The 57,671-nt window shown below is 46.2% G+C and carries 52 protein-coding genes (2 of these 52 running past the window's edge); 25 read left to right on the top strand and 27 right to left on the bottom strand.

Going from position 1 to position 57,671, the window contains the following annotated elements; translation table 11 throughout:
* Positions 1 to 169, top strand: partial view of an SLC13 family permease gene (locus ABWH99_RS13000; protein WP_375582283.1) — the final stretch only. The gene continues 1,292 nt to the left of window position 1, outside the view; 169 of the gene's 1,461 nt are visible here — the last part of the coding sequence; its start codon lies beyond the left edge, outside the window; its stop codon occupies positions 167 to 169.
* 251 nt (positions 170 to 420) lie between these two features.
* Here the strand turns inward: ABWH99_RS13000 and ABWH99_RS12995 are convergent, their stop codons facing one another.
* The 7 genes from ABWH99_RS12995 to ABWH99_RS12965 all read right to left on the bottom strand — a co-directional run bounded on the left by ABWH99_RS12995 (position 421) and on the right by ABWH99_RS12965 (position 8,959).
* Positions 421 to 1,632 (bottom strand): tetratricopeptide repeat protein, encoded by a 1,212-nt coding sequence (locus tag ABWH99_RS12995; protein ID WP_375582282.1) that lies wholly within the window; start codon positions 1,630 to 1,632, stop codon positions 421 to 423.
* 31 nt (positions 1,633 to 1,663) lie between these two features.
* The gene (gene gyrA, locus ABWH99_RS12990) at positions 1,664 to 4,180 is read right to left on the bottom strand and encodes a DNA gyrase subunit A (RefSeq protein WP_375582281.1); all 2,517 of its coding nucleotides are present in this window, start codon (positions 4,178 to 4,180) and stop codon (positions 1,664 to 1,666) included.
* A gap of 176 nt (positions 4,181 to 4,356) precedes the next feature.
* Positions 4,357 to 5,307, bottom strand: coding sequence for a hypothetical protein (locus tag ABWH99_RS12985; RefSeq protein WP_375582280.1), 951 nt, complete (start codon positions 5,305 to 5,307; stop codon positions 4,357 to 4,359).
* Positions 5,308 to 5,425: 118 nt separating this feature from the next.
* Entirely contained in the window at positions 5,426 to 5,941 is a 516-nt protein-coding gene (locus ABWH99_RS12980) for a hypothetical protein (protein WP_375582279.1), read from the bottom strand.
* Positions 5,942 to 6,061: 120 nt separating this feature from the next.
* Positions 6,062 to 6,715, bottom strand: coding sequence for a ribulose-phosphate 3-epimerase (rpe, locus tag ABWH99_RS12975; RefSeq protein WP_375582278.1), 654 nt, complete (start codon positions 6,713 to 6,715; stop codon positions 6,062 to 6,064).
* An 80-nt stretch (positions 6,716 to 6,795) separates the two neighbouring features.
* Entirely contained in the window at positions 6,796 to 8,421 is a 1,626-nt protein-coding gene (locus ABWH99_RS12970) for a S8 family peptidase (protein ID WP_375582277.1), read from the bottom strand.
* The gene (locus ABWH99_RS12965; protein ID WP_375582276.1) at positions 8,408 to 8,959 is read right to left on the bottom strand and encodes a hypothetical protein; all 552 of its coding nucleotides are present in this window, start codon (positions 8,957 to 8,959) and stop codon (positions 8,408 to 8,410) included. The genes ABWH99_RS12970 and ABWH99_RS12965 overlap by 14 nt, the downstream gene beginning before the upstream one ends.
* Before the next feature lie 189 nt (positions 8,960 to 9,148).
* Here ABWH99_RS12965 and ABWH99_RS12960 point away from each other — a divergent pair, with 189 nt between their 5' ends.
* Positions 9,149 to 9,778: a phosphoribosylanthranilate isomerase gene (locus ABWH99_RS12960; RefSeq protein ID WP_375582275.1), complete on the top strand. Its 630-nt coding sequence runs from the start codon at positions 9,149 to 9,151 to the stop codon at positions 9,776 to 9,778.
* On the opposite strand, the gene trmB is transcribed toward ABWH99_RS12960, so the two are convergent.
* The 9 genes from trmB to holA all read right to left on the bottom strand — a co-directional run bounded on the left by trmB (position 9,775) and on the right by holA (position 20,318).
* Positions 9,775 to 10,440 (bottom strand): tRNA (guanosine(46)-N7)-methyltransferase TrmB, encoded by a 666-nt coding sequence (gene trmB, locus ABWH99_RS12955; RefSeq protein WP_375582274.1) that lies wholly within the window; start codon positions 10,438 to 10,440, stop codon positions 9,775 to 9,777. The genes ABWH99_RS12960 and trmB overlap by 4 nt on opposite strands.
* A gap of 1 nt (position 10,441) precedes the next feature.
* Positions 10,442 to 11,743 carry a bifunctional folylpolyglutamate synthase/dihydrofolate synthase gene (locus ABWH99_RS12950; protein WP_375582273.1) on the bottom strand — a complete coding sequence of 434 codons (1,302 nt, stop codon included), beginning with the start codon at positions 11,741 to 11,743 and terminating at the stop codon, positions 10,442 to 10,444.
* A 9-nt stretch (positions 11,744 to 11,752) separates the two neighbouring features.
* On the bottom strand, positions 11,753 to 12,712 hold the full coding sequence (locus ABWH99_RS12945; protein WP_375582272.1) for an energy transducer TonB: 960 nt from the start codon (positions 12,710 to 12,712) through the stop codon (positions 11,753 to 11,755).
* A 3-nt stretch (positions 12,713 to 12,715) separates the two neighbouring features.
* Positions 12,716 to 13,108, bottom strand: coding sequence for an ExbD/TolR family protein (locus ABWH99_RS12940; protein WP_375582271.1), 393 nt, complete (start codon positions 13,106 to 13,108; stop codon positions 12,716 to 12,718).
* 1 nt (position 13,109) lies between these two features.
* Complete coding sequence (locus ABWH99_RS12935) at positions 13,110 to 13,811, bottom strand: MotA/TolQ/ExbB proton channel family protein (protein WP_375582270.1); 702 nt, start codon at positions 13,809 to 13,811, stop codon at positions 13,110 to 13,112.
* Position 13,812: 1 nt separating this feature from the next.
* Entirely contained in the window at positions 13,813 to 14,502 is a 690-nt protein-coding gene (locus ABWH99_RS12930; protein ID WP_375582269.1) for an SPOR domain-containing protein, read from the bottom strand.
* A 97-nt stretch (positions 14,503 to 14,599) separates the two neighbouring features.
* Positions 14,600 to 16,279, bottom strand: coding sequence for a TonB-dependent receptor (locus ABWH99_RS12925; protein ID WP_375582268.1), 1,680 nt, complete (start codon positions 16,277 to 16,279; stop codon positions 14,600 to 14,602).
* Entirely contained in the window at positions 16,276 to 19,287 is a 3,012-nt protein-coding gene (locus ABWH99_RS12920; protein WP_375582267.1) for a tetratricopeptide repeat protein, read from the bottom strand. Before ABWH99_RS12920 ends, ABWH99_RS12925 begins: the two co-directional genes overlap by 4 nt.
* A gap of 8 nt (positions 19,288 to 19,295) precedes the next feature.
* Positions 19,296 to 20,318 carry a DNA polymerase III subunit delta gene (gene holA / locus ABWH99_RS12915; protein ID WP_375582266.1) on the bottom strand — a complete coding sequence of 341 codons (1,023 nt, stop codon included), beginning with the start codon at positions 20,316 to 20,318 and terminating at the stop codon, positions 19,296 to 19,298.
* A 122-nt stretch (positions 20,319 to 20,440) separates the two neighbouring features.
* Between holA and ABWH99_RS12910 the strand changes: the two genes are divergently transcribed.
* The gene (locus ABWH99_RS12910) at positions 20,441 to 21,160 is read left to right on the top strand and encodes a tetratricopeptide repeat protein (RefSeq protein ID WP_375582265.1); all 720 of its coding nucleotides are present in this window, start codon (positions 20,441 to 20,443) and stop codon (positions 21,158 to 21,160) included.
* On the opposite strand, the gene ABWH99_RS12905 is transcribed toward ABWH99_RS12910, so the two are convergent.
* The gene (locus ABWH99_RS12905; protein ID WP_375582264.1) at positions 21,147 to 21,983 is read right to left on the bottom strand and encodes a universal stress protein; all 837 of its coding nucleotides are present in this window, start codon (positions 21,981 to 21,983) and stop codon (positions 21,147 to 21,149) included. The two genes, ABWH99_RS12910 and ABWH99_RS12905, sit on opposite strands and share 14 nt — an antisense overlap.
* 15 nt (positions 21,984 to 21,998) lie before the next feature.
* The gene (locus ABWH99_RS12900; protein WP_375582263.1) at positions 21,999 to 22,925 is read right to left on the bottom strand and encodes a 2-hydroxyacid dehydrogenase; all 927 of its coding nucleotides are present in this window, start codon (positions 22,923 to 22,925) and stop codon (positions 21,999 to 22,001) included.
* 235 nt (positions 22,926 to 23,160) lie between these two features.
* Here ABWH99_RS12900 and ABWH99_RS12895 point away from each other — a divergent pair, with 235 nt between their 5' ends.
* Both ABWH99_RS12895 and ABWH99_RS12890 read left to right on the top strand, forming a co-directional pair.
* Entirely contained in the window at positions 23,161 to 23,385 is a 225-nt protein-coding gene (locus tag ABWH99_RS12895) for a hypothetical protein (RefSeq protein ID WP_375582262.1), read from the top strand.
* Positions 23,345 to 24,007: a DUF2911 domain-containing protein gene (locus ABWH99_RS12890; RefSeq protein ID WP_375582261.1), complete on the top strand. Its 663-nt coding sequence runs from the start codon at positions 23,345 to 23,347 to the stop codon at positions 24,005 to 24,007. Before ABWH99_RS12895 ends, ABWH99_RS12890 begins: the two co-directional genes overlap by 41 nt.
* Positions 24,008 to 24,056: 49 nt before the next feature.
* Here the strand turns inward: ABWH99_RS12890 and ABWH99_RS12885 are convergent, their stop codons facing one another.
* The gene (locus tag ABWH99_RS12885; RefSeq protein WP_375582260.1) at positions 24,057 to 25,790 is read right to left on the bottom strand and encodes a sodium:solute symporter; all 1,734 of its coding nucleotides are present in this window, start codon (positions 25,788 to 25,790) and stop codon (positions 24,057 to 24,059) included.
* A 99-nt stretch (positions 25,791 to 25,889) separates the two neighbouring features.
* Positions 25,890 to 28,382, bottom strand: coding sequence for a PIG-L family deacetylase (locus tag ABWH99_RS12880; protein ID WP_375582259.1), 2,493 nt, complete (start codon positions 28,380 to 28,382; stop codon positions 25,890 to 25,892).
* Between the two features lie 158 nt (positions 28,383 to 28,540).
* On the opposite strand from ABWH99_RS12880, the gene ABWH99_RS12875 reads away from it, so the two are divergent.
* Complete coding sequence (locus ABWH99_RS12875; RefSeq protein WP_375582258.1) at positions 28,541 to 29,485, top strand: phytanoyl-CoA dioxygenase family protein; 945 nt, start codon at positions 28,541 to 28,543, stop codon at positions 29,483 to 29,485.
* Positions 29,486 to 29,487: 2 nt separating this feature from the next.
* On the opposite strand, the gene ABWH99_RS12870 is transcribed toward ABWH99_RS12875, so the two are convergent.
* Both ABWH99_RS12870 and ABWH99_RS12865 read right to left on the bottom strand, forming a co-directional pair.
* Positions 29,488 to 31,677, bottom strand: a complete 2,190-nt coding sequence (locus tag ABWH99_RS12870) for a DUF5916 domain-containing protein (protein WP_375582257.1) — start codon at positions 31,675 to 31,677, stop codon at positions 29,488 to 29,490.
* Positions 31,678 to 31,836: 159 nt separating this feature from the next.
* Positions 31,837 to 33,030: a Gfo/Idh/MocA family protein gene (locus tag ABWH99_RS12865; RefSeq protein WP_375582256.1), complete on the bottom strand. Its 1,194-nt coding sequence runs from the start codon at positions 33,028 to 33,030 to the stop codon at positions 31,837 to 31,839.
* 140 nt (positions 33,031 to 33,170) lie between these two features.
* Between ABWH99_RS12865 and ABWH99_RS12860 the strand changes: the two genes are divergently transcribed.
* Together ABWH99_RS12860 and lhgO are read left to right on the top strand one after the other, a co-directional pair.
* Positions 33,171 to 33,866: a hypothetical protein gene (locus tag ABWH99_RS12860; RefSeq protein ID WP_375582255.1), complete on the top strand. Its 696-nt coding sequence runs from the start codon at positions 33,171 to 33,173 to the stop codon at positions 33,864 to 33,866.
* 98 nt (positions 33,867 to 33,964) lie between these two features.
* A complete protein-coding gene (gene lhgO / locus ABWH99_RS12855) occupies positions 33,965 to 35,164 on the top strand; it encodes an L-2-hydroxyglutarate oxidase (protein WP_375582254.1) in 1,200 nt (399 codons plus the stop codon).
* A 12-nt stretch (positions 35,165 to 35,176) separates the two neighbouring features.
* Here lhgO and ABWH99_RS12850 read toward each other — a convergent pair whose 3' ends face one another.
* From ABWH99_RS12850 to ABWH99_RS12840, 3 genes are all read right to left on the bottom strand, one after another.
* A complete protein-coding gene (locus tag ABWH99_RS12850) occupies positions 35,177 to 35,578 on the bottom strand; it encodes a response regulator (RefSeq protein ID WP_375582253.1) in 402 nt (133 codons plus the stop codon).
* 236 nt (positions 35,579 to 35,814) lie between these two features.
* Positions 35,815 to 36,162, bottom strand: a complete 348-nt coding sequence (locus ABWH99_RS12845; protein ID WP_375582252.1) for a hypothetical protein — start codon at positions 36,160 to 36,162, stop codon at positions 35,815 to 35,817.
* Entirely contained in the window at positions 36,159 to 37,373 is a 1,215-nt protein-coding gene (locus ABWH99_RS12840; protein WP_375582251.1) for an NAD(P)/FAD-dependent oxidoreductase, read from the bottom strand. Before ABWH99_RS12840 ends, ABWH99_RS12845 begins: the two co-directional genes overlap by 4 nt.
* 67 nt (positions 37,374 to 37,440) lie before the next feature.
* On the opposite strand from ABWH99_RS12840, the gene ABWH99_RS12835 reads away from it, so the two are divergent.
* Positions 37,441 to 38,385, top strand: coding sequence for a DNA/RNA non-specific endonuclease (locus ABWH99_RS12835; protein ID WP_375582250.1), 945 nt, complete (start codon positions 37,441 to 37,443; stop codon positions 38,383 to 38,385).
* A complete protein-coding gene (locus ABWH99_RS12830; RefSeq protein ID WP_375582249.1) occupies positions 38,366 to 39,067 on the top strand; it encodes a molecular chaperone DnaJ in 702 nt (233 codons plus the stop codon). Before ABWH99_RS12835 ends, ABWH99_RS12830 begins: the two co-directional genes overlap by 20 nt.
* Before the next feature lie 42 nt (positions 39,068 to 39,109).
* Here the strand turns inward: ABWH99_RS12830 and ABWH99_RS12825 are convergent, their stop codons facing one another.
* Both ABWH99_RS12825 and ABWH99_RS12820 read right to left on the bottom strand, forming a co-directional pair.
* On the bottom strand, positions 39,110 to 39,712 hold the full coding sequence (locus ABWH99_RS12825; RefSeq protein WP_375582248.1) for a tetratricopeptide repeat protein: 603 nt from the start codon (positions 39,710 to 39,712) through the stop codon (positions 39,110 to 39,112).
* 17 nt (positions 39,713 to 39,729) lie between these two features.
* Positions 39,730 to 40,548 (bottom strand): 2,3,4,5-tetrahydropyridine-2,6-dicarboxylate N-succinyltransferase, encoded by an 819-nt coding sequence (locus ABWH99_RS12820; protein ID WP_375582247.1) that lies wholly within the window; start codon positions 40,546 to 40,548, stop codon positions 39,730 to 39,732.
* Between the two features lie 230 nt (positions 40,549 to 40,778).
* Between ABWH99_RS12820 and ABWH99_RS12815 the strand changes: the two genes are divergently transcribed.
* From ABWH99_RS12815 to ABWH99_RS12745, 15 genes are all read left to right on the top strand, one after another.
* On the top strand, positions 40,779 to 41,717 hold the full coding sequence (locus tag ABWH99_RS12815) for a hypothetical protein (protein ID WP_375582246.1): 939 nt from the start codon (positions 40,779 to 40,781) through the stop codon (positions 41,715 to 41,717).
* Between the two features lie 243 nt (positions 41,718 to 41,960).
* Positions 41,961 to 42,632, top strand: coding sequence for a metal-dependent transcriptional regulator (locus ABWH99_RS12810; RefSeq protein ID WP_375582245.1), 672 nt, complete (start codon positions 41,961 to 41,963; stop codon positions 42,630 to 42,632).
* 93 nt (positions 42,633 to 42,725) lie between these two features.
* Positions 42,726 to 43,178, top strand: a complete 453-nt coding sequence (locus tag ABWH99_RS12805; protein WP_375582244.1) for a thioredoxin family protein — start codon at positions 42,726 to 42,728, stop codon at positions 43,176 to 43,178.
* Entirely contained in the window at positions 43,179 to 44,561 is a 1,383-nt protein-coding gene (gene mnmE / locus ABWH99_RS12800; protein WP_375582243.1) for a tRNA uridine-5-carboxymethylaminomethyl(34) synthesis GTPase MnmE, read from the top strand.
* A gap of 244 nt (positions 44,562 to 44,805) precedes the next feature.
* Positions 44,806 to 45,159, top strand: coding sequence for a helix-turn-helix domain-containing protein (locus tag ABWH99_RS12795; protein ID WP_375582242.1), 354 nt, complete (start codon positions 44,806 to 44,808; stop codon positions 45,157 to 45,159).
* Positions 45,156 to 46,250, top strand: a complete 1,095-nt coding sequence (locus ABWH99_RS12790) for a phage integrase SAM-like domain-containing protein (protein ID WP_375582241.1) — start codon at positions 45,156 to 45,158, stop codon at positions 46,248 to 46,250. The genes ABWH99_RS12795 and ABWH99_RS12790 overlap by 4 nt, the downstream gene beginning before the upstream one ends.
* An 11-nt stretch (positions 46,251 to 46,261) precedes the next feature.
* The gene (locus ABWH99_RS12785; protein ID WP_375582240.1) at positions 46,262 to 47,992 is read left to right on the top strand and encodes a hypothetical protein; all 1,731 of its coding nucleotides are present in this window, start codon (positions 46,262 to 46,264) and stop codon (positions 47,990 to 47,992) included.
* 218 nt (positions 47,993 to 48,210) lie between these two features.
* Positions 48,211 to 48,516: a helix-turn-helix domain-containing protein gene (locus tag ABWH99_RS12780; protein ID WP_375582239.1), complete on the top strand. Its 306-nt coding sequence runs from the start codon at positions 48,211 to 48,213 to the stop codon at positions 48,514 to 48,516.
* 255 nt (positions 48,517 to 48,771) lie between these two features.
* Entirely contained in the window at positions 48,772 to 49,695 is a 924-nt protein-coding gene (locus tag ABWH99_RS12775) for a BT4734/BF3469 family protein (protein ID WP_375582238.1), read from the top strand.
* The gene (locus ABWH99_RS12770) at positions 49,692 to 51,431 is read left to right on the top strand and encodes a DUF3987 domain-containing protein (RefSeq protein WP_375582237.1); all 1,740 of its coding nucleotides are present in this window, start codon (positions 49,692 to 49,694) and stop codon (positions 51,429 to 51,431) included. Before ABWH99_RS12775 ends, ABWH99_RS12770 begins: the two co-directional genes overlap by 4 nt.
* 169 nt (positions 51,432 to 51,600) lie before the next feature.
* On the top strand, positions 51,601 to 51,873 hold the full coding sequence (locus ABWH99_RS12765; RefSeq protein ID WP_375582236.1) for a helix-turn-helix domain-containing protein: 273 nt from the start codon (positions 51,601 to 51,603) through the stop codon (positions 51,871 to 51,873).
* 20 nt (positions 51,874 to 51,893) lie between these two features.
* Entirely contained in the window at positions 51,894 to 53,789 is a 1,896-nt protein-coding gene (locus tag ABWH99_RS12760) for a site-specific DNA-methyltransferase (protein WP_375582235.1), read from the top strand.
* 89 nt (positions 53,790 to 53,878) lie between these two features.
* Entirely contained in the window at positions 53,879 to 57,007 is a 3,129-nt protein-coding gene (locus ABWH99_RS12755) for a type III restriction-modification system endonuclease (protein WP_375582234.1), read from the top strand.
* Positions 57,008 to 57,012: 5 nt separating this feature from the next.
* On the top strand, positions 57,013 to 57,261 hold the full coding sequence (locus tag ABWH99_RS12750) for a hypothetical protein (protein ID WP_375582233.1): 249 nt from the start codon (positions 57,013 to 57,015) through the stop codon (positions 57,259 to 57,261).
* Positions 57,262 to 57,267: 6 nt separating this feature from the next.
* On the top strand, positions 57,268 to 57,671 hold the start of the coding sequence (locus tag ABWH99_RS12745) for a helicase-related protein (RefSeq protein WP_375582232.1). The gene runs 2,830 nt beyond the window's last position; 404 of the gene's 3,234 nt are visible here — the first part of the coding sequence; its start codon is at positions 57,268 to 57,270; its stop codon lies off the right edge, out of view.

Here is a 57,671-nt window from a genome sequence, read left to right as displayed (position 1 = left end):
TCCCAATGCGGTCGTGTTTGGCTCTGGTTACCTGACCATCCCTGTTATGATGCGAACCGGCTTCTTTCTGAATTTACTTTCCATCGTGTTCATTCTGATACTGACCCTTTTTTACCTTCCCTGGGTTTGGAATTTCAGCATATTTTCCTTTCCGGAAAGCTGGCAATAGACTGACTGCTGCTTGTTTTTCTTGGAGAATCAACCCGGTAGACCAGAACTACTTTATGTGGTCCCCATCTGGCTCTGCAAGAAGGGTAAGGGCGAAGCTGCAGCTGCAGGAGGTGCCGATGTACTTCCTTTTATTCCAACGATCTCGGTATTCTGGCACTTGCCTGGGACCAGACAGTAAGGGGAACTCACAAAAAAAAGGCTTGTCCGACATTACTCGGACAAGCCTTTTCACATTCCATTACCTACTAATTATCTTTCCAACCAATCTGCTCCAAGTTTATCGGATAGCTTTTGGTTGTATTCCTCCGCTTTCGCTTCGTTTTTCAAACGGGTGTGCATTTGGAACAAAATCTCCATGATATCGGTATTGTCCGGCTGCAAATCCGAAGCTTTGGTAAAGTATGGCAAGGCTTCTTCGTACAAACTATCGGCTTCCGCGAGCATGGTATCTGATTTTTCCTCCCATTCCTCATCCGAAAGGTTATTTACCTCCGTTATGATGTTTCTGGCTTTATCCAGATAAATGGCACCCGCGTAGTAGTTTCCTTCGAAGAATTCGGGATCTGCCGCTACGGTACGCTTGTATTCCTCCAAGGCACCTTCCATATCTCCTGACTTTTCCTTCAGGTAGCCGTATCGCAAACGGATGGCTGCGTTGTCCGGATCGGTTTTTAGCGCTTCTTCTATAGAAGCCATTGCCTCATCCATTTTGTCCAGTTGCAACAGCAACTGAATTTCGAATTCGGCCAGGCCTTTGTCTTCAGGATAAAGCTCTCGTGCCTCTTTGGCCAATCGGTAGGCCTCTTCCGGGTTGTTCTCTTCTGCACTGGCAATCTGAATCAGAAAATAATACGCATTTAGTTTGTTATATTCGTCAATATCAAGCAGATGCGTGAAGTATTTTTTGGCACCTTCGGTGTTATCCGTCATGTTCGCCGTGTATCCCGCATTGAATACAATGGAGGTATCCTTCGGATCCAAATCGGCTGCCAGAGAGAAAAATTCGTAGGATAGTTCCATGTCGTCTTCCTCGTACTTTTCGATTGCTTTGTTGAAAGAGGCATTCTTCAAGCGGTAGACACCTTCTCCCTGGAAGTTGGCCGGCATATCGGGCACAACCTCTTTGAACAGGTCCTTGCTAACACTACTGGTGGAATCCATGTCTTCCATTTCGAAAGCTTTCATAAAACTGGCCTCAGCCTCTCTACCTAATGCGACCGTTTCCTGGGTATTGGAAGAATCCGCCTCAAACATCTGTGTTTCGATTTTTCCTTTGATGAAATACGTCTCGGATTCGCTACCGGTTTCTGCGTCGGTGATGGCAGTTTTGATATCCGAATACGCGGCTTCCATTTCGCCTTTTCGCAGGTTTTTTTCGGCGGACTTAACCACCTTTTTCTGGCCAAAGGCAACTGTCGAAGCAATGCCCACCAAAGCCAAAGATAAAATTAACTTTTTCATGTTCGGAGTGTTATTCTTTTTTTGGTTTTACTTATGATTCAGTATCGGAATTCGTTTCGTTTGCTCTGTCAGGATCTTCCCCAGCTCCTTCTTCCTCTTCCAAAATATTTTCAATCTTTTCTACGGAAGAGATTTTGTCAGTATCGTTGAGTCGAATCAAGCGCACGCCTTGGGTAGCCCTTCCCATTACCCGAACGCCCGATGCAGGCGTCCGGATGGTAATGCCGGATCGGTTGATGATCATCAAATCATCCGTATCGACGACTTCCTTAATGGCTACCAATCCCCCGGTCTTCTCGGTAATATTCATGGCTTTTACGCCTTTTCCTCCCCGCTTGGTAATGCGGTATTCGGATAGATAGGAACGCTTTCCAAATCCTTTTTCCGTCACTACCAGCAGCGTCGCGTCTTCTCTGTGAACACAAACCATGCCAATTACATGGTTGTCTTCTTCCCCCAGGTTGATGGCTTTTACACCGGTAGCGGTCCTACCCATGGGACGAACGTTCGATTCATGAAAGTGCACCGCCCTTCCTGAACTGGAAGCGATGACAATATGGGAATCGCCATTGGTTAACTCCACATTCAGCAACTGATCGTCCTCCCGAATATTTAAGGCAATGATCCCATTGGTGCGGGGACGCGAATACTGCTCCAGCGTGGTTTTTTTAATGATCCCGTTACGGGTGATCATTACGATGTTGTTATTATTGATGTAGTCCGCGTCATTCAAATCCTTTACCTGAATAATGGATCGAATTTTATCCCCCGATTGAATATTTATCAGGTTTTGTATGGGCCGCCCTTTGGATGTCTTGCTACCCTCCGGAATGGCATAGGTCTTTAACCAAAAAAGCTTGCCTTGATCGGTGAAAATCAACAGGTAGTTATGTGTGAGCGCCGTAAACAGGTACTCGGTATAATCGTCCTCTTTGGTGCTTACTCCCCGGGATCCGATACCTCCCCGACTTTGGGATTTATATTCCGTCAATACGGTCCGTTTGATGTACCCTTGATGCGAAACGGTAATCACCACTTCTTCGTTGGGGATCATGTCCTCGTAATTGAAGTCCTCGGCATTGTGCTCAATGGTGGTCCTTCGTTCGTCCGAATAGCGCGTCTTCATTTCCAGGAGTTCGTCCTTAATGATCTGCATGCGCTTGTCCTCATTGGCGAGAATTTCCTTTAGTTCTTCGATAAGCTTCATCAACTCATCGTATTCCTGCTGGATTTTTTCCCGTTCCATTCCGGTAAGACGCTGCAGGCGCATGTCCAGAATGGCTCTGGCTTGAATTTCGGACAATTCGAACCGCTCCATCAACCCGTTCCTGGCTGTTTCCGGATCTCGTGAGTCCCGAATCAATTGAATCACCTCGTCCAGATTGTCCAGCGCAACCAGGTAGCCCTCCAGGATATGCGCGCGTTTCTCGGCTTCTTTCAGCTCAAACTGCGTCCTTCGGATCACCACTTCATGCCGGTGATTGACATAGTGGACAATGAGGTCCTTGAGATTCAAGGTATACGGTCTCCCCTTAACCAGTGCCACGTTATTAACACTAAACGAGGTCTGCAGGGGGGTGTGCTTGTATAGATTGTTTAGAATGACATTGGGGACGGCGTCTTTTTTTAGTTCGTATACAATACGCATCCCCTGACGATCCGATTCATCCCGGATAGCAGTAATTCCGTCGAGTTTTTTCTCGTTAATCAACTGTGCGGTCTTTTCCACCATGGAGGCTTTATTGACCTGATAGGGAATTTCGGTGATCACGATCATTTCCCGACCATTCGACTTGGTCTCTACCGCGGCCTTTCCCCTCATGATGATCCGCCCTCTACCGGTCTCAAAGGCTGCCTTGACGCCGTTGTATCCGTAAATGATTCCGCCGGTAGGAAAATCTGGAGCAGTGATGTGCTCCATTAGCTCTGGGATGGTAATGTCGTTGTTGTCAATGTAGGCAGTGATCCCATCGATGACCTCGCCCAGATGATGGGGAGCCATGTTGGTGGCCATCCCTACCGCGATTCCTGATGCGCCATTTAGCAGAAGGGCAGGTATTTTGGCAGGAAGGACAACCGGCTCTTTCAGCGTGTCGTCAAAATTCAGTTGAAAATCAACCGTATCTTTGTTGATATCGATGAGCAATTCCTCAGCAATTCGCCGCAACCTGGCCTCGGTATACCTCATTGCAGCGGGATTGTCCCCATCCACCGAGCCAAAGTTTCCCTGAGGATCTACGAGGGGATACCGCAAGGACCAGTGCTGCGCCATGCGTACCAGCGTTTCGTAGACCGCGGAGTCTCCGTGCGGGTGGTATTTACCCAGGACCTCACCTACAATACGTGCTGATTTTTTATATGGCTTGTTGTAACTAACCCCCAACTCCTGCATCCCATACAGGATTCGGCGGTGTACCGGCTTCAAACCATCCCTCACATCGGGTAGCGCCCTGGAAACAATTACCGACATCGAATAATCGATGTAAGCACCGCGCATTTCTTCCTCAATATTGATCGGGATAATATTCTCGTTCTCTCCTTGGGCCATAATTAAAATTTCTCGCTAATAACCTGCAAGATAGCAAAAAGAACAGGTTTAGAAAAATATAATTTTTCTAACAATTATGGAAACGGGTATCCAATTTATTTTCATGGAGTTAATGGTAGAAAATTTTTTAGAAAATTTGGAAAAGCAAGCGTCAGTGGCCGCTTTTGTACCATTTTTTACCATTGACCCACTTTTCTGTGTTGCCTGTGCCATATCGAACTCCCGCGATACTCGACACCATTGTGCAGGTGTTTCATGACCACCCGGCATCCGCCCACCTTGCAGCGCTTGGTACCTGGAAGATTTATCGATACGCCCATCTGCAGGGAGTAGACCTGTTGCATCAGGCCTTGGGTTTCCGGAATTTCCGGGTTGGTATAAGTAAACGGTCTGAATTCCGCGGAGGGCCTTACAAATATCTTGGTATACTCCGAAAAATCGTACTCCAGGCGTGCGGCCAGGCCGTAATACGGGTCTGGCGCAGTCAGGTTTGGATCCGGATTTTTTCGAAGGAATAGGGAGCCGAATTCTCCTTCCACGATAAATCGCCAGGGGTATATTTGCCGGGCCCGTTGTTTGAGTTCCGACTGCATGTAAAGATTGTTCTCAGAATACTTTCGGTACCGCCACCGTAAAAAAGAAATACGTTTGCCTGCATCCCAAAGTACGAGGCCAACAGTTCCATACAATTTGTCGTAGGTGTAGGCCTGCCCCTGAAATTCGAAGGTATTGCCTGAAAACGTCAACGGAGGAATATTTCCGAACTCCCGCCCGTACCCTGCACCGAGCGTTAAAAAGTCAAACAGATTTAATCGAAGCCCCAGTCCCAATGGAAATGCCAGGCTTCCGCCCCTAAAAGAAAGTGTATCGCCCGCAGTGGGGTCAGTCGCACCCTCCTGGATGCCCGTAATGGGATAGGATGCCGGCGTTTCGCTGCTAAAGTCAAAAAGCTGTCGCTGATAAGCTGCCCCGGTCGCAATTTCGAAGGAGAAGTTGCTCACCATGTTCCGAAATGCATTGCCCAGTTCGTTGTCACTTTTTCTGCCCTTCAATTTACGCTCGATACCAAAAATATCTTCCTGCGCGATCGCGGGATGAAAAAAAGGAGGCAGGTCAACAACGCCCACACAAAAAACAGGAACGGTTTCGAGGAAGAATTCATATCGCCTTTTTTTGTTATAACGCAAAAAACAAAAAAACCCTCACAAAAAGAGAGGGTTTTTTTTCCTGTTTTGGTTGAAATTATCACTCGCTGGCGTCGGCTTCGGCCTCCTCGGAGTCTACGCTGCGCTTTTCTTTCAATTCAGCGATCAACGTATCGACTTTTTCTTTGATTTCAGGGTTTTCCTTGATAGCCTTATTTACTTTGTTATAGGTTGCTACGCCTAGCACCTCGTCGTTCTTGATAAGACCGATTTTCAAATCCCTAACTTCGTTACTCAGCGAGCCCATGAATTCCATGATCTCTTCGTAAGCTCCTTTTTCCTCGTCGGTAATCTCGATTTCCGCCATTTTTTCTTCATCGTCCCAGGCGTCTTTAATTTCATTGTACCGGGCAGCACCATCGATGATCTCGTTGTCCTTGATCATGGAAACCAACTCTTCGTTTTTTTGCTCGTAGAAAGCCATGACAGAATCCTCCATCGCTGCAAATTTTGCCAATTCTTCATCGGTGATTTCCTCAGCTGCTTCGTCCTGTGCCTGTGACTGAAATCCGATCAGTCCAACCAATAAGAAAGCCAATACAAATACTTTTTTCATAATTCCTATTTCAGTTTTTTTAACGCTTTATACCTACGAATTAAATCAGAATCAACTTATTTCACAAGCTAAATCGTAAAAAATACGCCATTTTTTATGTGAACCGAGTTATTATAGAATTTAACCAATATTTTTTAGTCTTTTAATAGTTTCTTTTGGATTTTTTGAAGAAAATACAAAATTGCCCGCGACCAGAATCAGGGCGCCTACGTCAAATAATTTTTTAGCATTTTCCATGCTTACCCCTCCATCGATCTCGATTTTGGCATGAGCGCCGGTCTCCACAATCAATTTTTTTAGCTTTTCAACTTTTGCATAGGTATTTTCTATAAAGGATTGACCGCCAAAGCCCGGATTGACAGACATCAGCAAAACAATATCCACGTCCCGGATAATATCTTCGAGCTGGGAAACAGGTGTGTGGGGATTTAACGCCACTCCCGCCCTACATCCCAATCCCTTGATCGTCTGTATTGTTCGGTGCAAATGAGGGCAGGCTTCAATGTGCACCGTAATATGCGCGGCACCTGCCTTCTGAAACGCTCCCAGGTACTGATCCGGATTGACGATCATCAAATGCACGTCCAGGGGTTTTTTCGCATGTTTACGAATCGCTTCGACTACCGGCAATCCCATGGAAATATTCGGCACAAAAACGCCGTCCATGATATCGACGTGGATCAAATCCGACTCGGAATCGTTTATCATTTCGATCTCGGCTTGCAAGTTGGCAAAATCTGCAGCGAGCACGGATGGGGCGATCAGGGGCATCATGGTAGGGAACGGGAAAGGTTTGAAATTGAAAATAACAGGTACAAATCATTGCAAAAAAAAGAAAAATTATTTTCTTTTCCTTACTTCTTCCACAACTTCATGCGGGCCGCCTGAGAAGTATCCTCTATCTCAAGCCAATAGATTCCCGGAATCAGTGTACCCATGTCCACCCGGTAGGGATCCCGGAGAAAGGCCCGGTCCAAAGAAAGTGAACTGATCATTTTTCCCTGCAAGTCGTAAAGAGTCAATTGACAGGAATTTTCCTGCCCAAACTCCACGAACAGCTCCTTATCGTCCAATGGATTGGGATAAATCCGAGAGGACTGTTCGACCAGGATTCCTTCTCCCCTACTGTTCAGTGCCCGCAGGTAATTCGGTACCCCATAACCCAATTCAAAATCAGGATTTGCCGCTTGCGAGCCGCTTTGAATCAGGCGATCTTTGAGCTCTGCCCGCGTCCACATGGGATTGGCTTGCCAGAGTCCAGCCGCTAACGCAGCAATCTGTGGCGCCGAGAAAGAAGTGCCGCTGGAAAAACTAGTGCCTTCCACCTGTCTCCAAAGTGTTACCCCCGATCCAAAGGCCACCAATTCCGGCTTGATGCGCCCATCGCTGCTCGGACCAATGGAACTAAAGCCCGCCTTGGTAAAACGATTGTTGATCGCACCTACCGCCAAAATTCCACGCGCATCGGCAGGAACCGTAATGGTCTGCCAGCTGATGTTTCCCTCGTTTCCCGAACTGCTAACGACCAAAATTCCTTTATTGGCTGCGATCCCAGCTCCGATTGAAATGACTGCTGTCTCACCGTCGAGATCTTCCCGGCTGTAATTCATATCGGGATCGTCAAAATAGTTGTACCCAAGGGAGCTATTTATAATGTCGACTCCAAGGCTATCGGCAAATTCCGCGGCCCTTACCCAATTGAATTCCTCTATCCGAAATTCGGAATCTACGTCCTCGGTAATGCAGAGAATGTACTCCGCTGCATAGGCCCCACCTATCAATTGACTGGGATCAAACGATGCCAACAAAGAAAGCGCCCCGGTACCGTGCGTATCCGCGCGGAATACATGGGAGGATCCGGGAAGTACAAAGTCCCTTGTCGCCAGAATCCGGTTTTCGTTAAAAAGATGCTGTAGTCCACCGATTGCATCTGCATTTAAAAATCCTGCATCAAACACAGCAATTTTGATACCTTCGCCGTTGAATCCATCCGCATGCATTTCCGGGATACCCAGGATGTGGTTTTGAAAATCAAAAGTTGTTCCGGTGCGGATCGCTGCAGCTGCCGGCTCCTTCGCATCGTAGCCTTGGGTACCATTTTCGGCATTCCTTTTTCCTCCCCGGGCGGCATATTCCACTTTGGAAACAAAGGGGAAGGAAGCGATTTTCGCGACCGCCGCGGAGTCCGCCCGGACCAGGGATGCATTTAGCCACCTGGAATGGTAAAGAATTTCGTCTACTTCCTCGGCAATAAGCGCAATGTACTTCTCAGAAACGGGAATGTCTGTGCTGTCCAGGCCGATTTTCTCCCGTTCCCTGCGCTCCAAAGATGCCTTGCTCAACAATTCCAGGGGCCTGTTCAGGCTGTACTGATCCGTTGGCTTGTAGGTGTAATGGATGGCATACCGATCCTGTCCCATCAAGGGTCTGCCGCAGCAGAGCAGAAAACAAACAAGCGCAAACAAACTACTCTTTCCCATGCCGAATCAGTCTTAAATGAGTAAAACGTCCTTCCTGAATGATTTGTTGTCCCAAACAATCGTTTCGGGAACAGTAGCGAAATACCTCATGGTAACTTTCTACCATCCCTACGTCTTCGGCATATACCTCGTATCGGTTGTCTCGCAGCGTAATCAGGTCGTCTTCCTCGCTTTGCCGAACGGTCATGGTCTCCGGAAAATAATTGTTTTCAATCAAAAGATCCCCGATCCGCTCGACAAAAAAGAATTTGGCGGGCAGCGAATTATACGTGTTTCCATCCCAGCTCGTTTCCCGGTCCGCCGGATATACCAGAATGATTTCCACCAGGTTGTTGTCCTGCCGGATCACCCTGCCCCCGGAAAAAGTAAGCGTATAGGTCCTTTCTTCGGACCAGGTATTCCGATTCGTCGAACGTTGCCTGCGAACCCAAAATACGACGTCGTTTTCCACATTAAGGGATTGGTCGGTGATTTGATCCCTATAGAAATACGTGTCGGCCTCAAAATCATTTTCTCCAAAATAACGAGTATTTTCCACGCGGTACTCCCAAAAATTTCCCACGGATAAGGGCAAATACGTAGACCTAATTGCTGAAGGATCTTCTCGCACCACCTCACAACCTATCATAAAAATCAGGAATGGGAGAAAACAATACCTTTTATCCAAACCATTCATTCTCTATCTTTGAAATCCGTTCAAATTACACATTTAATACGCTAAATTGAAATGGCTTTAAAAACTTTTGTAAAGATAAGCAATGTAAACAATTTAAGCGACGCCAGGTACTGTTCGGGGATGTACGTAAACCTGATGGGGTTTTCCCTGGAGGAGCACTCCGAACACTACGTGTCACCGGTTGAATTCAAGGAGATCACCGATTGGCTGTCGGGTCTGGAATACGTCGCCGAGTTTTCACTCACGCACCCCGACCAAATCTTGCAGACACTGACTACCTACGAAGGCTTCACCTGGATACAGGTGGAAGAAAAGCACCACCTCCAACTCCTGGAAAACAGCGGTTACGGGCTAATTTATCGCTTTACCTTGCGTTCAAAATCCGACTGGGAGGAGATCCTGTCCTTTTCCAGAAGTCTGGGGGAACAACAGATCGTACTTAACCTGGAATCCGACACCAACCAGGAACTTCAGCAAGAGGAAATAGATTCGCTCCGTGCGCTGGCCAAAAACTGCGAGGTACTGCTTGGTTTTGGCTTTGATTCCGAGACTATCGGCGAACTGTTGGACGCTACCGGGGTAAAAGGTATCAGCATGAAGGGAGGGCACGAAATCCGGCCGGGAATCAAGGATTTTGACGAACTGGCGGATATATTGGAGGCACTTGAACTGGAAGATTAATCGTTAACAAAGAAGAACTCCAGGTATTTGATGGTTTCTCCTTTGTCCATGAATAATTTTTCGTACCGTGTCCGGATACCGTAATGCTCGTCCTTCCATTTGGACGCGTAGAAATCCCGGGTGATTCGCTCCACGTGAATATCGGGGCGGCGGGAAAATAATTCCTCTGTATAATCAAAAAGACCCGTATTGTCGGTCTTGAAATGAATGTGGCCTCTGGGATGCATGATTTGCTTGTATAGCTGTAAAAAACGGGGGGAAGTCAGGCGCTTTTTTTCGTCCCGGTCTTTTGGGCGGGGGTCGGGAAAGGTGATCCACAACTCATCCACTTCTCCGGGCGCAAAGGATTCTTCCAGACGTTCGATCTGGGTTCGCAAAAAGGCAACGTTTTTCAGGCCTTCCTCTGTGGCCTGAGCGCTCCCCTTCCAGATTCGGGAGCCCTTGATGTCCACACCGATAAAATTCTTATCCGGATACCGTCTGCCGAGACCCACCGTAAACTCTCCCCTACCGCATGCCAATTCCACAACCAGCGGATGCTCGTTTTTAAAAAATCGTTGCTTCCAATTGCCCTGAATGGTCTCAAAAATTTCCTTTCCCGGTTGTACCACATTCGGATTGGCTTCGTTTTGTACAAAGCGTTCCAGTTTCTTTCTGCCCATGTTATAGTCCGTTGATTTCTGCGACGACAAATGTACTGCCTCCGACGAAGATCAGATCATCCGGGCGGGCATTTTTTTTAGCAAATTCCAGCGCTTCGTTGACATCCGCGATAACGATTCCGACCAGTCCCTGTGCCAACGCTTTTTGCTGCAGATCATGGGCTGGCATGGACCTCGGTTGATCTGCCTGGCAGAAAACATAGCTTGCATCGCTGGGGAGCAGTGCCAGAATTTCATCCACATCCTTGTCTGCAACCATCCCGAGAACCAGCGTCAATTTGCGGTAAGTCAGAGAGGCGAGCTGATCCAGTATTGCCCGCAATCCATCGATGTTGTGTCCCGTATCGCAGATAACCCTTGGATGCGTATGCAAAATCTGCCAACGGCCTTTCAAACCGGTATTCGCCTGTATGTTGGCCAGACCGGTGCGTATGTCTTCTTCCCGAATACGAAGGCCCATTCCTTTAAGCCGATCCAGGGCCAGCAGGATCGCAGGAAGATTTCGTGCCTGGTAGTCGCCCAGCAAGTCCATGGATAATTCCCAGGTTTTCCCATTGGCTTCCCGAACTTCAAATACCGCCCGAAGCGGTAGCTGCCCCGTCGCCATGCCTTTCGGAAGTACGGTCATGCGCTCATCTGCAAAAAGGAGGGTCGCCTTTTTTTGTGCCGCTACCTGCCGAAATACCGGTGCCGTTTCCGCTTGGGTTTGGCCAATCACCACCGGTACACCTTCTTTGATAATGCCTGCCTTTTCTCCGGCAATTTTATCCAGACTATCCCCCAGAAACTGAACGTGATCCATCCCGATATTGGTAATCAGGCTGAGCAAAGGTGTCACCACATTGGTACTATCCAACCTTCCTCCCATCCCCGTCTCGATGACTGCATAGTCCACGGCCTCCCGAGCGAAGTAATCAAAGGCCATGGCTACGGTCATTTCAAAAAAACTGGGTTTCAGCCCTTCCAAAAAATCCCGGTGTAGTTGCACAAAGCGACATACTTCCGCTTCGGGAATCTCCGTCCCGTTGATTTTGATCCGTTCCCGGAAAGATTTTAAATGGGGTGAGGTGTACAATCCGGTTTTGTAGCCGGCCGTTTGGAGTACCGAGGCCAAGGCATGGGCGGTACTCCCTTTTCCGTTGGTGCCGGCTATGTGAATGCACCGAAGGGCCTGCTGGGGATTTCCCAGCCGCTCGCAAAGCTTGAGCGTATTGCTCAGATCTTTTTTAAAAGCGGATGCACCTATGCGTTGAAACATGGGCAAAGCCTGATACAAGAAGTCAAGGGATTCCTGATAGGTCATGGAGGAGTATTAATCGACCCGAATGATAAAGGTAATTCGACCGGTGGAATAATCGGCGGTAGGATTGTCGCTCTGCCGTTTAAACGAAAGACCGGTGACGACGGTGCGGTAATAATTCAATACCTCATTGCTGACGTTGTATTCGAGCGGAATGGCCTGAACGATGCGTCCGTTGTCGTTTACCGTTATCCGAAAGACGATGCGCCCATTTCGGTTGGATATCCTGTCTTGAATCTGTGGCCGGGACGCAAAATCCCAACCTGCCAAATCCAGGTTATAGCCCGATCCGTCTCCGGTATTCCCGCTTCCGGATTGCAAAATGGATCTGCCATCCACGGTACCCTGTGGATTGCCTTCGTTACCCGGTTGGCCAGAACTCCCTTGATTTTCACCCGAGGATGGCCTGTTGGAACTGCCGGTAGTGCCCCCCGCGCCAAATATTGCCCGCTGATCCACGGTCGGTTGCTTTTCTTCGACTTTTTCGGGCGTAGGTTTTGCTTCTACAGGTGCCTCTGTTTCGAGTGTTTCCGCGGGCGTTTCAGGGGTTTCCTTTGGCCGCTCGGCGGCGGGCCGGGGCTGTGTGTCCGCCCTCACCGGGCTGGGTATGTTCGATTGAATTTCCTGCTGTGGTTCGCTCGGACTGGGTTGTGCCGGCGATGGACTGGACTCGGTAGGACTGACCGGTACGGTATTTTCCGTGGGTTGAGAAGAGGGGTCACCCGGCGCCGGCGCCTCTTCCGACACCTCGCTGGCATTTGTCGCGGCAGTGGTGGCCTGTTCGTTGTCCATGCCCGTATCGGAAAAGCCCAAATTCAATTCCAAACCAAACTGCGACATCGGAGGCACGGGTTGCTTCCAAACGACGATAAAGTATAATCCGATCAGCAACAGCACGTTGAGAAAAAACGTGATCAGGACCGCCTTTTTCTTATTGTCCTGGGTTTCCTTTTGGTCTTCCCAAATTTCCATTCGTTACTTGTAGGGTTTTGTTGCAATGGTCACGTTGGCTTCCAACGAGGCGGCTATCCCTCCCACTTCGACCAAGTGCTCCACGGGTACCTCTTTGTCGATGTGCAATACCACGTACCCTTGCTTGTTCTTCAATAACGAAGTTAGTTCGTTTTTAATTTCACTTCTATTCACCTGCCGGTCGTTAACGGCATATTTCAGGTCCTTGGTAATGCTCACGGTAACCTCCTGCATCACAATGTCGGAGGTTTCACTGGAGGGTAAATTGACAGGCAAGCCCGACGGTGTAATGAAGGAGGAGGTAAGCATGAAGAAGATCAGCAACAAAAAAATAATGTCCGTCATGGACGACATGCTGAACGCTGCTTCTATTTTATTTTTTGACTGGAGCCCCATATTATTTCTTATCCTGAAGTAGATCAATAAACTCGATGGTGGTGTACTCCATGTTGTGGATCAATTTGGAAACCTGTGTGACCAGGTAATTGTACCCCAGATACGCCACGATCCCCACTACGAGTCCGGTGGCCGTAGTAATCATTGCCTCATATATCCCCGTGGAAAGGAGTTTTGGAGAAACCATTCCTTCTTCCTGTGCCACACCGATGAATGCCCGAATCATACCGGCTACTGTACCCAGAAAGCCTATCATCGGTGCCGCACCTGAGACGGTAGCTAGCAGTCCCAGGTTCTTTTCCAATTTGTAAATTTCAATCTTTCCCACGTTTTCTATGGCCACTTCGATATTTTTTAGGGGGCTGCCGATTCGTTCCAGGCCTTTGGCGACCATGTGTGCAACCGGCGTCTCCTCTCCCTGGCAAATCAGCTTTGCCTGCTCGATGTTGCCGCTCTGAACCATCATTTTGACCTGATCGATCATTCCTTTTGGGGTTTTGGAGGCTTTTTTCAGCGTGATTATCCGCTCAATGAAAATAAAAATGGCCAGAATAAAGAGCAGGTACAGCGGAATCATCATGTAGCCCCCCTTTACCAATAGCTCCAAAAGACCAATGTCCGAAGAAGCGGATCCCTCTAAGAGGGCAAGTGAATCTACGGCCTGTTGGCCGTCTGTAGTAGACAAGGTTTGTGCTAGGATCATATTAGTATTTCAAAACCCATAAGTTTTCAGTATATGCTTCTTGAGAATCCTCCCGGGCCTCGAGTGCCAGGTCGACGTTTTCGTACTGCCCCACTGCCAGGCGGTAAAAAGGAATGTTGCCGTACGGATGAATCAAAAACGTTTGCAGTCCTTCTTTATTGAGTTTTGCTGAATAATCTCTCGCCAAATCGTCGTCTATAAAACTTCCCACGACCAGAAAGTATCGAGGCGAGGTTCCCCGGCCATCAATTTCTGTAAGCCCGGGTTGATCATCTGCTTCTTTCGTGACCGGTATTTCCTCTTTCGGCTCCGACGGGGCCACCGCAGCCGGGCTTTCCTCTACCGGTGTCTCCATTGCCAGGGGTGGTTCTGCTGGTTTTTCATCGGAAAAATCACCCAAATTACCCCAATAGTAGGCTCCAAATCCAATAAGTAGAATCAACAGTATAATCCAGACAAAGACCCCATTGCCGGATCGACTTTTCTTTTTTTCCGCTGGTTTGTTTTTCTTGCCCCGGGAATCGGTGGCCACTTTGGGTTTTCCGGAAGGCGATTTTTTTCCCGCCACCGGGGCTACCGGGGGTTTCCCGGCAGGTGCGGGTTCCAGCGGGTTGATGGAAACCGGAGGCAAGCCAAAGTCTTCGTCGTTATCTGCTTGGCTGTTTTGATCCTTAGAGGTATTTTCAGACATGTCAAAAAAGATTGTTTAGATTTGCTAAGCTAAAGCAAAACCATCAAATCGGCAATAATGGCTCCATATTTCCCTACCGAAGGCGCTGCTAAATCCTCTAAAACTTAAAACCTATTCCACCGAGTACCTGTATGGCACGTACGGGATAGTAGTTAAACCGCTCGTAGCGTTGATTTAATAGGTTATTCCCCTTGATAAAGGCAGAAAAACGACTTGTGAACGCATAATCGACGTGCAGGTGCAAGTCCAACAGGGCATCCAGTCGTCGCTCGGTATCCGACGCCAGGTTGATGGCCCGAATCCCTCCCATGGCATGCAGGTTGGCATGGATCGTCCACTTCTTATCCGGAGTGAACGAATTATTGATATGGACCTCCCACTCCGGTCGGTGCCAGGCCGATGCAATTTCATCCAGCGTGTATTGAAAGTAATGCAGGGAGGCATCAAGCCGGTAAGTGTTGTCGTATGTATAGTTTATGGTCCCATGGTATTCCAATACCTTGGTATTGTTATCGTAAATAAGCTGAAACCTCGTGCTGTCCATGGCGTTGTTTCCAAAAAAATGGAGGTTGGTAAAATCCCCATACGTAAAGCCCAGCCGATAATTCACCAGGTCATTGACCTTGCCGGATATCCCTGCATCCACTTGAAAATTCTGAATGGCGTTCCGAAGCTGTTCGGAGGGGCCCAGAAACGGATTCTCCTGCACGAAGTCGTAATAGGTAGTTCGGTTGACATCACCGGCATATTTCCCGTACACACCAAACTCCGGTAGCAGGTGGTATGACAGAAAGACGGTAGGAAACACATAAAATTCCTTTAATTTATTCGGAACAATATCGTTTTCGTAAATCACATTTGCCCCGACCTTTACCTGCAAGCCCTGGCGAATGTATTGCGCGTAGGGATGCAATTTGAAATAATTTCTGGTAATGGATTCGTAGTTGACATCACTTGGGGAGGTAAAGGCCAACAGGGATTCAATTCCCCCGTTTAGGTTTTCGTTGGCACGAAAACCTGCCCTGGCCTTCACCAGCGCTTCGGTTTCCTGGGCTTCGTACCGATCGTCAAACAAGCGCAGCGAAAGGCTAGCTCCATAGTTGAACGGCTCTGTGCGTTCGATCCTCCGGATACCCACCTGGGTCCGAATGGTATGAAAAACCTGTCGGATGGTATCTGCAAGTACCTGCGTTTCGGGTTGGGGCGTGTAGCCATAGAAATGGTAGGAATCCCTTTCGTAACCAAACTTCCCGTAAATTTCCACGATATCCTTGAACATACTCCCATTTAATCGAACGCCGGTATGGGTTTCTGCCGAGTTTTCCCCATCCACCGGGCCGGTATAATACCCCTGATGCTTCAGGTGGAGTCCGTAGGAAACATCCGGATCCGCCTGGGGAAAAAGATCCAGTTGTACCAAAGGTGCGGAGTAGTTTCCGAATCCAAGTTTGGCATGACCCATGGTCTGATAGGTTTCAGGCCGAGGAAATTCTTTTTGAAAGGCCTGAGTTTCCAGGGCGACGGGTGCAAGAGGAAGGAAATAGTTGGTGACATCGTAGGCATAATTTGTTGTAGTCGACACGGGAGGTAACGCAGGACTTTTTTCAAAAACCCGTGACTGCCTGGGAAGTGTCAAAACCCTATCTTTCCGGATAATGAACTCCGTATCCCGAATCTCTCCCCGCTGGGCTTCGGATGCATCCTGGGCTCGAAGGGGCCCGGCAAACATGGCAGCGCAAAAGATACCCGCGATCAATAGCTGTTTCCCCTGATTCATTCTGTGGTGGTTTGGTTGATAGTTTGCAACAATTCTTGGGCTTCCTTTCTCACCTCCGGAATGGAGGAATTCTCAACGATGGATTCCAGCGTTGCCTTCGCCTGAAACGTTTCATCCATGGCAATGTAGTTTTTTGCCAGCAGGACAAACTGCATCCCGTACCATCGTTCGTAAGAAGCAAAAGGCTGCGAATAGCTAAAGATCAGCTCATTCGATGCTTCGTACTGACCCTCCTGATGCTGTATCCAGGCAAGTCGATACAGGGCTTCGGCACCTTGCTCCGAGGTATAGTTTTCGACTAAATTCCGGTACACCGCTACAGCTTCGGCTGATTTTCCATCGGTTTCCAATGATTTTCCTTTGATCAGCAGTGCCCTGGGCACCGCATCTACCGTGATATTACCCAAAGCCACGACCTGATCGGCCCAACGGACGGCCTGTTGGTATTGCCCGGTTTCATAGCTCGCCACCATCAATCCGGAAACAGCCTCGTATTCTTCGGCAACGCTTCGGGCGTTTTCTGCACTGAACTCCAGGTAAGGTATGGATTTGGCATAGTTTTGCCGCTCAAATTCAATGTTGGCAATTTTTTGAAATACCCTGGTTTTCAGGTTACCATCGGCGGTATTTTCCAATTGATAGTAACGATCCAGGGCTTTGTCAATACTGCCTTGCCGGTAATATGCATCTGCCAGGTAATAGCTGGCTTCGGGCGCTTGCCCGGAGTTCGGGTAGTTTCGTAGAAAGTCTTCCAGCGAGCGGATCGCCTCTGCATAGGATTGATTAAACACCAGGCTTTTGGCTGCTTCAAATTCCACGTTCTCCAAATTACTGCTGCTCGGATTGGATTTACGGTATTCTGACAAGTAACTGGAAAACTCCCCTGGCCGCCCTTGCAGCGAGAGACTCTCCTGGAGTCCTACCAAGGCAGTTTCCCCATTGGAGGCGTTGGGGTATTCGTCCAGGATTTTTTTATAGTCCGCGATCGCCTTGTCGTATTCTTTCAGCGAATAGTTGGCCACCGCCCTGCCCTCCAACGCAAACGGTACGAAGGGGCTGTTGGGTTTTAGTTCTATCAGGCTAGTGAAAACCTCTCTCCCCTGCCGGTAATTCAAATCCTCCATAAGGATCTGGGCCTTTTGAAATAGAGCATCTTCCAGGTAGAGGCTGTTCGGATAATTGGCCTGCACCTGGTTCAATAAGCGTATTGCTTCGAGATTTCGATTTTGAAAATTGGCGACGACACCGGCCCGAAACAAGGCGTAGTCACTGAAGGGGCTGTTCTCCTGAATGGCCCGCTGGAAAGTGGCTGCGGCTGCATCAAATTTTTTCTGTACGTAGTAAGTATCTCCCAACCGCAACAGGGCATCGTGGTACTGTTCTTTTTCGCGTTTGTTCCGTAGCTTATCCGTGTAGGCCTTGAACTGTGCTTCTGCCTTTTCGTAACGCTCTTGGTTAAAATATGCATAACCCAGCCCGTAATGCGTCTTGATAAGCGCGGGATCAGAAGCGGGTGGATTCAGGGCGAATACCCGCTCATAGGCCTGAATGGCTGCGTTTGGCTGGTTCGCGGCCGCATTCGCCTCACCTTTCCAAAACTGGGCCAAAACCTGCAAGGATTTGTCCTCCGGATACCGGAGCGACTTGTTCAAAAAATCCAGGGTACCGGCGGGATTATTGTCCCGAAAATAGGCCATCGCCTGATAAAAGGTGACCTTCTGGTAGGCCTCCCGAATACGGGCCGAAGGTTGTTGCATCCCTTCCATGTGTCGGATCGCCCGCAGGTAATTGTTGGTGTTGATTAACGCATCGCTCAGCAGGTCTTCCGCCTGGGAAAACCGCGTTCCCTGCGGGTAATCATTCAGGTACTGATCCAATGCCGTAACGGCTTCTTGAAATTTACCCATCTCCAGGTTTACCTTGGCGTAATTAAACAGGGCTTCTTCCTTTATGTCGGGATTGAAGTCCATTTTATAGGCCGTACTAAAACTGTTGGCGGCAAAAGGTAGATTTTTTAGCTGAATGTAGGCATGCCCTAAAAAATAGCTGGAAACCTGACCGAGCGCGTCGCTTTTGAGTGCTACCTCTTTAAAAAAATCACTTGCAATTTGAAATTGGTTGCTTTCGTAGTGGGCCACGCCTGCTTTGTACTGCTGGTCTCGAGACAAGGTGCCTTTGCCGGCAGCTACAAAGGACTGGTAATGATGGGCCGCTTGTTGGAAGGCCTTATCGTCGTAATAGGCTTCTGCCAGAAGCAAATGCAATTGCTCCCGGTTTTCTACTCCGGTTTTATCGATAATCGGCGCTGCATAGGCAATTACCTGGGGCAGGTCTCCTTGCTGGTAGAACAGGGCTGTCAACATGTAAGGTACCTTCAGGCTAAACTCTCTCGATTTTTCGGCCTCTTTAAAATTGGTCACAGCCGTCTCAAAATCGTTTTGTTGAAACGCACTATAACCCGCATAATAATAGGCACTGGGCAGAAACGGACTTCTGTATCGTTTGGCCTGCTCGAAATACTTTTGGGCCTGCGGATAGTTTTTCAATTGAAAGTAACTGTATCCTGTTTTGAATAACAATTCCGGGTGCCGTTCCTGGCTCAGCGGGATGCCCCGCAGGCGTCCGAAATTCTCAATGGCTTTGCGGTAGTTTTTTGCCGTAAAAAAGTGATTTCCCAGTACCCATGCCGCTTCGTGGGCCAGCGGTTCGTCCGGATAATCCAATACAAAAGCCTCCATTGCAGAGGTACCCTCCGGAAAATCCCCCTTGAGTGAGGAAAGGGCCTGATAGTACTCCAGCTCAATGGCCTTTTCCCGGCTGAGTTCCCGAGCTCTTAGCTGATCGAAAGCCTCCCTGGAAGCGGCAAACTGGTCCTTGTAAAACAAGTTCAAAGCGTCCTGAAGGGCAGGTTCTACCTGTTGTTGGTGCAGTGTAGCCTGCCCGAACGCGACCAACTGTACCCAAAATACCAACTGTACCGCTAGTAATCCTATTCGTTTTCTTTTCATCACCGGGATCAATGAAGAATTTTAAAAATGAGTTCTTTGAGAATTTGCGAGGCTTCCATATTGGAGGCAATGATGCCTTTAGAACGCAAGTCCGCCTCTCTCAGGTATCCGATAATATCAATAATCTTGCCTAAGGGATAATTTTTCGCTGCGATCGTGTATTCTTTTATGAAATAAGGGTTCACTTTAAGCAAAGCGGCCAGTTCCCGATCTCCCATTCCTTTATTCGCTTTCACCTGCAGAAGACGGCTAAAATGCAGGTACAACAGGCTTAGCAAGGGAATCAAGGGATGGGATTTGGGATTTTGCGCAAAATACTGAATGATCGTATTGGCCTTTTGTACATCTTTGTAGCTCAGGGAATTAGTCAATTCAAAATTGTTGAAATCTTTGCTGATGCCAATAAACTGCTGAATGTGACCCGTAGTAATTTCAACCGGCTCCTCAAAGTTGATTAACATCTTATCGATTTCATTGGTCAGCACCTCCATGTTATTTCCAATGGACTCGGCAAGTACCTGACAGGCCCTGGGTTCTATGGTAAATCCTTTTCCCTTGACGTACGCATCAATGTACGGCGCCAATCGGTATTCCGGAATTTTATCAGATTTTACCAATACGGCTCGTTTGTCCAATTCCCTTGCCAGAGCTTTTCTTCCGTCCAGTACTTTGTATTTATAAGCAAAAACGAGAATTGTACTTGGCAGAGGATTTTTCAGGTATTGGATCAGTTGTTGGTCCGCCTCCTCCCGTCCCAAATCCTGTATGTTCTGGGCCTCCTTGACGATTACCACCTGCCGTTCGGACATCATGGGAAACCGTTTGGCATTGTTTAAGATCGTGGCCACCGTGGCTTCTTTCCCGTAAAGAATGATCTGATTAAATCCACGGTCCGCGGGAGGCAGCGCATTTGCTTCAATAAAGGCGGTTATTTTATCGATAAAATAGGGTTCTTCCCCCTGAAGAAAATATACGGGCGCAAATTTATTTCCTTCCAGATCTTTTAGAATAGTTTCCGGCTTACTGGGCATACCTGCATTAAAAATATCGCGATAAGAATTCAAATATAAAAAGAATAAAGGATTATCAAGGACGGATGGAAACAATACCTTCCTTACTTTTGTATCTATATTGAAACCAAAAGGTAGCAAGAATGGAATCATTGGAAATTGGCATCGACCATTACAAAAAAGGAAGATTTGAAGAGGCGTTACAGGTATTCAATCAACTGATCGCTTCCGCGGGGCCTCAACCCGAACACCTGCATTACCGTGCGCGCATCCAGTCCCGACTAGGGGCATTGGACCAGGCAATTAATGATTTTGATACGCTGATAGGGCTTGACCCGTACAATACCACATTCATCAGTGACCGGGCAGTAGTCTTGCACTTGTTGAAACGAAACGAAGAAGCGATGCAGGCCTTTGACCAGGCCTTAAATCTGGACCCGAACAACCCCTACCGATATTCCAGCCGTGCCTATTTCAGGGATCGTATCGGTGATCTGAAAGGTGCGATAGAGGATTACGAACAAGCCATTGCGCTTGATCCACAAGACGCGATTTCCTTGAACAACAAGGGGTTGGTAGAGGAAAAGTTGGGCTATCAAGCGGCGTCGAGGAAAAGTTTTTCTGAGGCAGACCGATTGACGGGATACTCCCCATCCCAACAAAAACAGCCGGAAAAAGATCGCGCTGAGTCAAAAATCGGCAACGATGCTTCCGGGCCGATTGCTCCCCAAGAAGCCGCTCCTGAAAAATCCAAATCGCTCTCGGTCAAGCACTTTTTTATGATTTTAAACAAATTGGTCACGGATAAGGCCACCCGAAAGGAATTTACAGACTTTATACGATCTACATTCAAAGGCGCTTGATCACATACAAGGGCTTATTGATAAAAAACGACATTTTTTTGGACAGGTTTTTTGTAAAAAACTGCTCAAACCAACTTTTCTTTTTGCTCAGAGTGAACAAAACGTTCCCCTTTGCCGTGATGAGGTAGGACTCCAGTCCCAATCCGGGATCATCCCGGTACGATTTCAGCACGTAGTTTACCTTTTCTAAGGATACGAAAGGCGCAACTTCTTCTACCATAGTCAGATGCAGCGCTTTATCGATGGTGTTAACCCGTGTACTGACGTGAACGATGTCCAACTCCGAATCGAATACGCTGGCAAAGTCCACGACGCGTTGTATGGCCAGTTTGTCTTCCTCCAGATAATTGGTAGCATAGACAAGCTTTCTGGGAGTCTTGAAAAACACTTTCCTGGGAATGATAAAAACGTCACAGTCCGCACTCAGCACCACCTTACTGGATTTGGTACCGATGTAATTCTTTTTAAACTCATTAATTCCCTCCGTACCCATAACGATCAAGTGGGCGGACTGGCTTTCGGCCATCTCCAGTATGGTACCGATGGTCTCTCCCTCCTGTACAAGTCCTTTACAGTCCGTAAGTCCGCGGGGAAGACTTTCCTCGCGAACGGTATCCACCAGGGATTGTAGTTTCTTTTTGGCTGTCTGCAGGCTATCTTCCAGGACTTGTCCGGGAAAAAGATCTTCGTAATCTTCCTTATCTGGAACATGCAATAAAATCAGCGTCGCATTCCATTTTTCACCCAATTTTGCGGCGTATTCAATGGCGTTCAACGAACACTCCGAAAAATCGGTTGGACAAAGGATGGTATAGGTCTTCATAAGGAATAAATAGGTTTAATACCCCTGAACCTTGCTAATCTCATTGATCAGGGGGGAGTTTTGCAGCAAATTCTTATAGTTTTCTATAATTTGGGGGGCTGCAGCCCGGTAATTGGTAATGCTGGCTATATGCGGTGTAATGGTGATCTGCTCTTGCTCCCAAAAGGGATGGGCTTTCGGTAGGGGCTCTTGCTGAAAGACATCCAGAAGGGCTCCCGATAGCTGACCCGATTCGATGGCTGGGATCAGGTCTGCTTCCACCAGGTGTCGGCCTCGCGCTACATTGATCAGATAGGTACCTGGCTTGCATTTCCGAAACAGTTCTTTATTTAGAAAACCTTCTGTTTTCTCTGTAAGCGGAAGTAAGCAGACCAATACGTTCACTTCGTTTAAAAAATCCTGCAATTCTTCCCCATAGTAGTAAGGATGCCGAAATGTCGCCTTCGGTCGGTTACCGTATCCAACCGCTGAAATACCCAAAGCCTTCACCTTGTCGAGCACGTCTCCTCCCAGTTCACCCACTCCCATAACGCCCACAGTGATCGGGATTTCGGGTTGACTCATGTCCCAGGTTTTGGTACGCTTGTCTCGCATGTACCGGAGGATCTGCCGGTGGTAATTAAGTATTCCCATTACCACGTAATTGGTCATGGAAAAGGTAAGCCTGGGATCCACGATGCGGGTAATGGGTACATTGTCCGGAACGTAATCGGCCATGATGTGGTCTACCCCGGAACCCATCGAGCAAATTAGTTTCAAATTGGGAAAAGACTTTAGGATTCCTTTTGGATGCTGCCACAAAACCACCACCTCTACCTCCTCCATCCTACTGATTTCCGGATAAACCTGAAGGTCAATGCCCGGTTCCAGTTCGTTGAAAACCGCTACCCAGTCTGCGATTTCTTTTTTCGATTTATTTGGCGCAACAATTGCTAGTCCCATTGAAAGAATTTTCCTGGTAGAAATAAAACAAATTATATGAATCGCTCGATTTTTCTTCCTGACCAGGCATGAAAGCGTTCGATACCCGTCAAGAAGGTAGAATTTATCGCAGCAATTCCTGCAATTTAACTATCTTTACCCACATAAATGAAACCGTTGGCATAAAGAAAACAATCCCTCCATACCGGGTTAAACGATCAGGACATCACAAAAACTAATCTAACTAAAAATAACTATGAATACAAAAAAAATGCTTTTTCTAATGGCTATTTTGTTTTTGATGCAATTTTCTGTTTCCGCGCAGATTAAAATGCCACAGGCAAGCCCCAACAGCAAGATCAGCCAACAAATGGGACTAACGGTCCTTCATTTGGACTACAGCCGCCCGGGAAAACGAGATCGAAAAGATTTTTGGGGAATTGGTACCCTATGGACAAGTATGGCGAACCGGGGCAAATAATCCCAGTACTCTGGAATTCGACACCGAAATAAAGGTAAACGGGCAGCGTCTCCCTGCAGGAAAATACGCCTTGTATACCATCCCCGGAAAGAGTCAATGGACCGTGATCTTCTCTAAAAACACGGAATTGTGGGGGGCCATGGGGTACGATTCCGGTGACGATGCCCTGCGCATCCAGGTGCCCGCCCAAAAGTTAAAAAAACCGGTGGAAACCATGACCATGGGATTTGCCGAGCTTAGCGATACCGGTGCCACCCTGAACCTATCCTGGGATAAAACCCAAATCGGGTTTCGCATGGAATCAGAAGTAGACGCGATCGTCATGACACAAATCAAGGAGTTGCTCATCGACCAGGAAACCGATAACCCCGGTCTTTATTTTCAGGCGGCCAATTACTATTTCACCAATGACAAGGACCTTACCATGGCCCTGGAATGGATCAGCAAATCAGTCGAAAAAGACCCGAAATATTACACGGTCCACTTACTGGCAAAAATTCAGGCCAAATTGGGATTAAAAGCCGAAGCCGAACAAACCGGCAAAAAGTCTATGGAAATGGCCGAAGAGGCGAATAACCCGGATTACATCGGGTTGAATCAACGATTGATCGAATCCCTTTAACCGCCTTTTTTATTTTCTGGAGCTGCTGACTGGCAGCTCCATTTTTTTTCTACGAGTCTAGCTCGCCTTGCATTTGCTTTCCAGGTCCCATCCCAAGTTGCACCAGCATGGCAATCAACATCACCAGCAGGCAACCGATCGCATTGTACCAGAGGTAACCTACATCGATGGACCACCCGTATACCGTTTTTCCGTTGAAATAATGAAGTACCAAAATCAGTACTTCTGTAAGGATGGCAGCCGAAAACACCGCCCGGCCCCCTACCCACTTCAGAAAAAATCCTACCAAAAAGATGCCCAATATGGTCCCATAAAACAAGGAACCCAACAAATTGACGGCTTGAATCAGGTTTTCGAAGAGGGTCGCATACGTGGCAAACAATACCGCAAATACCCCCCAAAGCGCAGTAAACCACTTCGAAGAAAGCATGTAGTGCCTGGAGCTTCCGGATCGGTAGACAGAGCGCTTGTAAATATCCATGGTGGTGGTCGCGGACAGCGCATTCAATTCGGATGCGGTGGAGGACATAGCTGCACTGAAAATGACGGCAAAAAGCAGCCCAACGATACCTTGTGGTAAATAGTCCATCACAAAACGCATGAATACGTAATCCGTGTCATTGGTTTCTGCCAGGGGATCGTGCCGAACAATTAAGGCTTTCACCTGGTCTCTTACCTCTTCCTGCTTATGGGACTGTTCCGCGATCTGCGCCTGCTGCCGCAGCACTTCCTGCTGGTCTTCGGAGTCTATTGCTCCCAGCAGTTTCTGTATGTGCTCACTTTTTTGCTCAAATACCTCGCTATAATTCTGTTCCAATTCCTGCAATTGGTCCACGTACTCGCTTTCCTTGAGTTTGTCCAATTGAATGGTATTGAAAATGACCGGAGGCTGAAAAAACTGGTAAAATACAAATACCATGACACCAATAAAAAGAATGACGAACTGCATCGGAACTTTCAAAAAACCATTCATCATCAGGCCCATTCGGCTTTGGGTAAGGGAACGCCCACTCAAATAGCGCTGCACCTGAGATTGGTCGGTGCCAAAATAGGATAGGAACAAAAACAAGGCCCCCGTCACCCCGGACCAAAAATTATACCGATCCGAAAGATCAAATTCAAAATTGACGATATTCAGCTTTTCCATCTTTCCGGCAAGATGCAATGCCTGGGAAAAATCCACCGGAATCAGTTGAACGACGATAATGCCGGCCAGAACCATCCCTCCCATCATGACGGCCATTTGTTGCTTTTGGGTAATGGACACCGCTTTGGTTCCGCCGGAAACCGTGTAAACAATCACCATCAAACCAATAAAAACATTGGTAATGGTCAGGTTCCAGCCCAACAGGGTAGACAAAATGATCGACGGCGCATAAATCGTAATCCCCGCTGCCAGGCCTCGCTGTACCAAAAACAAACCGGCCGTCAATGTTCGGGTCTTCAGGTCAAAACGTGACTCCAGAAACTCATAGGCAGTATATACCTTTAGCCGGTAATAGATCGGCAAAAAAACAACAGAAATAATGATCATGGCTACCGGCAGGCCAAAATAAAACTGAATGAAGCGCATGCCATCCGCGTAGGCTTGACCCGGCGTACTTAAAAAAGTAATCGCAGACGCCTGCGTGGCCATGATCGAAAGCCCAATGGTCCACCAGTTCAGATCGTCTCCTCCCCGCAGGTATTTGTCCATGTCCTTCGGACCGTAGGTTTTGTAGACACCGTAAGCGGCAATCGCCAGCAAGGTGCCGAACATGATGGACCAGTCCAGGTAACTCATGAAAAAGCGCGGGTCAACCAGTAAAACAAGGCAATCAACAGTGCCAAAACCAGCACCTGCATCCAATACAAACGGGTCCAGTGACGAAATTCTCTTTCTTTACTCATGGGCTTGCTCGATGAGGTTTACAAATAATTTGATGGCTCCCGGCACCCCTGCCGGAAGCAATCGAAACCAGGAAATCCCGGAATAGGCATAGGTTCCCTCTCCATACCGGGCGACCAAAAGTGCACCTTTAGTCGGCGGCTCGTTGGGATCCTGCATTTCCAGCGGCGTCTGGTACGCTTCGTCCCACGTGCCGGGAAAGTACAAGCCCCTTTCCTGCACCCAGCCGTCAAAATCGCTAGCTTCGATTTTATTCGGGTGCGTCAATACTGGATGATCGGCTAATAGCACAGTAACCGGTGACTCCTCTACCGTAATCCGGTCCCGGGATAACTCCAGCGGATAGGGACCGAACTGCCTCGAAAGCAAGGGAGAACTGGTATTGTATTGTACGATCAGGTTGCCTCCTTGCTTGATGTAGTCCATGAGGGCTGCCGTCTGATTTGCCAGGCTTTGGTTGACATTGAAAGCCCGAATCCCCACAATCAGGGTGGAATAGTCACTAAATACAGCGGCTCCCAGGTTACTGCCTTCCAGGATTTCCACCGTATACCCCAAATCTCGTAAAATTCCTGGAATCTCGTCCCCGGCGCCCGGAATGTAGCCGATGGTCTGTTTTCGGATATCCATGTCGAGCGTCACCAGGTTAAAAGAAGCGTCTGGAAAATACGTAAGGTTGGGGATATGCGGGTGAATGATTCGCTTCTTTCCCTGTGCATAGACTGACCCTTCCCTTGTTTTATAAAAAACAGTATGCCGGGATTTGGACGCTCCATTTGGATTTCTCACGGCCACATCAAAAAAGACTGTATTGCTTTTCGGATCAATCAGGGTGTCCATCACTGTATAATCATCCGTTTCCAATCCTTCGATGCCCAAGGTACCGTCTTCCAAATCACCCTCAAAAGAAACCGTCACGCCGATGCGGGCTTCCTGATTGCCGAGAAGAAAAACGTTTTCCTGATCTACTGCCAAAGAAATCTTTGGGACCAATGTAAACGGTTGAATGATTTCTCCATTTACCTGATCGTTGTACCGGTACTGAAGTGGCAGCCGAACCTCCATTTTCTGATCACCAAGACGAAAACGGAGAACTCCGGTGACTGCCGGGTCATTAAAGGGTTTTCCGATGGAGCTTTGCTCTGCTACGCTATACAGATTGTCTACCGCTGGCTTTTGCAACCAATAAGGCTGGGAAATCGGGTACGCCCCTGGAATCTGAAGTTCCTTCTCCCATTCCACCGGCCGATTATCGGAAACAACGGCGTCAATCGGATAACGCGCGCCCAGGACTTCAAATTCCTCCAGTTCAAGCGATTCCGAGCTTGGTTGATTTACGATTAGCCGGGTCCGGATTTGGTCCGATGGAAACGACAATTCTTTATTCGCTAAAAACAAGGCCTTAAAGCCCAAAACATCCAAAATGAGTCGATTCACCTGATCCTGTTTCTCGTTGACCCAGGGTAGATTTTCCTGAACCTGATTCAATTTTGTCCGAATTTCCAGTAGCTCTGGCAGATTGCCTACCGGAGTAGTAAAGTCAAAATTTTGCAGCAGTTTTTCAATTCGGTTTCGGATTTCCACACCGCCGGAGAGATCTTCCCAACGGTCACCAACGCCCTCAAACGGATTGGAATCAAACGATTCTCCGGCTACAAATTCAATAAAGTCTGTTCCCTCGCCGATAGTCGGCGTCGCTCCAAATCCCTGGGATTTGTGCATGGTCCGGCTGTCTGCAGCGATCTGCGAATAACTGGTACCCAGCAAGGCGTTGTATGCACCGACCGGAAAGGTATGGTAAGGAATGTCCGATTTCGGTTCGTATTGACTTCCCCAATTATAGGCGTTCCAAAACACACGCTTTGCAGACCAGGGCTCGACCCATTTTAATTGATCGGGAAAGACATCGCTTTTTCCGGAGAGTTCAAAGGCCTCACCGGCAAGGATTGCAGAGGTAGTATGATGCCCATGAGTGGTTCCGGGTGTGGTATTAAACCGGGTAATGATCAGATCTGGCTGAAAATTACGAATGACCCAAACCAAATCAGAAAGGAGTTTGGTTCGGTCCCAGTTGCTGAGCGTTTCGTCGGGATTGCGGCTGTATCCAAAATCAATGGCCCGGGAGAAAAATTGCCTTCCACCGTCCGTTTCCCTGGCTCGGAGCAATTCCTGTGTTCGGATCATACCCAATTCGGTACCCAATTCTTTTCCGATAAGGTTTTGGCCTCCATCTCCCCGGGTCAGCGACAAATAGCCTACTTCGGCATGCAGGCCGTTTGCGAGGTAGGCAATGAGTCGGGTATTTTCATCGTCGGGGTGCGCGGCGACATAAAGTACCCGCTTCGTTTCCCGGAGACGTAACAATTCGTGGTAGATTTCGGAGCTACTTTGGGCAACAGAAAAGGAGCCCACTACCGGGGAAAAGCCAATAAAAAACAGCATCCCGGTCAAAAAGGGAGTTAAATAACGCGTTGGTATAGGTATCATAATTCAAGCTAAGCATTGTGACCAGTATCGAAAAACAATTTTACATTAATGGAGAAATAAGCCGTTCAACTCCAAAAAGGAATACCAATCCGGGTTACCTCCTTGCATGTGTTTTTATTTTACGCTATATTCTGCCTGTAAGATAAGTAAATTTTGCCATGGCCATAACGAAAAAACACAAAGATATTCCAGGCAATCCCTCTACTTCTGCGGGGCAAAGGGCTACTCTAAACGACCGCTTCCGGCACAGCCCACTTAAGGTCCTCACGGAGGAAGACTGGAACTTTTGGTGGGACAATGGGTACGTGATCGTAAAAAATGGCGTACCCAAATCCTATACCGAACGCATGCAGAAACTACTATGGGAATTTGAGGAAATGGATCCGAACAAGCCAGCAACCTGGTACGCTTCTCCAAAAGAAGCGATGAAAATGAAAGAGCTCACCAATAGCGGCATGGTGGAAATGTACAACCACCCTTACATGTGGGACATTCGCCAATACCCCAAGGTCTATGAAACCTTTACAGACATTTGGGGAAGGGATGATTTGTGGGTCAGCATCGACCGTGCCAACCTCAACCTACCTGCCCGGCCGGATTTTGAATTCAAGGGATTTATTCATTGGGATTACGATCCCGAATTGGGAGAGGATAACATACAGGGATTGGTCGCCCTGAATGATCAAACCGATCCAAATGTGGGCGGCTTCCAATGCGTGCCGGAGCTTTACCGAACCTACGACAGCTGGAAAGTGAATCAACCAGCCGACCGGGACAGGTTTAAACCCGATATTTCGGGGTTTGAGCTTACCAAAGTGGGGCTGGAAGAAGGTGATTTATTGATCTTCAATAGCCGTCTTCCCCACGGCATTCGCCCCAACTATAGCAAAAACAAGGTCCGAATGGCCCAGTACCTGACCATGATGCCCGCAGCCCAGGAAGACGAGGACTTGCGAAATTGGCGCATTTCTTCCTGGAGGGACCGAATTGCCCCCGAGGGCTACGCCTTTCCCGGGGATCCGAGAAAGTGGGAACAAACCCGGTATCCCAGAGCCGAACTGACTCCACTGGGAAAAAAACTCCTGGGTTTAGACCCCTGGTGAGACTACCAGGTCCACCAGTAGGTAAATTTCAATGCCAGGGTCCGGTTTTTGACATAAAACGGGGCAGGTAGGTAGTTATCCGTGAATACCAGGTACAAATCCGAAGCCGGCTTGAACCTCCATTGAAACCGGGTGTTCAGGTTGATGTTGTCAATCTGCTCGTTGTACTGTGCGAATGCAGTGAAAAACAGGGTGTTGGTAAACGTGACATCCACCCGGGGCCCAACCAACCAGAAGCGTGTATTTCCCCAAGGCTCGGGCAGATCCAATTGGTTGTAATTTCCGGTAAGGGACAATCCCACGTAGGGCTGGAACCGATAGCCCAACTCACCCGTTAGGTTGAAGCGTTCTCCATTGGCAAAATAGCCTCCGTATTGGGAAGAAAGGGAATAGGTGAAGAGACTTTGGGGCTTGGAGACGTATTGTGCCCCCAGGGAATTCCAGGTATGATCCGTGAAAGCCGCCAAGGTGTCTCCGCTAAAATTTGTCGGGTCAAAAGCCTGTTGCAGCAAAATACGGTTATACGTATACTTGGCGGTAAGGGTACTTTGGCTCCTAAATCGCATCGTATAGCCCAATTCCGTGATATTGTCGGTTTGCTCCCCATCCGTGTTGAAAAAGAGAGAAGTGTTTACGGTCGGGCCGTGGTTGAGTATTTTCTTACTTTTTGGAAAAAACAGATAGGCGGCGTTGGGATTGACCCGGTAATACCCGTTTCTGGGAACGTAGCCTACTTCCGCCGTGTACTGGGGAGAAACGTATTCGTGTTTCCATTCCCAGGACAGGTTACCGCTGGCATACCGCAGATTAGCAGCATGCACCATGCTTTCTCCGGATTGGTTGGGGCTAAACGATTTTAGAAAAAGGACTTTTCCCGTCCAAAGGTTATTGGAAGACGCCAGGTTGTACTCCAGACCCAGGTTTCGGTTGTAGGCATTGTTTACGGCAGCATCGGTGCCGTTTCGGCCGGCTAGATCACCCATGGAGAATTTATTGACAAAAATCGCCGCAATATTTGACCGCTGGCCCACGCGTCGCTGGGCCGACATGACGGTGAAATTCTGGGCGGGAGTCGCAGTTTCTTCCACCTGACCCGTTTGCATGTTCATGGCGCCAATCCGCCAATCGCGGTTGATTTTTCCGCTCAGCCGGGCACCAAATTGTATGGGAGCATTCAGGCCAATTCTTCGCGAAAAAAATGGGCGGATGGTCTCGTAGCCAAAATTGGCGAACAAATCCCCATTTTCCAGGAAAAACTGCCTCCGTTCAGGAAAAAATAATTCGAAGCGGTCCAGGTTGGTAATCTGACGGTCCACTTCCACCTGCGAAAAATCCGGATTTACCGTTAGGTCCAGGTTTAGGGAGGAACTGACCGCTATTTTGGCGTCCACCCCTACCCGATTTTGGTAGTCGGTCGGCAGCCCGCCCTCGTTATCTTTTACCCGGCCACCCATAACATATGGAATCACGGAGACATTCATGCCCGGCTCCGGTGGTGCTTCTTCCCAAACCAGGACGCCGGTATAGGCAAGGGAGGCGGAGGGAAACTGCCGGGGAACCGGAGCCCAGGAAGATTTCTCGGTGGTTTTCAGATCCAGTCGACTAAAATTGATTCCCCATTCCCGAATGCCTTTTTTATAGCGAATCGACTTAAACGGTATCGCTGCCTCAAACACCCATTTGTCCTCGTAATTTTTAACTTTCGAGACCCATTTATTGTCCCAGCTTAAATCCACCCTTCCCCCTTCGTACATGATCCCATCCCATTGTGCGCCTGCAGCGTTGGCCCCAAAGGAAAAGCCATTCGTCTGATCGTCAAAGGTATCCATGAACAAAAGGAAATTATCGTTTTTCCCAAAGGAAAAATCCCTCCGAAGGGACTCTACGTAATACGGTCCAGGTACGGCGTGGTGGTTGATCACCAACAAATACAGCCGCTCCTCATCAAAAGTCATCATCACCTCGGTTTCAACTTGAGAGAAGCTGGTATCCATGGGCAGAATCATGTAAAAATCCTTGGCTACTTCGGCCTCTTTCCAGGCTTGTTCGTCAACGATTCCGTCCACGACTACCGGAGAACTTGCTCGCTTTATGTGTAATCTGTAGTCCTCGTTGATCTTTTGACCCCATACCGGAACGCTCAACAGCACTCCTAACAAAATACAGCAACTATACCCTAGTCTTTTTACCATACGATTCGGCAACCAATCGCTCGGATCAATTGCTACTAAAGTTAAAATAATTTTAAAGCGCAATTATAGACTAAAAAATAGAAATGCGAACTTTTTTTCCGACTGATTTTGGGAAAAGCCGCGAAAATTACGTTGGCAGTGAATGAAGGGTATAAGTGGTCAATTGCCAACCGTCTCCTGACGGATTTCTCCGGTCACTTTATCTTTCAATATCACTTTTTCTACCCCATTTGGCAGGATTTCTTTTTTGATCAGGTAGTAGTTTTCGTTGTAGGATACCCGGTCCTTACCGGCCGCAACCGTATCTGTTCCACGCCAATCATCCAATCCCACTGGCTCCCATTTTTTACTTTTTGCCGAAAGAAAAGCAGCGTCAAGAATGGCATTTACTACATATCCGTCATAAAAAGTTTCCAGGGGTTCCCTACCCTGTTCCATGGCATCAAACATATCGCTGAACATTTGAGGATAGCCCAATTCGTGGGCTTCGTCCCCAACAGGAAAAAGCCAACCGGCATCGGACTCTGCTTTCTCCGCCACGTAGTTCGCCCCTTTGCCCGTAGTAAACATTTCAAAGCCCGTGCGCAAAAAGCTATTTAGCCAAATGGTACCCTCCGTTCCCATCACCTCATCCCGCAGGTCCATCCCTCCCCGGAAGGTCCAACTTACCTCGAATTGGCCGATGGCACCGGTTTCGTACCGGACCAAACCAATGGCATGGTCTTCCGCATCAATGGGGTGCACCTGGGTATCCGCCCAACACATCACCTCTACCGGCCGGATCGCTTTTCCGATAAAATTTCTTCCAATCTCCACACAATGACAGCCCAGGTCTATGATGGCTCCCCCACCCGATTGCTCCCGGTTCCAAAACCAATCGCTGTGCGGACCAGGGTGCGCCTCCCTGGACTTTGTCCATAGAACGGTGCCCAAACTCCCGGCTTTCACACTGTCCAGGGATTTTAGAAATTTTGAGGTATAGCAGAGGTCTTCCAGATAACCGGCAAATATCCCTGCGTTTTCCACGGCATCCAGCATGCGTTTGGCTTCTGCTGCATTTCTTCCCAGAGGCTTGGTACACAACACCGCCTTTTTAGCGGCCACACAAGCCAAGACCGCATCTTCATGCAGGTGATTGGGCAGGGCGATGATCACCACGTCTACTTGCGGGTCCCGGATGATCTCGTCCCGTTCGCTACTATACTTTTCCAAACCGAAATCAGCGGCAAACGTTTTGGCATGGGACAGGTTTCGCGAATACACGGAGAAAATGCGGTCCTTTCGCCGTTGGGCATGTAAGGTGTTGGCATAAAACCGGGCAATAAAACCCGAGCCAAGCATGGCAATATTCATTCGGTTCTTAATTTTTGGGTTAGCAAAATAAATGTAGTAAAATTGATGGGTAATGAAAATTTTTACACAGATTCTATCTCGTTTTCCTGACGGTAAGGCTTAGTCGAGCCGTCGGTACCCAAACTCCATTCGTAAACCCCATGCCTCAATCCATCCAACCCCAATCCGTTAATGCGTTGATCAAATGGACAATCGAGCAGGAAATGCACCTGGAATACCTCCCTCAGCGGCACAAGCTTACCATCAGCAAAGCCGGGGCACGGATCGGCGGATTGCGGCTACCCTGGAATTTTGCCTGGGACCCGACATCCATGCAAGCAATTCCCGAAGAAACGAACTGGGTACTGTTTCTAATCCGGGCCGGCATAGCGGCCGTGGGGTATTTCGAAAACGGCACCAATCTGTCCCACAACGTCTTTCGGGCTTACATGGTGCGAAAGAAGCAGGGAAAAAGTCAGATAAAATACCTGAAAACCAAAGGAAAATCCCGGGCAGGTTCACGGGTTCGTTTGGGAGCCTCTGATTTGTTTTTTAAGGAAATCAACGAAAAGGTCAGCACCTATCTGCGCCACTATCCGGTAGACCGAATCGGATATGCCTGTTCGAAAACCCTCTGGCCTTTCCTATTTCTAACCGGATCTGATTTACAAAAAGACGATCCCAGACTCTGCAAAATCCCCAAACACGTGCAGCATCCTACCTATGAAGTACTCCTGGATACGAACGAACGTTTGCTTCAGGCCACCTTGGATGTCGACCCTGCACAGGCCCATTGGTTTGACGGTCACCCGTCGTCCCGAAACCAATTCCCAGGAGAGGAAGAGGAAAACTGGTAAGTCTTCCTATCGACAGAAAAATATTACGGAAATCCTAGCGGGGGTTGATAAATTCCGACCTGCTCGCCTTATCTTTGTTTTCGAAGTAACGAAGAAGCATGCAATACGATATTACCATCATCGGCGGAGGTATTGTGGGTCTGGCAACGGGAATGAAATTGAAAACCCAGCGTCCGGACCTATCCGTACTTATCTTAGAAAAAGAAGCAGCACTTGCCCAACATCAAACCGGAAACAACAGTGGCGTCATACACTCCGGCCTTTACTATAAACCCGGAAGCCTGAAAGCTAAAAACTGCATCGATGGGTACAAGCAATTGGTGGCCTTTTGCGAACGACAGGACATTCCTTTTGAAATCACAGGGAAGGTAGTCGTCGCTACGGAAAAGAACCAATTACCTCAGCTTCAAATGCTTTTGGACCGGGGTATACAAAACGGCTTGACGGGCATCCGTTCCATCACAAGTGAAGAATTAAAGGAATACGAACCCTATTGCCGAGGCATGGGCGCCCTCTACGTACCCCAAACCGGAATCGTCGATTACCGGGCGGTCGCATTGGCCTATGCCCGGGAATTCGAGCTACTTGGCGGTGTGATATTAACCAGTCATAAAGTACTGAACATTAACGATTTAAAAGGGGTTATACGCATCATTACTTCGACCAGTGAGATACAAACCAAAACGCTGGTAAACTGTGCCGGACTCTATGCCGACAAAATTGCCGCCCTACACAAGGGAGTGGCCCCGGACCTACGCATCATCCCCTTTAGAGGAGAGTATTACAAAATCAAAAAAGAACGGCAATACCTGGTGAGAAACCTGATTTATCCGGTTCCTGACCCCAACTTTCCTTTTTTAGGTGTTCATTTTACACGCATGATGAAAGGGGGCGTGGAGGCCGGTCCCAATGCCGTATTGGCCTTTAAAAAAGAAGGATATAGAAAAAGCGATTTTAACCTCAGGGAATTCTACGAATCGGTGAGTTGGCCCGGCTTGCAGAAGGTGGCGGCCAAATATTGGAAGACCGGAATGGGCGAATACCAGCGTTCGTTTTCGAAAAAAGCTTTCACAAAAGCCCTGCAGGCTCTGCTACCAGATATTCAGGAAACCGATCTGGAAGCCGGTGGCGCCGGTGTGCGGGCACAAGCCTGCGACAAATACGGAGGATTATTGGATGATTTCGCGATCTACGAAACAGAGCAGGCAGTGCACGTGCTCAATGCGCCCTCTCCAGCCGCGACCAGTGCCCTGTCAATCGGGGACAAAGTCGCATCGATGGCCCTATCAAAAAGCTAAATCTGGTCCGGTTTATTGCCGGTGAAATTTCCAAAAGCTGAGCATGGAGCGAACCATCGACTGGTACTCATCAATTGTTAGCGGTTTGGTTAAATAAGCATTGGCACCCAACCGCAAGGCCTTTTTGGCATCTTGCTCGTTGGAACTGGTAGAAAAAACCACGACCGGAACCAAATCCCAAGCCTGGGAAGACCTGATTTTCTCCAATACCTCAAACCCGTTTACCTTTGGCATGTTGATGTCCAGCAAAACCAGGATTCTCCCTTCAAGCGGAGGATTGCCAATAAAAGCTAAAAAATCTTCCGGATCACTAAAATTCTTAAAACGGACAGGTTCGCAATCGGTCAATAGCGCATTCTCTACAAGTAGGGTATCAACTTCACTATCGTCCACCATCAATAAAATTAGGCTCATATACAACACATCCTAGTTAACTGCAGCGAGTATTCACTGTCAACCTTTCACTGCACGCGGGGCCCATTGGGGCGTTCATACGGTTCAAATATAGCGGATGTAATCCATTTCATCTACTTTTCCGGGAAACTAAAAAAAGTATGGATCTCTATTCTCTTCGATCAGTCGAGTAGCAAAAATGGGTATCAGGAATAATTGATTCGCAGCGGTTCGCCTTTGTAAACTATCCGGAGAATCTACCGGTACGTCTTTACTTCTTCCAAAACCGCTTGAACCGCTTCCCGGAACTCCTTTATGTGGGCATCTATACCTTCGCTGAACCCCTCCTCCGTCATGAGCCGTTTCCCATTGCCCAAGGTAACGCCCAATCGCTCCAGATCGAATAGGCCCAGGGTAGGCTTTATCTTGTGCCTGGCTTGCTTGATCAAGGACAGGCTTCTCTCCTCAATTCCTCGAAGATAAGTAGCCTCTAGTTCGGTTACAGCTATTTCAATTGCCTCCAATAGCTGATTCTTAAAATCCAGATCGTCTTCCACCATGTCTTCAATTTTTTGGAAGTCGATATTTTTAAACTTCTTATTCATAATTCTACGATCGTTGACGATTTACCTGCCAAAAAACCCGTGCTCCAGGCGGCTTGAAAATTATAACCTCCGGTGATTCCGTCCACATCAATGACCTCACCCGCAAAAAACAATCCCGGATACTTTCTGCTTTCCATGGTATTCGGATCAATTTCATCGAGCGCGATCCCACCCGCGGTAACAAACTCTTCCTTAAAGGTAGTTTTTCCTGAGATTTTTAATGGAAATTTGAAAAGATTTTCTATCAATTTATTTATCTTTTTTTTACTAATCGCCTCCCAATTCAGTTCTTCATCTATTTCCGCACGCGAGGCTAAAAATATCCACAGCCTGGCAGGCAAGCCAAACAGTGCATTTTTATGGATATTTTTGCGCGGATGCTTGGTTTTATACGCCTGCAGTTCCCGCAAAAGGGAATCCGGTGTGAAGCCCTCGTCCCATCGAATCAACGCCACCGCCTGATAGGACTTCTCGTGTAGCCAGCCCGCTCCAAACGCGGAAAGCTTCAACACGGCGGGACCGCTCAGTCCCCAATGCGTAATCAAAATAGGACCTGAATAATTCAGTTTGCTTCCTTCAAAGCGAATGTACCCGTTAGGAACGCTTAGCCCCCGAAGCTTTTTCAGTTCGGTTTCCGGCGTATTGAATGTAAAAAGGGAGGGTATAGGTGCTACCATACGAAGCCCAAGGCCATCCATAAACCCATACCCTTCTTGCTTGCTGCTACCTCCTGAACATACAATCAAACGGTCGACGCACCTGGAAAAATCCTTACCCTGTACCCGAAAGCCATTTTTCAATACTTCGATGGAACCCACGCCCCGATTCATTTCTACCACTACCCCGACCCGCCTGGCCTCGTTAAGCAACGCCGAAACAACCGACCGCGAATCATCGCTTTGCGGAAACACCCTTCCGTCGGCTTCGGTTTTTACCGGAACGCCTTGTTTTTCGAACCAAGATACCGTATCCGCTACGCTAAAATGAGCGAACACCTTCTTTAAAAAATTCCTTCCTCTGGGATACCCTTTGAGCAACTCGATGGTGTTGAAGGTTCCTTGGGTCAGATTGCAGCGCCCGCCTCCGGATATCAATACTTTTGAAAGTACTTTCCGATGTTTCTCAAAGAGCATAACTTTGTGTCCGGAATACGCAGCGTGTATGGCGGCAAAAAAACCTGCTGCACCCCCGCCGACTACACCAATGGTCATACGATTCCGCTATTTAGCTAGTAAATATCTGCATAGATGTCAAAATTATCCCTTTTTTAAGAATTCCATGCCAAAACGTCGAAAAAAAAAATCCCTGGCAAAAAACCAACCCCTGGGTATTTCCTTTCTTTTACTGGTGGCGTATGCCTCTTTACTTTTGGTCCTTGCATCGCTAAGCATACAGGAATGGCGGCAGCACAAAAACCAGGTTTCAGGAGCGGAAGCCGATGTCTCCGCTCCCCTTCCGGAAAACGAACCGGGCCCCGCAATACCACCGCCGAACGAAGGGAAGCCTGTCCCGCCCGAAACGGATATGCCGAATCTTTCCATGCTGCTACCGGCAAAACTACCCGGGGAATTATCCGTACAACTCATCGACCACGACTATTATAAACTGGCCTACCTGGAGTCCCATGAGCAGGCAGCTTGGGTAGCTTATTCGCTCACCCGCGAAAAACTTGGTGGTACGCATCGGCGAAAAGACCAGTTCCAGGAGGATCACCGAGTAACAACCCGGTCTGCACATCCGGACGACTACCGCTTTTCCGGCTACGACAGAGGACACCTGGCGCCGGCTGCGGATTTTACCTTTTCCGAACAAGCCATGGAAAAAAGTTTCTACATGAGCAATATTTCCCCACAGGTTCCGGGATTCAATCGTGGTATCTGGCAAAAGTTAGAACAGCAAGTTCGCACCTGGGCGAGGGAATACGAACAACTATTGGTAGTCACCGGGCCGGTATTTACTCAAAAAATACCGACAAGTATCGGGGAAAACAACGTAATCGTTCCGGATTATTTCTACAAGGTGCTTTTCGATATCCAACCCCCTTCCTATAAAATGCTGGCCTTTTTGTTAAAAAATGAAAAATCAAGCCGACCTTTATTGGATTATGTGCTATCAGTAGATAGTTTAGAACAATTTTCCGGGATCGACTTCTTTTTTCATCTTCCGGATAGCATTGAATACGAATTGGAAAAACAAGTGATCTATGAAGATTGGTTTGAATAGTTATAAGCGCCTACTGCTGGCGGTGTTTCTTGTTTGGGGTCCATTTTTGTCTTGGGCCCAACACCAACCCAGTTTGGGATCTACCGCCCGTCTAATGGAAATGGCCCTGGCGGAGATGTCGAATGAAAAATACCAGGCAGCAAATGCCCATTTCCGGGAGCTGATCGCCAGTAACCTGCCCATACCGCCGGAAATGCCCTACCACTTTGCGGAAACCCTCTACCAGCTCGGTCAATACCACAACAGTGAGAGTTTTGTCAGAAAATACCTCGATCTCAATGGCTTTAAAGGCCAGCACTACAGCGAGGCAAAAGAGCTCTTGCAGCGGCTGGAAGCGCCCCTGGCCGCTATTAATGCCTGTAATTTATGCGACGCAAAAGGTTATCGCTACGTTACCTGCACAACCTGTAATGGAGAAGGGCACAGCGAACGGACTTGTTCCTTGTGTCGGGGAAAAGGGATCATTGGTTGCAGCCGTTGCGCAGGCGACGGGCTGATCACCAAAAAAAATGTCTTTAACATCGTAGAATACTTTGAGTGCGAGCGTTGCTCTGGCCAGGGCAGACTTGTGTGCACCACCTGCGAAGGAAGCCTGCTCGAACACGGCCAATGCCCCACCTGTGGTGGAAAAGGAACCGTTGGCTCGGAAACGGTCTGTAATCACCAGCTACCTTCTGAATAACACCCAGCGTTGGTCCGTTCCGCGCCAAGCGGGTGGAAATGCTTATTTGCAGTACTTTCGGATGGATTCCCGGGCCTCCTCAAACCCATTTTCCTCGGCCAGTTTAAAGTCACTACAAGCTTTCGCCATGTCATCGGTGGCCGCGTACAAGAGTCCGCGGTAATAAAAATATTGCCCGTTTTTGGGACTCATTTTTATGGCTGCGTTGTATTCCCGCATGGCCTCTTTTACGTTCCCTATACGGTGCATGGACCTGGCTTTCAAAAAGTAAGCCATAGAGGGTGCTCCGGAAATTTCGACGGCGTTGTCCGCATACATCAATGCCAATTCGGGATTGCCATTTCTATGGTACAAATTGGAGAGACTTAGCAACACCTGAATGTTTTTCGGCTCTTCGGCAAGTGCCGCCTTAAAACTCTTCTCCGCTTCCTTAAATTCGTCCAGCTCCTCATGCGCCCGGCCTTTGTTGTACAACGCCTTCACATTACCGGGCCTTTTTTCCAAATAACTGGCATAGGCCATAATGGCCTCTTCGTATTGCCCTTCGCTGTAAAACTGATCCCCTTTCATCGAAGAATTATCTCCACAAGCGAACAACAGAAAGAAAATCCCAAGAGGGAATAATAGGTTTTTATTTAATTTCATAAATTGATCCAAATGCTTTAGACAGCTACACTGTTTTCTCTCAGGGCTTCGTTTAAGGAAGTCTTCAGATCAGTAGAAGCTTTTCGCTTACCGATGATCAAGGCGCAGGGTACCTGGAAATCACCCGCCTTAAATGATTTATTTATTGAACCGGGTATAACTACCGACCTTTCAGGTACATATCCATTGTAAGTTACTGGGGAGTCTCCGGTCACGTCGATGATTTTCGAGCTTGCAGTGAGTGTTACCCCTGCTCCTACCACCGCTTCCCGCCCGATCCGGACGCCTTCTACGATGATGGCTCGGGAACCGATAAAGGCTCCATCCTCTACAATCACCGGTGCTGCCTGAATGGGCTCCAAAACACCACCGATACCCACACCGCCGCTCAGATGCACGTTCTTACCAATTTGCGCACAAGAACCAACGGTGGCCCAGGTATCCACCATGCTCCCACTGTCCACATAAGCACCGATATTTACGTAAGAGGGCATCATCACCACACCTTTAGCAAGAAACGCGCCATATCTTGCAACTGCGTGGGGAACCACCCGTACACCTTGCTTGGCATAGTTGGTTTTTAAGGCCATTTTATCGTGGAATTCAAAAGGACCGACCTCGATGGTACGCATTTTCTGAATTGGAAAATAAAGAATTACAGCTTTTTTCACCCAATCATTCACCTGCCAGGAGCCATCCTCGGACGGGGCGGCTACGCGCAGGGAACCATTATCTAAATCTGCGATTACAGTCTTTATGGCAATTTGTACATCTTTTTCGTTCAATAAATCCCTGTTTTCCCAGGCTTTTTCTATAATATGCTGCAATTCTTCCATAAGTTATAAACTCTTAGCTTTGATTGAATGGTTCCTGTAGTATGAGCAAAAAAATCCCAGTAGCTGTAGCCTCCGTCCTCAAACCGGTAGATGATTCCAGAATGTTGCATAAGCTAGGATTTTCAATGCGTGAAACAAATAAATACCACCTAAACATCATAGGATTTTCTTCAAAAAAAAAGCCACAAATTAAAAATATCCGATTTATTGAAATTTTTTCTAAATCCAGGATGCACCCGGCGCGTATTCTGGTTTCGTTCACCTTTCTGTATCATATTCTTCGCCTCAAACCCCAACTCGTAATTGCCACAACATTCGAACTGTTGCCTGCAGCCGTATTGGGAAAATGGCTACTCCACTATAAACTTGTCTACGATGTTCAGGAAAACTATCGAAAAAACATTCGTTTCAACCGCAGCCTGCCAGCACTTCTTCGGCCTATAGCAGAGGCAGTCGTCTGGATGGCCGAAACCTGTACCAGCCCGTTTGTAGATGGACATCTATTGGCAGAAGCCTGCTACCGGCACGAAATGCCGGAGCTCAAACGGGCGCTGTTGCTGGAAAACAAAGCGATTCTACCGGACCGTTCCTACCCACCGTTTCGACTGGCCAAGCCTTGCGCTACATTGTTCTTAATCACGGGTACCATTACCGAAGCATACGGCACGCAAGACGCGATTCGGTGGTTTTTAAAACTATCCGAACTACTGCCCCAGGCACGTCTGGAAATCCTGGGCCATTGCCCCCTGAAGCATTTTGGCGCCCAACTCCGGCAGGAGGTCAAACATCATCCACAAATCCACCTGCACCTATCGGAAACACCTCTTCCCGGCGGCCAAATCGCAGAAGCTCTCCTTGCTTCCGACGTGGTGCTTTTGCCCTACCGCCTGTTGCCCAGTATTTCCGCGAAAATCCCCACCAAATTGTACGAGGGGATCGCCAGACAAAAACCCCTTTTGATAACGCCAAACCCGGTATGGAAAACGCTAATCGACGCCTATCCCGCCGGGATGGAAATGGATTTTTTGGAAACGGGTGACCTTGCCCTCACCTGGCAACGTTTTTCGGCCATGGAATTTTACCGGCAGCCACCGGGCAAGGAAATAAGTTGGGAGGAAGAAAAACGAGGCTTCCTGGCCTTTCTGGATTCCCTTAATTCGGGTAAGTAGTACTTTTTTGATATACTATCAAACACCTTCCAAAGGTTTCTTCTCCTTCTGTTTTATATAGCTATGATCTGAATTTCAATAGTTTATCTATATTTTTAGACAAATAGAAATCTATATTTAGAATATCCTAAAAACTGGAAAACAATTTTCGTTCGTTTATCCACAATTGGTTTAGCTTAAAATTAAACATTTTTTTAGATGAATCTAAAACGTATATTTGCAAGAAATGTCACCTGATCCCGAATGCAACAGCTAAGCAATACCGAAGAGAATTATTTAAAAAACATTTTCCGTTTGTTGGCAGAAGGCAGTGAAAAAGTGGGAACGAACGAAATAGCAGCCCTGACCGGAACCAAAGCAGCATTGGTCAGTGACATGTTAAAAAAGCTCGCTGATAAACAGCTGATCTCCTACCGAAAATACCATGGAGTAAGCCTCACCGAAGAAGGAGCAAAAACCGCCCTGCTTATTCTTCGCCGGCAACGGCTCTGGGAGGTTTTTTTGGTGGAAAAACTAAAGTTTGCCTGGGACGAAGTAGCCATAATCGCTGAGGAATTAGAACACGTAAAAGCGCCACAGCTGGTTCGTAGACTGGATGAATTTCTGGGCTTTCCGAAATTTGATCCACACGGCGACCCCATACCCGATGAATTTGGAGAGTGGGAACACCGCCCCCGGGTACTCCTGCAAGACCTGACACCCGGAAAATCCGGCAAAGTCGTTGGGGTGACCAATAGCAGTACGGGGTTTTTGTCCTACCTTGATAAGGTGGGTATATACATCGGTGCGAATGTAGCGGTGCAGGACAAAATCGAGTTTGATGGCTCACTGGAATTACGGATCGATGGAGGCAAAACCGCCTACCTTTCCCGGGAAGTAGCGGCCAACGTACAAGTTCGCCTGCATCCCGCCTAGTCGGGAGCGGAACCGCAGGACCCGTTTTTTGGTTGTTGTATCAACTTTATGCGGACGGGAACGTATAGTGGAATAAAAATTAACAAAACAGCAATGAAGAAATTTGTGGGCATCCTGGCAATCGCACTCCTGATGGCGGGTTCGTTAAAAGCGCAGGAGAAAGAGATTACCTGGTATAGTTTTGAGGAGGTCATCGACAAGGTCGAAACCGCTCCTAAAATGATTTTGATAGACGTGTACACGGACTGGTGCGGTTGGTGTAAAAAAATGGACAAGGAAACCTTCACCGACAAGGAAGTCATTGACTACGTAAATGAGAATTTCTACGCGGTAAAACTAAACGCCGAAGACAGCAAGAAGAAATTCGAATTTCGGGGTCGGGAATATACGGAGGAAGACATGGCCCGGGCCATGCGGGTTCGGTCCTATCCCAATTTTGTCATCATGGATGCTGCCATGGAAAACATCACCCAGTTGCCCGGATACCGGGAAGCCAAACCCTTCGTTTCCTCCCTGGTAGCCCTGCTGGAAAATTTCAAGCAATAAATGGCTACTTATTTACGTCGCGTCGATGATACCATCGTAGCACTGGCCACCCCGCAGGGCGTGGGAGCGATCGCCGTTATTCGTCTTTCCGGTAAGGAAGCCATAGAGCTGGCCAACCGAGTGTTTTTTGGGAAAAATCTGGAGCGGCAAGCCAGTCATACCATCCATTTTGGAACAATACGGGATGGAGACCGGATCATCGATGAAGTACTGGTATCGCTGTTTGTAGCGCCCCATTCTTTTACCAAAGAAAACGTGGTGGAAATCTCCACCCACGGATCTTCCTACATTGTCAATCAGGTTTTGCGCTTGTTGGTACGTCAGGGCGCGCGACCTGCCGAGCCCGGGGAGTTTACCCAGCGGGCGTTTTTAAACGGGCAGTTTGACCTGGCCCAGGCAGAAGCCGTGGCCGACCTGATTCATTCCGATTCCGAAGCCGCTCACCAGGCCGCCATGCACCAGATGCGAGGCGGATTTTCGGGAGAGATCGCAGAACTGCGTGCCCAATTGATCCACTTTGCCTCTATGATAGAATTGGAATTGGATTTCACCGAAGAAGACGTGGAATTTGCCAGCAGGGAGGATTTGCGGCTACTGGTGGAAAAACTCCTACGGGTGGTGGAGCGGTTAATCAGCAGCTTTGACCTGGGTAACGTGATTAAAAATGGGGTCCCTACGGTGATTGCCGGAAAACCCAATGCCGGAAAATCCACCCTGCTCAATGCACTTCTTAACGAAGAGAAAGCCATTGTTTCCGATATTGCCGGTACTACCCGCGATAGCATCGAGGACGAAATCACCCTGGGCGGCGTGGTGTTTCGCTTTATCGATACCGCCGGTCTCCGGGAAACCTCCGATACCATCGAAGCCATGGGAGTCAGCCGCACCCGGGAAAAAATGAAATCCGCCTCTCTGATTCTGTATTTGTTTGATTTGGGAGATACCGACCTGGTAGCTATCAACCAAGACCTACACCAGCTGGAAAACATAGGGGTGCCCTTTATTAAAGTAGCCAATAAACTGGATAAGGGTAATCCGCAATTTATCAATCAATTAAAAGAGGCCCATCCGGATACCCTTTTCATCTCTGCCGGGAAAAAGGAAAACCTGGAGGAATTGAAAGAAAAAATCCTGGAGCAGGTCAATCTGGACAAATTCCGAACCGGTAATACGGTAGTTACCAATATCCGGCACGTTGATTCCCTGACCCGAACCCGGGATTCGCTGCTGGATGTATTGGGTGGATTGGATCAGGAAGTGAGCAATGATTTTCTGGCGATGGATATCCGCCGTTCCCTGCATTTCCTTGGCGAGATCACGGGAGAAATTACGACAGATGACTTATTGGACAATATTTTTAGTAAGTTTTGTATCGGAAAGTGATACAGTTTCTGTTGATACGTTAAATCTTTCTTTTATCGACATTTAACCAACTTTTTTTGCTTTTTCTTGTTGCTATTATTCCCTTATTTTCTTAAATTTTGTTTCTAATTTGTTTCTAAGGATAAGTTATTTGTTGTTAGAAACATTTTTTTTAACCGATAGGAGAAAATATGTTACATTAGGATACAAAATGATACGTATAGATACCTTATGATTCATATTTACCTAACAACAAAAGATCATAATGAGTAGTAATATTAGAATACTTAGAATTTGTCAGCACTGTGGCCAAGAATTTACAGCCAAAACGACTGTCACCAAATATTGCGGTGAAATATGTGCTAAAAAGGCATACAAAATACGGAAGAGAAAGGAGAAGGTACGGAAAGTGGCTTCAATCCCTATTCAAAAAAGTGAATTCAATCAACACAAAATTCAAGACAAAGACTTCTTGAGCATCGCTGAAACCTGTGAGCTACTTGGAGCTAGTAGGATGACGCTTTACCGACAAATAAAGAATGGGACTATTAAAGCAGCCAAAATCGGGAGACGGACCATTATAAAACGAACAGACATCGAAAAATTATTTCAGCCATGAAGGTTACACTAAGAAAACGAAATCAAGGTGGACTAACCAGTTTATACCTGGACTACTACCATCAAGGGAAACGCAAAACGGAATACCTAAAACTATACCTATACCCTAACCCAAAAACCAATGAGCAAAAAGAGGTCAACAAAAAGACGCTTCAACTGGCTGAGACCATTCGTGCCCAACGCCAAATAGAAGCCCAAAATGGCATCTATGGTTTTCGTGACAACGAAAAAATGAAAGGCAGCTTTCTCGCCTATATAGAATCACTTGCGGAAAAGCGTTCAGGAAACTCAGGAAATTACGGAAATTGGAAGAGTATGCTGAAGCATTTAAGGGATTTCGCAGATCCAAAAATCTCATTTTCTGATATTGACAAAAAATTTGTGCAAGATTTTAAGGATTATCTTGATGACATTGCCTTAAAAGGTGATAAAACCAAACTTTCCCAAAATACCAAGTGCTCCTATTTTAACAAGTTCAAAGCAGGGCTCAACCAAGCCGTTGAAGATGAAATACTTACAAAAAATCCAGCCGCTACGGTTGGCGGCTTCAAACAAGGGGAACCACAGAGAGAGTTTCTTACGCTAGAGGAATTACAGTCAGCAGTAAAAACGGAATGTGAAATTCCCCAATTAAAAAATGCATTCATTTTTTCCTGTCTCACAGGTCTCCGTTGGTCAGATATTCAAAAGCTAACTTGGTCAGAGATCCAGTATTCAGCTGGATTGGGAAACTATATCCGATTTAGACAGCAGAAGACCAAGGGAGCTGAAACACTTCCTATTTCGAGAGAGGCAGTACAGTTGTTAGGAGAGAGAAAGAAACCCAAGGATGTAGTGTTCAATGGCCTAAAATACTCCTCTTGGCATAATTCAAAATTACAAGAATGGATGTTACGTGCGGGTGTCACTAAATCAATTTCATTCCATTGTGCCAGGCATACATTTGCAACGCTGCAACTTACCGCAGGTACAGATATTTATACTGTATCAAAACTTTTGGGACACCGTGAGTTAAAAACCACCCAAGTTTATGCTAAGGTCATCGATGAAAAGAAGAAGGAAGCGGCAAACAAAATCCAAATCAAACTCTGAACCCTACCGCTATGGCTGAAGAAAAAGACCAGGATAGCATAAAGAAGGATTTGCCAAAGTTTGATTGGGCTAAATTCCAAAGAGACCGCTTCACCTATAAATGGCAGTTCTATTCTGACGAACATGACCACCATTTTAAATACACCGATGATTGCCTCTATGAAGAAGGTGCAATTTTAGAAGGACAGGATAGAACAGACTGCGTAGAAGTAGAATTGTACAAGGGACCAGAGAATCCCCCTTGGGATTCTCATATTAGATACAGTAATTGGCAGCTTGCCTTACGAGTAGAGTTTTTTAAGGAAGTCTTTGAGGAGCATGCCTTTGTCGAAGGCTATCAACCTCAACACAAGTTTGAAAGGATAATAATACCACCAGCATTACACCACGAAATACTGAATGCAATTAATGATTTTGAGCTACTACATATAAAGGACCTTCTCTTGGAACTCATTGCTTCTGCTCAAGACATCTATATACGTGATGTTGCTTTTTGGGAAAAACCTAAAAACCAAAAGCTTATTACGTCTGCTGAAAAGGAAACAGAGAAAGCCATCCAAGTAATCGACCAATCAGGCCATGATATGAAGTCATGGCGGGAATCTGACGAAAAGGTTCGTCCACAGTTAGACCATATTAAGTTTGTATTCAATACAGGTTCAATTAAGTTAGAGCATGAGTGGCTTGCAAGGGAGTTCATTGAGAACATGAAGCGTGCCTATGACGATCTGCGCTATAAGGATTGGAAGAAAGACCTTGCCCTTTATCCTGCAAGATTTGATGATAAAGCTCACAAGGCTAAATTCAAATACCGATTAGCCAGGTCTTACTATAACCTCTTCACTAAAAGCAAATTCTTTGAAGTCAAAAAAGAAGTAGCTTACCCAAATCAACTAATGCGCTGCATTGCCAAACTCATTGAGTTCTCACTTATACCTGTTGGTGATTGGGATGACTCTGATGATGTAAAGGTTAAACACATTAGAAATTGGCTTAAACGCAATGACCTTGAACCAAAACTAACCTATGCCGAAGTAACAGCAGATCTCGAAAATCTGAAACAATATTTTGAACCTAACTTCCTTGAAATGGCTGATGCAACAAAGCGTGCAGATGCTATTTCAGTAGCTTACTTCATTTGTCAACGCTTCGATATTCAGGACTTATTACCTGACCTCATTCACATAGCTTCCTGTATTAAGGAAACCAATTGGCTGGTTGGTCACCAGATGACTTCCAACAATAGAATGAATGAACCTGAAATCCCTGAAATGAATGCCTTTAGGCTTCTCATGAACGGTATAAAAGGGAAAAAGAAGCTCACTTCTTTGAAGTTCACTTTAGAAGGTGAAGACAGGGAACAACAGCTTTCTTCACGCCTACCTATGTTTCTCATTGAAAAAGCATTGCGCGAATATTACGAAGGCTATCGAGTAGAATTTGATACTGAGATAGTTCCTACTTTCTTCAAGAAAAATAAAGACGGTAGTGTCAAAATTGAAAAGAAATCTCGAATCAACAGACCACATGAACGTCATTTGGTCCGGCTCGTACATTCTCTTTACAATTTTCTCAAAGACCATTCTGGTATAGACAGAGACGAAATCCTAACCGAACAGCAGTACTACGAGATAATTGGATTGCTTTTCAGAGAAACCGACGTTTTTTATCAAAAAAATGTGAATGAACAAGCCGTCTTAGATCAAATAAAAGAGTGGCATCACTTACACTCGGCAAGCTAACTACTTTTTTTCTTTTTGCATAAATAATTTTTCACGTAACCAATTGATAATCAACAGGAACAAAACCTGCTAAAAGTAGGCTGTTTCTGTTCCTTCCACATTCCTTCCCTTATTCCATATTTGTATCACAATCGCTGATTCAAGCCTCCGTGCCTTGGTTTTTTGAAGCGGTTGAAAGGCACGACAAACTTCATTGTAAAACTTTAAAAATTAGAAGAATGTCAACAGATATATTAATTCAAAAATTGGAACGAATAGAGACTCTAATCGAGCAGCAGGGAATCTTACGCAAGGAAGTGCTCAACTTTACGGAAGCATGTCAATACTTGGGACTGAGTCAGTCTCACATGTACAAACTAACGAGCAGCAAGTCCATACCCCACTTCTGCCCGCAAGGGAAACGCCTCTATTTCAAACGTACAGAGTTAGACGAATGGCTCCTTCGTAATCGAACCGATACTCAGGATGAGCTAGACCGCCAAGCAGCAGACTATTTGATTAAGAAAGGGAGGGTAGAGCTATGAGGATTTTTGTCACATATCCAGGGTTCTCCCCGGAAATTAAAGTCAAAGGAGTATTGCTCCGGCAATATTTTCAAAAAATTATACTGCGAAGCAAAGGAAGAGTCATTGAGATGGTAATCGAACAACATCTCAGCGAGTCACCAATCTGCCGACTAAGATTTATCAGCGTGCATCGATTGGAAAACCCTCTCAAAAGCCCCCGGATTTCTTGGGCAATTCTAAGGCCACTCATTCACCCTCAAAACAGAAAAGGACATGAGTTTGAGTAGGAAAGCGATCTTGGAAAAAACGTACAAAGGGATAAATATTTATGCCCATGTGCTGAGAAAATATTATTCAGGAGAAAGAGTTCTTTCAATTTCGGGAAAGGACTGTGCCCCGACTAAAAACCCGTTTAATTTCGGAAAACCGACACTATGGATTAAAATAGTAGACGGTTGTGCAGTACACGTGGACACGGATAATGCTATCGGTTATGGTGACGCCTTTGATTTCGCTGGGCTCCACTTTAAGCAGAGTGGTTACGAGTTATTAGTCACCTTAGATAAAGAATTGAACCTAGGTATACATGAAAGATCACTTTTCACAGAGCAAAGAGAAGTAACCTATGGACAACAAAAAGAGGAAGCTGCTAATGCAATTCCAAAATTTAGTTATTTCGCTAATCCTATAACTAACACGATTCCAAGTCAAAATGTCAATCTGCTAGACGTGTACAATCTAATAAAAAGTGATGCCTTTGCTGATCGCACAACTGCACTTAGGGAAATTGGAGATCGGAGTAAAGCGCGATTTTTTAAAGCCAGTAACTTCGATTACGTTACATTTTCGGGCTCATTCTCAAAACGAAACGAAGCCGATTTACTGCAACATTCTGGCTTGTTAGCTCTTGACTTTGACCACGTAGAAAATATCCAACAGTTACGCAACCTGCTGCTAGAGGATCCAATGATCGAGACTGAACTTCTTTTTGTATCTCCATCAGGGGACGGAATTAAGTGGGTAGTAGCTGCTGATATTTCAGAAATCAGTCACAAAGACTATTTCACCGCAGTGGCGAATTATGTCGAACATGCCTATAAGTTGAAAGTGGATCAATCCGGAAAAGACTCGTGTAGAGCTTGCTTTCTACCCCACGATCCACACGTTGTAATTAACTCAAAATATTTGACTCAATGAAAAAAACATTTAATCCATTAGATTGGCTTAGTAAGCCAAATACACAAACAACAGATACACAGATAATAGATGATGAAAATAACCATGGCTCATACAATTATGATGAAGTGAGTACCATTATCGATGAAATAGAAGCTAATAAAGTAGACATCGCCCCTGAATATGCAGATTGGCGCAATATTGGATTCGCTTTTGCAGATGCTTTTGGTGAAACAGGTCGTGAACTCTACCTTCGAACTAGCCGTTTTTATCCAGGTTTTAATGAAGTTGAATGCAACGAACAATACGACAAGTGCCTTAGATCCAGTGGTGAAGGTATCAAATTGAATACATTTTTCTACTTGGCAAAAAAAGCTGGTATTTCTCTTTCTCGATTCACTTTTGAGGAGCAAAAAATCAACAAGCCTCTTACCATTCCTCCAAATGTCTATTCGCAACTACCTGACTTTCTTCAAAAAGTAGTCGTACACGCAGTGTCAGACGAGGAGCGAGATATTTTACTTTTGGGCAGCCTTGTAACACTAAGCTCTTGTATGCCAAATATATATGGAATATATCATGGAAAAAAGGTTTTTGCTAACCTCTACCTGTTTGTTACGGCCCAAGCATCTGCAGGAAAAGGTAATCTTGCTTACTGTCGGAGGCTGGTGCTTCCCATTCACAAAAAATTGAGGGAGGAATTTCTTCGCGACAAGGAGAAATATGAATTGGATCTAATGGCATACAATATTAAAAAGGATGCAAAGAAGGAGGAAAAACCTTCCAAACCAAAAGAAAAAATGCTATTTATCCCTGCTAACAATAGCAGTACCGGTGCCTATCAGATACTGGCAGATAATGATGGAAAAGGGATAATTTTTGAGACCGAGGGTGACACCTTGGCCCATGCATTCAAGTCTGAGCATGGCAACTACAGCGATGGATTTCGTAAAGCCTTTCATCATGAAACAATCTCGTATTATAGACGAACAGATCAGGAATACGTTGAAATCGAGACTCCTTGCCTTTCTACCATGCTTTCTGGCACCCCCAAGCAAGTAGCTGCACTCATACCCAGTGCTGAAAATGGTTTATTCAGTCGATTCATGTTCTATACGATGAACCTTAAACCCGAGTGGATCGATGCATTTTCGGTAGATTTGAATGATGGCTTGGATAGTTATTTTGACAATTTGGGAAATGATTTCTATGAAATATTCAAAAATCTGGAATCAAATGGCGGTATACGTTTTAAACTCACAGGTTCTCAGAAAAAGGAATTCAATAAATTCTTTAGAGAAAAGCAGGCACAATATATTTGCCTGCAGGGTATTAGTATTGCCAGTATGGTCCGTCGAAGCGGACTCATTGCCTTTCGCATTGCCATGATTTTATCTGTTTTGCGAATTATGGAAACAGGGGATATTTCAGATCCACTGGTATGCAGAGATGAGGACTTTAAATCTGCAATGGCTATGGTCAATGTACTGCTTAAACACAGCGATAAAGTTTATACCCAAATGCCCAAAGAAGAGGTACCTCAAGCACGTAAGAATATCCAACAGCAGTTCTTGGATGCCTTGCCCAAGAACTTTGACCGAAAAACCTATGTGAGTACTGCTGAGAAGTTGAAAATCAAGGAGAAAACGGCAGAAAACTACATCAAAAAGTTTGTGGAGTCAGGCTTACTTGATCACCCCAGGCATAACCAATATGTGAACCTTCAAATACCGGATACGGAGCAAGAAGGGACCTGATACTTTTAAGGATTCTCAGGATGTAAAGGAACCGTGGATAGGATTATCCCCGGTTTTATTTATTTCCTCAACTTCCTAATCCGGTTTTATTTTAGTTTTTTGTTTTTCATTCATAATTCTTTAACTAATTTGTTCAAATTATGACAAGTCACTATAAGGATAGACAACCATGATTGGTGATAAGATCCGGGAACTGCGTGAAAGCAAGAATATTCTGCTTCGACAGTTAGCTGCTCAACTAGATATGGATACAGCCATGCTCAGCAAAATGGAGCGCGGCGACCGCTTTTTTAGAAAAGAAGACATTGTTGCACTCGCCAAAATATTCAAGCAATCTCAAAAAGACCTGCTTACCCTGTGGTTGGCTGATAAAGTGCTAAAAACCATTGAAAACGAAGAACATAAAAGACAAGCCCTGGAGCTTGCTATAAAAACATTGTAGCGCACACAGAGCCACAAGCTATGGATACAGAAAAACTCGACATGCAATCACCCGACTTGGTGAACGAAAACTTTGAAAAGTTAGCAGCCCTCTTCCCTAACTGCGTTACTGAAGGTGCTGAAGGCAAAGCCATAGACTTTGACCTACTCAAACAAGAGCTAAGCCATGCTGTGGTAGAAGGCAATAAAGAGCGTTACCGTATAGAGTGGCCAGGGAAACGAGAAGCCATAGTAACTGCCAACTTGCCTACTACCAAAACCCTACGCCCTGTACGGGAAGACTCTGTAGACTTTGACAATACCGAAAACCTCTACATAGAAGGCGACAACTTGGAAGTACTCAAGCTACTGCAAGAAAGCTACTTGGGTAAGATTAAGATGATCTACATAGACCCGCCATACAATACAGGGAAGGACTTTGTGTACAAAGACAACTTTAGCAAAGATGCTCAGGAAGAACTCATAGAAAGTGGACAAAAAGATGAGTACAACCAACGCTTGATAGCCAACCCAGAGACTGCAGGACGGTACCATTCCGATTGGTTGAGTATGATGTATCCAAGACTGAAGTTATCCCGAACACTTTTGGGTGATAACGGTGTGATTTTTATTTCAATTGGTAATGAAGAACTACAAAATTTAAAGAGTATTTGCGATGAAATTTATGGAGAAACCAATTTCATAACTATATTAGGAAGGCTTGCAAAAAAAGGTGGTGCTTCAGGTAGATTTTTTTCACCCAATGTAGAGTTCTTATTGGTTTATGCCAAGAAAATTGACGCATTAAATCCATTTAAAGATGAAATGGATGAAAAGCTAATCAAAAAAGTTTATACCAATGTTCAGAAGGATGGAGAGCGAAAAGGAGAGTATTACAGGACAATGGGATTATATCAGTCTTCCTTGACTTTAGAGAGAAGTAGAAATGCTCGGTATTTTATTGAATGTCCTGATGGAGATAAAGTTATTCCACCAGAAGGAAAGAGATGGAGAGTAGTTGAAGAGTCCTTTATAAAGATGTTAGATGAAGGCAACATTGAATTTAAAGAAACTAATTCTTCACCTCTTTTTGATGAGAACGGCAATCAATCCAAGTGGAATATTTACACTAAAATTTGGTTAAAAGATCGTGAAGAAGAAGGAATGTTGCCCAATGACTTTATTGATAAGTATGAGAACAGATTGAGTTCAAAAGAACTTCAGAAGTTAGGAATACCTTTTGACTTTGCTAAACCAACCGCACTTATTAAGTATCTGGCGAAAATCATTGATGATAAAAATAGCATTGTCCTTGATTTCTTTGCGGGTTCTTCCACAACTGCGGATGCACTAATACAACTCAACTCTGAAGATGAAGGAGAAAGAAGGTTTATTCAAGTGCAACTTCCTGAGTTAACTGGTGAAAAAAGTGAAGCCTACAGAGCTGGTTACAAGAATATCTGCGAAATAGGTAAAGAACGAATACGCAGAGCAGCCAAAAAAATCAAAGAAGAAACCAATGCAGATATAGATTATGGTTTCCGTGTCTATCGCTTAGACAGTAGCAATATGCAAGATGTCTATTACAAGCCACAAGACTATGACCAAAACAACTTAGAACTCTTTGCAGACAATGTTAAGCCAGACCGCACCGCAGATGATTTATTGGCACAAGTGATGTTGGATTGGGGCTTGCCTCTATCCCTCAAAATTGAGCAATTAGATGTATCAGGCAAGAAGGTCTTTAAAGTAGCCGAGAACTCACTCTACGCTTGTTTTGATAGTGGCATAGATGAAGACTTTGCCAAAGCCATTGCTAAAGACGAGCCATTACGTATTGTGTTCAAAGACAGCGGCTTTAAAAACGATACAGCCAAAACCAATGTAAAGCAGCTTCTCAAGCAGCTAAGTCCAGAAACTGAAATGAAAGTGATATAAGATGAAACGAGCAAACGAAAACTTTCATTTAGGAAAACGAATGTCTAATAGCGGGTTCCATGTGACCACTGAAATTAAACAGATACCACATGAAACTACAGTTTAAAGAACAAGACTTTCAGGTCAATGCGGTTCAGGCTGTAGTAGATTGTTTTGAAGGACAACCCCTCAAAATCAATCGCTTCACTTTAGAGCGCAGCAAAGAACTCATTAAAAAAGCCAAACAAGCGGCTACAGGAGTTCAAACCATAGACTTTGAAATAGAAGAAGAAATTGGTTACCGTAACTCTGCTATTCAGCTCATGGAAACGCAGATGCTGAAGAACATACAGGAAGTTCAAAAGAAAAACGACTTGCATGAAAGCCAACAGATAGAACGCCCTCGTGGCGTAAAGTTGGGCTACAACCTCACCATAGAAATGGAAACAGGTACAGGAAAAACCTATACCTATATCCGTACCATGTATGAATTGCATAAGAAGTATGGTTGGAGCAAGTTCATTGTAATTGTACCCAGCATTGCCATTCGTGAAGGAGTTTACAAGTCTTTTCAGGTAACACAAGCCCACTTTCAAGAACTCTACGGGCACAAGATCAATCCATTCATTTACAATTCAGGTCGCCCACAGGATATTGAGAATTTCGCTTCTGATAGTCGTATCAGTGTCATGATTATCAATACCCAGGCATTCAATGCTCGTGGTAAAGATGCCAGACGTATCTATCAGGAGTTAGACCAATTTGGTACTCGTAAACCAATTGAGATTATTGCTCAAACGAATCCAATCTTAATCATTGATGAACCACAATCGGTAGATGGTGCAAGAACCTTGGAGAGCATGCAAGACTTTAATCCTCTTTTCACGCTGCGCTATTCAGCTACGCATAAAGTGGAATACAATAAGGTCTATCGTTTAGATGCCTTGGATGCTTACAACAAGCGTTTGGTTAAGAAAATACAGGTAAAAGGTATCAACCTAAAAGGCTCTACAGGTACCAATGGATACCTCTATTTGGAGAATATCAGTCTCAGCACCACCAAGCCACCTTATGCAGTAATTGAACATGAGAAACGCACCGCTTCAGGTTCAATCAGTAAAAAGCGGGTTAAAGTAGCCGAAGGCTATAACCTCTATGAGCAATCAGGCAATATGCCTGCCTACAAGAATCAGACGATAACTGAAATAAACGGCTACCTCAATAAAATAGTAGTCGGTGGTCAGGATGTCTATCCAGGTGATATACTCAATGATAAAGATGAACATGCTTTCCGCAGAGTACAGATTCGAGAATGCATCCTCTCACACCTGCAAAAGGAAAAGCGGCTCTTTGGTCAAGGCATTAAAGTCCTGTCATTGTTCTTCATTGATACTGTGGAGAAATACCGTGTGTATGATGAATTGGGAGACCAGCAATTGGGTGAATACGCTCAGATATTTGAAGAAGAATATGACAAGGTCAAGAACGAATTCTTAGACCTGTTTCAGCAGGAATACAACGACTTTCTAAAAGATACAGACCCAAGCAAAGTGCATAAAGGCTACCTGCCTACTAACTTTGGAGAATACCTCAAAAGAGATTCGGCACATCAAGTACATGACGGCTATTTTTCTATTGATAAGAACAAGCGATCTATTGACCCCAAAGTTGGACGTGGTTCAGAAGAATCAGATGACGTTTCAGCTTACGACCTGATTATGAAAGACAAGGAGCGGTTACTCAGCTTTGAAGAACCTACCCGTTTTATCTTTTCGCACTCTGCTCTCAAAGAAGGTTGGGATAACCCTAACGTCTTTCAAATTTGCGCACTCAAACAGGCAGAAAGCGGAAGTTTAACAAGACGTAGACAAGAAGTTGGCCGTGGAATGAGGCTATGCGTCGATAAACGTGGCGTGCGTCAAGACTTTGAATTGGTAGGAGATCAGGTGCATGATTTGAACAAGCTTACAGTAATTGCATCAGAGAGCTACGAATCTTTTGCCAAAGGTTTACAGAAAGAAATCGCCGATACACTCCAAGATCGTCCACAGAAAGCAGAGGTAGCATACTTCGTTGGAAAGATAATTACCAACGAGCAGGGTGAAGAATTACGTGTCACGGAAGATGATGCCAAAAAGCTACAATTTAAGCTCATAGTTGAAGGAGTAATAGACGAAGACTACAAAATCACTCAACTAGGAAAGGAACTAATTGAGCAAGAAAAGATTGATTTGCCTGAGAAGCTTGAGCCATATAAAGCATCCGTCTGTGGACTATTACAGTCCATATACACTGGGGATCAGTTCAAACCAGAGGATGAACGCCAAACAGTTATACTTAATACCAACAATAACTTTAAGAAGAAGGAGTTTCAGGCCCTTTGGGACAAAATAAACCTGAAAACCATCTATGAGGTGCAGTTTGATACGAAGCAACTTATTGAAGACTCAAAAATAAAAATAAATGGCCTCCTGCACATCGGGGAACGTATTTATGAAATCAGAACGGGAGAATTGAAGGACGGAACTGCGGATGAAATGCGAGAAGGCAATTTGATTCAAGAAAGAAATGTTCAAAGGCAACGATTGAATACCGATATTTTTAGCGAGGCCTTATATGACGTGGTGGGTGAGATTGAAGTTCAGACCAACCTTACTCGCCGAACCATCGTGGAGATTCTGAAGAAGATTAATCCAGAGAAGTTTTTATTAATCAGGAAAAATCCAGAGGAGTTTATTGGCAAATGCAGCAAGCTGATCAACGAGGTAAAAGCCAGCCTTATTATCAACAACATTGTCTATCACAAGACCGAAGAAAGGCACGATGCCAGGACAGTGTTTACCAATGATAAACTCGCTTTGCGCAAATCGGAACTACTCAAAAAGCACATTTACGACTTCCTTACCTCAGATTCCAAGATCGAATCAGACTTTGCGATTGCATTAGAAAACAGCACAGAAGTAGTAGTATATGCAAAGCTTCCCAAAAGTTTTCATGTATCGACCCCTATAGCCAACTACAGCCCCGATTGGGCAATCGTATTTGATAAAGAAAAAGTACGCCATATTTACTTTGTAGCAGAAACGAAGGGCTCTGATTCAGATATGGACCTACGAGAGGTTGAAAAACTGAAAATCCACTGCGCTACGGAACATTTCAAGGAAATAAGTGGTGCAGAAGTGAAATTTGAAAAAGTGAGCAGCTACGAGAAACTAATTGATATCGTAAAAATACGTTAGTTACCATGGAAGATTTCGTATCCCCGCTCCCTGGGGTTTGGCATGAATTACACCAGAGATTAATGGATTTTTGGACGAACGACCTTAATAAAATGGGTATAAAGCCGCCTATTCCTCTTATTCTCGCAGGCTGGAATTTTAGTTCTGATTATGAGAAAAGGGATCGATGGCAGGCGACATTGAAGTGGGCAGAAGAAAGATGCTGTACTCACTTGATAAAGGAGTTGAGTGATGAAGAAAAATACTTTGGCTGATCGACTATGAAGCTGATTGACAATATAAATACGCGCCTGGCCGATGATTTGAAGGATACAATAAGAAAGGGGAGTAAACTCAGTATTGCAGCTTCTACCTTTTCGATCTATGCATTTGAGGCTTTAAAAAAAGAATTGGGCAAGATTGACGAATTACGTTTTATTTTCAGTTCACCTACTTTCATTGAAGAAAAGTTTCAAAAAGAACGCCGGAAGTTTTACATACCACATATCGTAAGAGAATCAGAATTATGTGGTGGAGAGTTTGAACTAAGATTGATGAACCAACTCAACCAAAGAGCGATTGCCAAAGAGTGCTCAAGGTGGGTAAAAGAGAAGGTCACATTCAAATCCAACAAGTATAGCAATCAACCCTTGAACGGGATGATTCATGTAAATCAAGGCGATAG

The organism is Cyclobacterium xiamenense, assembly GCF_042140265.1.
In the GTDB taxonomy this organism is placed as follows: Bacteria; Bacteroidota; Bacteroidia; order Cytophagales; family Cyclobacteriaceae; genus Cyclobacterium; species Cyclobacterium xiamenense_A.
The sequence above is the reverse complement of the archived record's forward strand: the minus strand, read 5'-3'. Positions and strand labels throughout refer to the sequence as shown.

Coding starts and splice junctions, on each gene's coding strand:
- ABWH99_RS12875 (WP_375582258.1), top strand. CDS start 28,541: ATGGCCATAACGAAAAAACACAAAGATATTCCAGGCAATCCCTCTACT.
- ABWH99_RS12950 (WP_375582273.1), bottom strand. CDS start 11,743: ATGACCTATCAGGAATCCCTTGACTTCTTGTATCAGGCTTTGCCCATG.
- ABWH99_RS12905 (WP_375582264.1), bottom strand. CDS start 21,983: ATGAAGACCTATACCATCCTTTGTCCAACCGATTTTTCGGAGTGTTCG.
- ABWH99_RS12785 (WP_375582240.1), top strand. CDS start 46,262: ATGGCTGAAGAAAAAGACCAGGATAGCATAAAGAAGGATTTGCCAAAG.
- ABWH99_RS12880 (WP_375582259.1), bottom strand. CDS start 28,382: ATGATACCTATACCAACGCGTTATTTAACTCCCTTTTTGACCGGGATG.
- ABWH99_RS12815 (WP_375582246.1), top strand. CDS start 40,779: ATGCACCCGGCGCGTATTCTGGTTTCGTTCACCTTTCTGTATCATATT.
- ABWH99_RS12830 (WP_375582249.1), top strand. CDS start 38,366: ATGAAGATTGGTTTGAATAGTTATAAGCGCCTACTGCTGGCGGTGTTT.
- ABWH99_RS12755 (WP_375582234.1), top strand. CDS start 53,879: ATGAAACTACAGTTTAAAGAACAAGACTTTCAGGTCAATGCGGTTCAG.
- ABWH99_RS12900 (WP_375582263.1), bottom strand. CDS start 22,925: ATGGGACTAGCAATTGTTGCGCCAAATAAATCGAAAAAAGAAATCGCA.
- ABWH99_RS12765 (WP_375582236.1), top strand. CDS start 51,601: ATGATTGGTGATAAGATCCGGGAACTGCGTGAAAGCAAGAATATTCTG.
- ABWH99_RS12790 (WP_375582241.1), top strand. CDS start 45,156: ATGAAGGTTACACTAAGAAAACGAAATCAAGGTGGACTAACCAGTTTA.
- ABWH99_RS12885 (WP_375582260.1), bottom strand. CDS start 25,790: ATGAGTTACCTGGACTGGTCCATCATGTTCGGCACCTTGCTGGCGATT.
- ABWH99_RS12935 (WP_375582270.1), bottom strand. CDS start 13,811: ATGATCCTAGCACAAACCTTGTCTACTACAGACGGCCAACAGGCCGTA.
- ABWH99_RS12945 (WP_375582272.1), bottom strand. CDS start 12,712: ATGGAAATTTGGGAAGACCAAAAGGAAACCCAGGACAATAAGAAAAAG.
- ABWH99_RS12825 (WP_375582248.1), bottom strand. CDS start 39,712: ATGAAATTAAATAAAAACCTATTATTCCCTCTTGGGATTTTCTTTCTG.
- gyrA (WP_375582281.1), bottom strand. CDS start 4,180: ATGGCCCAAGGAGAGAACGAGAATATTATCCCGATCAATATTGAGGAA.
- ABWH99_RS12925 (WP_375582268.1), bottom strand. CDS start 16,279: ATGAATCAGGGGAAACAGCTATTGATCGCGGGTATCTTTTGCGCTGCC.
- ABWH99_RS12940 (WP_375582271.1), bottom strand. CDS start 13,108: ATGGGGCTCCAGTCAAAAAATAAAATAGAAGCAGCGTTCAGCATGTCG.
- ABWH99_RS12780 (WP_375582239.1), top strand. CDS start 48,211: ATGTCAACAGATATATTAATTCAAAAATTGGAACGAATAGAGACTCTA.
- ABWH99_RS12845 (WP_375582252.1), bottom strand. CDS start 36,162: ATGAATAAGAAGTTTAAAAATATCGACTTCCAAAAAATTGAAGACATG.
- ABWH99_RS12860 (WP_375582255.1), top strand. CDS start 33,171: ATGCCTCAATCCATCCAACCCCAATCCGTTAATGCGTTGATCAAATGG.
- ABWH99_RS12835 (WP_375582250.1), top strand. CDS start 37,441: ATGCCAAAACGTCGAAAAAAAAAATCCCTGGCAAAAAACCAACCCCTG.
- rpe (WP_375582278.1), bottom strand. CDS start 6,715: ATGATGCCCCTGATCGCCCCATCCGTGCTCGCTGCAGATTTTGCCAAC.
- ABWH99_RS12895 (WP_375582262.1), top strand. CDS start 23,161: ATGAATACAAAAAAAATGCTTTTTCTAATGGCTATTTTGTTTTTGATG.
- ABWH99_RS12810 (WP_375582245.1), top strand. CDS start 41,961: ATGCAACAGCTAAGCAATACCGAAGAGAATTATTTAAAAAACATTTTC.
- mnmE (WP_375582243.1), top strand. CDS start 43,179: ATGGCTACTTATTTACGTCGCGTCGATGATACCATCGTAGCACTGGCC.
- ABWH99_RS12820 (WP_375582247.1), bottom strand. CDS start 40,548: ATGGAAGAATTGCAGCATATTATAGAAAAAGCCTGGGAAAACAGGGAT.
- ABWH99_RS12910 (WP_375582265.1), top strand. CDS start 20,441: ATGGAATCATTGGAAATTGGCATCGACCATTACAAAAAAGGAAGATTT.
- ABWH99_RS12805 (WP_375582244.1), top strand. CDS start 42,726: ATGAAGAAATTTGTGGGCATCCTGGCAATCGCACTCCTGATGGCGGGT.
- ABWH99_RS12840 (WP_375582251.1), bottom strand. CDS start 37,373: ATGACCATTGGTGTAGTCGGCGGGGGTGCAGCAGGTTTTTTTGCCGCC.
- ABWH99_RS12920 (WP_375582267.1), bottom strand. CDS start 19,287: ATGAAAAGAAAACGAATAGGATTACTAGCGGTACAGTTGGTATTTTGG.
- holA (WP_375582266.1), bottom strand. CDS start 20,318: ATGCCCAGTAAGCCGGAAACTATTCTAAAAGATCTGGAAGGAAATAAA.
- ABWH99_RS12760 (WP_375582235.1), top strand. CDS start 51,894: ATGGATACAGAAAAACTCGACATGCAATCACCCGACTTGGTGAACGAA.
- ABWH99_RS12865 (WP_375582256.1), bottom strand. CDS start 33,030: ATGAATATTGCCATGCTTGGCTCGGGTTTTATTGCCCGGTTTTATGCC.
- ABWH99_RS12870 (WP_375582257.1), bottom strand. CDS start 31,677: ATGGTAAAAAGACTAGGGTATAGTTGCTGTATTTTGTTAGGAGTGCTG.
- ABWH99_RS12960 (WP_375582275.1), top strand. CDS start 9,149: ATGGCTTTAAAAACTTTTGTAAAGATAAGCAATGTAAACAATTTAAGC.
- ABWH99_RS12770 (WP_375582237.1), top strand. CDS start 49,692: ATGAAAAAAACATTTAATCCATTAGATTGGCTTAGTAAGCCAAATACA.
- ABWH99_RS12995 (WP_375582282.1), bottom strand. CDS start 1,632: ATGAAAAAGTTAATTTTATCTTTGGCTTTGGTGGGCATTGCTTCGACA.
- ABWH99_RS12750 (WP_375582233.1), top strand. CDS start 57,013: ATGGAAGATTTCGTATCCCCGCTCCCTGGGGTTTGGCATGAATTACAC.
- ABWH99_RS12775 (WP_375582238.1), top strand. CDS start 48,772: ATGAGTTTGAGTAGGAAAGCGATCTTGGAAAAAACGTACAAAGGGATA.
- ABWH99_RS12930 (WP_375582269.1), bottom strand. CDS start 14,502: ATGTCTGAAAATACCTCTAAGGATCAAAACAGCCAAGCAGATAACGAC.
- ABWH99_RS12970 (WP_375582277.1), bottom strand. CDS start 8,421: ATGGGAAAGAGTAGTTTGTTTGCGCTTGTTTGTTTTCTGCTCTGCTGC.
- trmB (WP_375582274.1), bottom strand. CDS start 10,440: ATGGGCAGAAAGAAACTGGAACGCTTTGTACAAAACGAAGCCAATCCG.
- ABWH99_RS12850 (WP_375582253.1), bottom strand. CDS start 35,578: ATGAGCCTAATTTTATTGATGGTGGACGATAGTGAAGTTGATACCCTA.
- lhgO (WP_375582254.1), top strand. CDS start 33,965: ATGCAATACGATATTACCATCATCGGCGGAGGTATTGTGGGTCTGGCA.
- ABWH99_RS12795 (WP_375582242.1), top strand. CDS start 44,806: ATGAGTAGTAATATTAGAATACTTAGAATTTGTCAGCACTGTGGCCAA.
- ABWH99_RS12980 (WP_375582279.1), bottom strand. CDS start 5,941: ATGAAAAAAGTATTTGTATTGGCTTTCTTATTGGTTGGACTGATCGGA.